We start from the raw sequence: 40,954 nt of genomic DNA, 5'->3' as shown, positions 1-40,954 counted from the left end.
GATGGGTATTAGGACATTGATCCGTTCAACCCCCATCATACGAGGCGCTCCTTTTTTTGTCCAAGCTCAATTCTTAGACTCTACAGGAATGTTTAGCGCCAAAACATTACAGGTGCCTCCACCAAATACCTGCGCACTCAGGGACGATTGACCAGCGTTTCTCTTCAATCCACTGGGCCAGTTCGGGACCAAAGAAGAATTCCGTCCTCTCCCTCGCCTCTGCTGCATTCGCGAATGTGTAGTCCGTTCTAATCCACCGATGCTCGAACCCATATTTGTTCTCAAGCTGCTCATAGTAAGGTTTCAAGAATTCAGGTGGATCAGGCGTTTCGGCCCCAGTCCCCATCGTTTCGAAGATGATGATGGTCCCATTGGGTTTGACCACACGAGTGAGTTCATCGAGCACTGACGCTAGATTTTGCTCCCAATCGGCATTGTCCGTGTTTGTTAGATAGCAGATGCTCCAGCCTGAAACGGCCAGATCAATTGATGCGTCCGCAATCGGAAGACTGCGATGATCCGCCACTACTGTGGTCCAATTCGGAGACAAATTGCCGCGAGACAGCTTCTGATCCAGCAGTTCCAACATTGCGTTGGAGATATCTGTACAAACGACTGACTTCGCTTCTGGAGCTATAATGCTTGTTAGTCTGCCCGATCCAGCTCCTAGATCCAGCACATCGAGTCCTTGGTAGGGTCTGATCTCCTTAATCACTTCTGTAAGATCAGGCTGGCGGCTGACCATTTCCTCGTATAGATTCGATGAGTCCTGATAGATTTCTTCATGGCTTGGCAAAGGACTACCTCCGAAAATCGTATTATCTTAATATGAATGACCAATCAACATATCTCACGTTCCTCATGTACACTCATTCTATTGGAACGGTGTGGAGCGAACAATAACCGGGTAATTGAGATTTTCGATGATTCAACCTGAAGTTGAGTCATCGTATAATTGTCGATTGACCTTTTTTTCATAATAAAGGACTCAACTAGATTTAGTATCCCTTATGCTGTTGCTTTCCCTTTTTCACAAAAAAGGACTGTCAGAAGAAAAATGCAGAACGTATACGTTTTTCAGACACCTATTGAACTACGCCAGTGCAGACCTGCAGTTATGACATGAAATTGAATCGAATCCCCTCAACTCAATGAATTTCAGGTGAAATGTATGCATGTTCTGCAGGGATTGCTAGTTACCACCGACCAACAGCGTTCAAAGCATGCATGTTCTGCATGCTTTGAACCGGAACCGGAGATTCCACTCGACAAAAAAAGCTAACCCCCAATTTTGCTTGAAGGTTAGCCCTTGAATAGTACTCGTAGTTCGTGGTGTTTTCTACTAAATTGATCCGAGTTGCACCCAGCTACGGCTCGTCTGCTCGTCGAACAGCAGCTTCACTTTCGCTGGCGATCTGCCTTCTTCATCGAATAGTACAAGCTCGTTCACGTCTTTGAGCCATGCAAGCGGAATCTTGTAGTCCTCTTGTGGACCGATCTGCCAGTAGCGGCCGAGGTTGATGCCGTTCAGCCAGACGGAGCCTTTGCTCATGCCCGTAAGACGCAGCTTCAGCTTAGCATGAACATGGGCAGGAAGCTCAGGCTTCTTGAACGCACAGCAATACCAAGTTGGCACCTTCTTATCAGCCCCGCTCAACTCTAATCCCGCTTCCGAAGGTACGCCATCTTCCAATCCCGCCATGCTCCACTCGCCGATTCCATTCGAAGAATGGTAGGACAGCAGCTCTAGGCGGTTAACCGGCGACTTCATGTATGGCATCTCAATTACATTCTCGCCCTGTTGGACGAATGCGGAGATATCAACCGTCTCATGCGAGAACCAGTTCTGATAGCCTTCCAACGGTACCTCCTTACCGTTCACGAGCAGCGGCTTGCTCACCGCACCAACGATAATGGCCCGGTCATGCCCATCAAGATGAAACGTACGCGTTAGTGTCACTTGTCCATCCAGCTTATTCACGCGATCGAGATGAACCGTTTCTTCGCCATGCGACCAGCCGCTGCGCAGATCCACCACATTGCCTTGCAGGTAGCCTGTGTCGAACAAGCCCTTCGGCTCGCCGAGGTAAGGCGAGAAGTTCAACCGGCCCATGTTCTGCACGAGAATCTGAAGGCTGTTGCTGCCTGCACGCAGCGAAATCTCGATCGAGGAAGACCCTACCTCGCGGATCAGTCCGACCTCTGTTCCATTCACGTAGACTCTCGCCGTATCTTGCAGCTTCGGCAGAATGAGCGTCGTCTTCTGGTCGGAATCGCTTTCGATCTGACTGGAGTAGACCAAATAGCCATATGGCTGCGAGAAGCTAGAGAAGTCTTGTGGGACCTCGCACGATACGCCCTGCACAGACGCCAAGTCTAACGTGCTGCTCACCCAATCTCCTAACGCAGGTGCTTTCTGATGCACTGCACCAGTACGGAGACCCGCTACCTCATCATCACTAACCACTGGGTTGAACCCGGCAGGCAATTCTCCATTCACCGCAGATTCACTCAAACAAGCAACCAGCTGCTCGCCTGCTTCGATATCTACATCAAAGCATCCGCCAACCCACTGGCCTTCCGCGATACGCCATGTCTGGTCCATGGCAGCCGTATTCATCACGACCAGCCGCAGCGTCTGATCACCAATCGTCACGCGAACATCCTGTGACTCATTGAAATGGTAGAAATCAAACGAGATCGTCTTGCCATCACCACTCCGCGTATACAAAAGTGGCTGATCATCCGAATGCACAATCTCTTCATCCGCATTCAATTCAACCAAAGATCGTTGTCCGTCCTTCGCGAACACGATTACCGTATGAATACCGTCAACCATCTCATTGCACGCGATTGCCGTGTTAGTCGTTAATCGCACTCCGCCCTGCACTTGGAATCCATCCAGCACCGGAACAATTTCTCCTGGGTTCACCATAACAGGCAGCGTCCTGCCGCTCTCAAGTGTCAGATAGACCGTGTCTCTCTCTTCCTTGTCGCTTCCAACGAACAGTATCCTTTGCTCCCCATTCTTTCTCCCGCGAACCGTAATGCCCTTCGGCGCAATAATTGCTGCTGTATCGAACGCTGCTGAGTCAAGCAATAAGGAACCTACCGCTTCCGCAAACAAAGAGAACCGTTTGGCAGCCATATACTTCGGCGTCGTTCTTCCATACTCGCTCAGTGGCGCATCATAATCATAGGACGTCACCATAAAGATGTCGCTGCTGCCGACTGTTCTGCCTCCATAGCCAGCGAAGTTCGTACCGCCGAAGAACATGTAATGGCTGATTCCCGTGAAGCCCGTCTGAATCGCTTCAAACATTCGCTTCTCATACAGCTGCGGCGTCTTCTGCGTCGCTGCTGGCGCTCCCCAATGCTCGAACCACCCGCTCCAGAACTCTGTAACGATCTTTGGTGTATCCGGCTGCTTCTTCACCAGGTTCTCGTAATGATGATCCGCGCCGCTCCAGAAGTTCGCGCCTTCTATCGCCCCGTCTACACCGCCGACACATGTGATTAGCGGCATATCAATTCCTCTGTTGAGCAGTCCATCTCTGAGATGACTCATGTAAGCAGCAGCGGATGCATCGTCCGTCAAGTAGCCATACTCATTCTCTACCTGTACGAGAATAACGGTTCCGCCTTGTGACAATTGCCGCCCACGAATGATCTCCGCGATACGATCGAAGTACAGATCAACGTACTTCAAGTACGTCTCGTTGTACTCCCGGAACTTCACGCCTTCTTTGTTGCCAAGCCACCAAGGGAAGCCCCCGAAGTCCCACTCCGCACAGATGAACGGACCAGGCCGCGCGATAACCCACAAACCAAGCTCGGCACACAAATCAAGGAATGCGCCGCAATCTGCATCGCCTTCAAAGTTCCATTCGCCTTCATTTGGCTCATGCACATTCCATGCAAAATACGTATCGATACAGTTCATGCCTGCAAGCTTTGCTTTTACAAGAACCTCCCGCCATTCTTCCTTCGGCATCCGGAAATAGTGAATGGCCGCACTGTTCAGAAACACTCTCTTGCCATTCATCATGAAACTCTTGTCGTCATACGAGAACGCCGCGCCAGTATTGGCTGCATAAGTGGTGTGCATTTCAGTCACCTTCCTTTTCTATGCTTCGCGAATGAATCGCGGTATTAAGAAAGCCTTTACCAATGAAATAGATTTCATGAAATGGGTTTCATAAGTTTCTGAAAACAAAGCTGTCGATAAACAGCTTTAGCTCCATTCCCCATTCCAAGTCACAACAGACCGCGCTGGGATTATGCCCTCAAGCGTGCCATTAGCCGATACCTTAACCTCATCCGACTGCGCCAAATCATGCTTTTCGCTCGTTACATAGGTATGCATCACCTTGACGCCGCCTTGCACATCCAAGCCTTGCAGCGAAACGCTAATGCGACGGTCCTCCCCACTATCATTGACGAACACTGCTGCGAGCGTCCGCTCTCCTTCGTGAAGATACGCCGAGCCCATTAGTCCGCTTGCGAGATCCTCATCCGTCTCATTAAGCGCAATACGAACCGCGCCTGGACGTACAAATTTGCTGTAGTTGCCCAGTGCCCACAGGATCTTCGAAGGCAAAATATTCTGCTCGTCACCTGGCTTCTTGAAGTCCGTATAGATGAGTCCGTCCTTATAATCCTCCTTGGACACCGCCGTCCACCACTGCCAAGCTGCCGCATTCGCTGCCGCCAAGTCAAAATGAATCGCTCGCGCTACTCGCAGCGCTGCATCCATTCCAAAGTCGCGGCCATGGCCGTCGTGACCCAGAATACAGTACTCCGACATCCAGTACACCGCATCTGGATCGTAACGCTCGATATTCGCTACTAGCAATTCTCTCAGCTTACCTAGACGGTCGTCGCCCGGTTTGTCATAGTCGGACCAATACGAGTGGGATGCAATCTTATGACCAATCGCTTCCTTCAGCTCGGGATCACCTAACATGCACTTGATATATTCGCGATATTTGCCCGTACCGAGCGCGTTCGCACCACTTGAGTACTGCTGCTCGCCAGAGAACTCCTCGAACAAATCATCGTCTAGCAGCGACGTAATCTCCACGCCATCGGCTGCACTAATCTTCGTCTTCAGATCTGATGCCTTCAGCTGGTTGTACACTTCAAGAAGAACGCGCTTCAAATCATCATTGTTGTAGCGGTTCCCTTCTTGTCCGGAATTGTTCCAATCCCAGGTCGGTTCATTGATTGGACTCACATACTGGAACTCAATTCCCTCATTGCGAAAATGCTTCAACACGTCGATCAAAAACGACGCAAACGCTGGTTCATAGCCCGGCTTCAGGTTGGTTGAGCCCACGCCAGGATCCGGCTGCGCGTGACCATTCTTCGTCATCCACACCGGCGGACTGTTGACGAAGGCGATCAGCGTGTTTACGCCTCTCTCCTTCGCCGCGCGGAGAAACCACTGCTGCCCAGCTTGCTTACTCCAGTCGTAATCGCTGTCCGCTGACATCCGGAACGCTTCGGCCCGACGCCACGGATTGCGAATAATTTCGCGATCCGTTTCTTCCGAACCCGCTCCAATGTTGAATCGCCAAGCGGACAATCCGATGCCGTTCTCCCGCGAGAACAAAAGATCAGCGACGCGGGTTTTATTTTCATCCGTCCAATGCTTACCAATCGGATCCATCGACCATGCGTCTGATGCTCCGAAGTTATCGATTGTTTGATAGTGTGTCGCCGCATCAATGAGCATGCTGCTCACCTGCGACTTTATTCCGACTGTCAATCTAGCCTCATCCGCCTTTCTGTTAGTGTAAGTTCACCTCTATTAGCCAACAATACCCGACTGTTCGAAGTTCTCTACAATACGCTTCTGCACCAAGAAGTAGATAAGCAGCAGTGGCAGGAGATAAATAATTGCTGCCGCTTGCTTCACGGCGTCGAAGGAGAAGGTTGTTGCCCCAGGCACTGCATACCACGTTTTGATTGCATACAAAATGTTCTGCACGTTTGCTTCCGAGAAGGTCGTCATCAATTTATTGCTCAAATATGGACCATCTGGGTGGAAGTAACCCGTATAATACGTATCCCCGTAATTCCATACGAAAGCGAGAATCGCTACCGTCATAATGGCAGGGACCGCATTGGGAAGTGCAACCCTGAAGTACGTTTTGTAGAAGCCGCAGCCATCAATGAAAGCCGCTTCCTCCAGCTCCTTCGGCAGTCCTTTGAAAAATTGGCGGAAGACGAAGATGAACATGCTCTGCTTCACACCAAACCCGAAGAACGCGATCAGGTAGAGCGTGTAAGGCTGGTTGATCAAATCGATCGTGCTGCCATGCATAGCCGAAATAATGCCGAATATATCGAAGTGCTTGAAGCTCAAGTATTGCGAAATGAGCAGCGATTGTGGTGGGACGACGAACGACAGAATGACAAGGAACGTCAACAGGTTCCGTCCCCAGAACTCCACCCTGCCGAGCGAATAGCCAGCAATCGCGCAGACAAAAATTTGGATAATCGCGATGATGACCGAATATCCGAGGGACTGCAGCATCGGCACGAAGTTGCCGAATACCAGTCGGATAGCAGCTTGGAAGCTGACCGTTGAATATTTGATAGGCACCCAGATGACGTCGGGATTACCCAGATCCTCGAGATTGTTGAACACAACCGGAAGCAGCTTAATCAAAGGATAAATGATGGCGAAGCCCAATCCGATGACCAACGAGTAGAATAAATAGCCGAATACGAATTTATGAAGCTTATCTTTGAGCACATAACCGTCAATTCGTTTTACGGTTTTCACTTCACTTGTCGCCATGATTTAACTTCACCACCTTACTCATAATAAATAGAAGCAGAACCAAATCGATCAATACGTTGAACAGATACACGACCGATAACGCGGAGCCTACGCCAATGTTGTTCTTATTGAACGCGAAGTAGTAGATTTCCGTCGAGATCGACGATTGCAGAAACATATCGACGAACGTGTAGATGAGCGCGAACAACGAGATGTTGGACAGCAGCGGAAGCGTAATTTTCCAGAACACTTCATAGCTGTTCGCACCCTCGATACGTGCGACCTCATAGAGTGATCGATTGATCGACTGCAAGCCGGCCAAGAAGATCAAGGTCTGAACCCCTGTCTGAGAGATCAGCATAAAAATGTTGCTCGCAAGATCGGAAATAAATAAAGTGACATTCAGCGGGAGAAACGTATAATTCAGCAAAAAATTAATCAGCCCGCTCGTATCAAACTGGCTGCTGACAGCTGCATCCGCCACGTCGCCGCCCGATGTGATCATGATCAGATCAACGACGACCTTCAATCCGAGTACGATCGGAAGGAAGAAGATGACCCGTGCCAGGCCGCGCCCCTTGAACTTCACGTTCACGAGAATCGCACAGAACAAGCTGAAGATGACGATGACCGGCGTATTCATGAAGATGTCGATGTTCTCGTCAGTGAACACGCGCGCGAACGTCTGGCTCTGGCTGGATACTTCCGCGCGGAACAGATTAGTGAAATTTTGCAAGCCGACATACTTGAGGGTCATGCCCCCGTTGTCTGCTACGCCGACCTCGTGAAACGAGTACTTAATCGTGTTCACGAGCGGCTTGATGAAGAACAGGATGAAGCCGATGAGCCACGGCAGCATGAAGATCAGGCCGTGGATTTTTCTCATATTTTGATGAGACACACGCAGCTTCTTGGTTTTAACCGCTGTACCCTCCACCTTCCGAACCTCCTTAAAGCAATTTTGCTAGCTTCTTCGATGTACTGCTTTGCAAGCAAAATTGCTTGCTTCGTAAGCATACGCTTAGCAATTTTGCTAGCTTCTTCGATGTACTGTCTTGCAAGCAAAATTGCTTGCTTCGTAAGCATACACTTAGCAATTTTGCTTTCTTCTAGGTGCTACTTCCTGCAAGCAAAATTGCTTGCTTCGTAAGCATTCGATTAATGTTTGGACTCGATGAAGTAGCCTAGCGCATCCAGTTGATGGCCTGCAGCCGTAACGGCGTACTTATTGTAGTTGACGATAACCGTCGATCCGGAAGCGTAGGTGGTCTCGAACACATTTTTCGCCAGCATCTGATGGCCTACGATCTCCTTTGAGCCAATCGCTTCGAGCCCCTTGCTGTAATCGGAATACAGAGACTTAATACCATCCTTAATGGCTGAATACTGAATGGAGAAATAATCGCTGTATTCTGAGTTTTTCAGCACGTCGACGTTCTCAGCGCTAATCGTAAACTTCGGTATGCTGCCCAGCTCCAGCGCTTGCAGCAGGTAGTAGCTGCTGCGATCGCCCGACATGTTCACATTCAGCGTCGTGTACTCCGTCAGTCCGTTCATAACGAGTTGACGGAACGGGATGGAGCTGTACATCGTGCCGTAATCACTGCTCTCTCTCGAGATGTTCTCTGCATACTGGCCGTAACGAATGGCATCCATATTCGGATTGTCCAGCGCAATCGTTTTGCTCTCTGACAGCTTCTTCAGATTATCTTCGACGATGGCATTGGACACGACCGGATCGATAATATCTCGCGGATTGTAGTTGCCGTAATAGGTGGAGCCCATGTCATTGACGGCAATATTCGGATAGTCATCCGAGTCCTTGATGAACTTGTTCACCGTATCGGTCAGGTACAATGGATTGAGCAAATACTGCTTCGTTCCACTCGAACTGAAGACCCCTTGTGCGAGATCGTACTTCTGGATGGCGAGCGGCTTGCCGTCATAGCCATGCAGCGCGTTCGACTTCAGCCAGAAGCCATCGCTCGTATCGGATACTCGCATCAGGTCGGCATTGAGGAACAGCTGGCTGGAGCTATTTTGCTTAAAATAGTCCATCAATGCATTCAACTGCTTGCGGCTGCCGTTCGCGCCTGTCAAGTCCGCCTTGTTCGAGATCGTGTTGTTCAAGCCTCCATTGAAGAAGCCCTTGTAGTTCACAACCTTGTTGACGTCCTGCAGGTCGTTCATGATCGACAGCAATTGATCGTATTTCGTCATCGAATAAGGCTTCGAATACGGAACACCAAGGAATCGTTTATCGAGCGTAACCGTTCCAATAACATCGAGGAACAGCTTCGGTGTCGTATCGAAGTTCGGCTTCAGGTCATACTTGTCGATCAAATACTGCTGGTAGCTCTTCGCCATGTCGTAATACGAGACGCTGCCACTAAACAGCTTATATCGAACGGCATAATCAACGTTGATCAGGCCAGTCGTAGCCAAGAACCGTGCATCGTTGTCGCTGTAAGGCCCGAACACCTTCACGCGCGAATACTGCATCGTATCGAGTGAACTGAACACCTTGTTGTACAGCGTACCGCCGGTCGAAGTGTCCTTCGTACCGAGCTGTACCTTAATCAAGCCAAGCTCCGCACCCGAGTCGATAATGCCCATGTAGCCTTGGGACTTGCCAGCCTGATCGGTATCATACATACCGAACACCGGCATCGTCAGATTCTCAGGGAATTCTGGAATGTCATACAGCTTGTCATAGTACGTGTTGTTATAAACTGGCCGCTCATACTCTGGGAATCTGCCATTAAACGTATTCAATTTGAACAAAGCACCCGAGCCGTCTGGCACGAGAATGTATCCATCGTCCACTTGCTCAGCCGATGTCAGCCCGAACGATGGCAGCACCGCAATATTTTGCAGCGTATAAAATTCGTTGCCGCCCGTGATTTCATAAGTGGGTACCTTGACGACGAGGTCGCCGTTGTCCAGCGTCGCTTCCATTGTAATGACGAATTTAGCAGGCTCCGTGATCGTTACTTGAATGCCGTACTGCTGGCTGTCCGCCATCAGCATCTCCGTCGTATAACCAACCGCCTTCGACAAATTGATCAAGTCCTTCACGAGCGATGTCGGTGGAAGGCCCGAGAACTTGTTGAAGTACAAGCCATTATCCTGATCGAGTTGATAGGTGATAGACAACGCATCATTATATCGCTGCGCGTCGACCATGCTGATTGTGCCATTCAGCAGCCCATCATTGATAGGATCAACGAACTCTTTCTTATAGTTCTCTTCTGAAATCTTCGTCGGCATATACTCGTTCAGCCGATACGATTCCGTCTCGAAGAAATCGAACACGATCTGAACGCCGTTCTCGATCTGATTCAGCGTATATCTGCCGTTCTGAATCGTATACTTGAACGCGTCCCACTCATTCATCGTGCCGTCTTTACCTAGAAACTTGATGACGAGCGGCGACTTCTCCATATCGCCGCCGTTCTCTCCAAGATACAGACTGTTCCACTCCGTGCCGGCAGCTGTATCCACGACTCGAAGGTTCAGGGTCGTCGTGTCGATGTAAAGCTGCTTCTGATTGCTGTCAGCCAGCAGAACTTCACCTGATTGGGGCTCGATCTTGCCAGCCACTGGCGACAAGCCATCCCTTGCGACGACAGGCGCCTCTTGCTTGTTGATGCTCCAATGCTTAAACACCGAAGGTGCATACCAGCCCGCCACGATGAGGACGACGACAATGGCTGCGATGGCGATCTCTCTATACCCGATATTTCTAATCCGGCGTAGTGCCGTTCCTTGTAAGCTATTTAGCATCTTGGCATCACCTTTTCATCCATTCAATGATTACGGTATACACGAATCCGATTACCTTGCTGACCAGCATGAAGTACAGCATAGCCAGGAAAACAATCATGATTGCGGAGATGAACGTAACGATTAGCGTGACGATGTTCGTTAATGGCGAATATTCGTGAATGACGCACAAACCGCAGAATAGTAAGAAATAGAACCATACCGTTCCGATCACGACGAATGAATGGAGCAGCGCCGCCTCTTCCTGAATGATCGTATTGCTTAGAATAATGCCGACAATGTCAAATAGGAGCTTCGGCACGAGTGCATACGTCATGACCATATAGATATCGCCCATTGTCCCGTTCCCATCGAACAGGGTAGTTACGCTCCAGTTGCTAAGAAGAAACAACAGGAACGGAGCCAAGGTCGTGACGAATATCATGATGCTGTTCATCGCAAACAGCGGATTGTAATTCAATATAAATCCGGTATATTGATAGCTTAAAATACCCGTAATGCCGCAGATCAGCATGATGAGCGTAGGAAGCGTATAGCTTCTTTTTCTTACATTCTTGACCGCATAGAACCCGTCGAATGGATGCAGCATTACATGGAACATATATTTGCCATCTTCAAGCATACTGGCCATATCGGAGTAACCCCATCCTTTCCATTAAAGTACGCAACTTCTTAAAGATATGAATCTATCCGTTTCTCTTGTTGTATCGGTACTCGGAATAGAATAAGGCGAAAGCGACAAGCACAAATGGTATGATCAGCCACATGAAGTTGTGCTGGATGAACAAGTTGCGGTATCCGTTATACGCCTTGGAATAGTAGCCCCGGCTGTTGCCTAACTCGAAGTAGTACATCGCATCTTCGTACATATCCTGCATCAGGTAGTTTCGGCCGACGCCTGTATAAGCGATGTCATAGTTCGAATTCAAATGAAGCGTCTTCTCATATTCCTCGCTGGCTGCTTCCCACTTGCCGTTGTAATATTGCTTCTCGGCATCCAGTGCAGCTTGACCGAACTCGGTAGGCTGGAACAAATATGCGACGCTGAACGTCTTATCCGTCACGATCAATCGGTCGCCAGCCCACGCAATTGCCGTCGGTTCCTTCAAGTCTCCCTTCAAGTTGCCGGAGCCTCCGAAAATATTCATTAAGTCTCCGTCGAAATTGTAGAGAAACACCCTTCCCATGGTCTTATCGAGCAAGGCGTATACGCCATAGTCCGATACCGCTACATCAACGAATTGGCTTTCTTGACTATTCCACCCAAATGTAAGGTCACCGATAACGCGGGCGAAGCCGTTCTGCAGCAGCACGTTCTCACCCTTGGAGTTGAAGCGGAAAACTTTATTTTTCGCGGAAGCGTCAAAGGTCGTGGCGTAGATAAGGCCTTCCGAATCAAACGTCAAGTTGTTGAATGACGGTGCGAATATTTTCTTCATCTTCTCCTTCTGTTGATTGGAAGCAATCGATTTCCAGAAGTAGTCCACCAGATTAACTCTCGGGTTATTCAAGCCAAAGTAGCGGGCAAACGTTCCATCGTGATTCAATTGAATGATGCCCTCGTAGCTGCCTTGGACAACGACACTGATCTGTCCGTCCTTGTCGACGACGATCTTGGAAGGCTTAAACTGTGTGACGCCTACCATATTCGCAGGCTTCTCAATCGTCCGACGGTAAGCATAGGTGCTTCCGTCGAGAACGACGATCCGCCCTGCCTCCGTATCTGCGATGAAGAGCTCGTTAGATGTCTCGCTGAGATACACACCTTCCGGCTTATTGAGCATTAGCTGTTGATTCGTCTCAGGGTTGACCATGATCTTCCCCGCGTCGTCTCGCACGAGCTTGATCGATATGAGCAGCTTCAGATTCATATCGAACACATCAATGCGGCTTTCCGTCGAATCGGCAAGGAAGATGCGGTTCGAGCTTACATAGACGTCATCAACACTGCCGAGCGGGATATCCCCCATACTGCTTCCATCGATGAGATTCACAAGCTCGAACGCCGGTAGACTTTTCTGCGCATTCCACCAGTAATCGTACGTATAATTGCGCTCGAATGTATTGGCAGCAAACGCGTTGGCGGATGGAAGCATCATGACAAGAATGAAGGCGAGAATAGCAGCCCATTTATATTTCATAGCTGTTGGGCCTTCCTTTCCGATTGTGAATTGATCTTTATTCTTTAATGCCAGACGTTGCCATCGTCGAAATGACATTGCTCTGCGAAATAACGAAGACGACAATCGGCACGATCAGCATAATGAGCGTAACGGCAGAGGCAACCCCGGTCCTCGCTACGCCCGCATTAACAATTTGCGATAATGCGTAGCTGATCGGCTTGAGTTTCTCGGTGTAAATAAAGCCGCCGCCTGTTGTCCCCCATAGGTTCTGGAAGGACAGAATAATCAGCGTGATCCATGCTGATTTCGAGAGTGGCATCATCACTTTCCAGAAGATCGTGAGCTCATTAGCGCCGTCCATCTTCGCCGCTTCGATCAACGCATCCGGAATTTGCACCATGAAGTTCTGCATGAGGAACAGACCCAAGGTTGAAGCTGCGGCTGGCAAAATAACAGCCCAATACGTATCAATGAGATGCAGCTTCGACATGATGACGTAGTTCGGCAGCGCGGTTACCGTACCGTTGAACATAAGCGAGTACACGATCATTTTGGACATCGTCTTCGAGCCCGGGAATACGTACTTCGCCAGCGGGAAGGCTGCCATCGAACCGATAATGACACTGCTCAGCGTACCCGCTGCCGTTAGAAACACGGTGTTGAATAGATAGCGCGACATCGGGATCCAAGAGTTGCCGATAATGATGAACAAGTCTTGGAAGTTCGTCAGCGTCGGGCTTTGCACGAACAGCTTCGGCGGGAAAATAAAGATTTCGTTCAATGGTTTGAACGCGTTATTAATGATGAAGACAAGCGGCCAGACGCTGAATAATCCGAATAGGCCTAGAAACAACGTCAGCGAAGCGTCTCCGAACATGCTCCTGTTTCGCCGCTTGAACTTCCTGGACATATACACTTTCTTAATAGCTAATGGAAGGCTGTTCACCCTAGGCACCTACCCTTCTCAGAACTTTCTGGACGATGATGTTGGTAAACACCATGATGAAGAACAGCACTGTTGCGATCGCTGATGCATAGCCCATCTCATGACGAATGAAGCCGTAGTCGTGCAAGTGCGTCAGAATCGTATGGCCTGAATATTCGACCGATGGGAAGCCCGCAAGCTCGATTGAGATTTGGGATACCGACAATGAGGCGGTTATTTGCATGACTGCACCGAACAACAGCTGCGGACGCATCGACGGAAGCGTAATGAACCACAGCTCCTGCCAACGGTTGCGAATACCGTCAATCTGTCCCGCCTCATACAGCGATTTGTCTACGTTCTGCAAGCCTGCGATGAACGCCAGGAAGCTGACGCCAAGACTGAGCCAGAGCTGTACGAGTACGAGAATCGGGAATACATATTCCTTCTTATCGAAGAATAGGATCGGCTCGCTGATGAAACCTAGCTTCAGCAGCCACGCGTTGGCGTAACCATACATATCGGAAGAGAAAATCAGCTTCCAGATCATGTAGGCGTTGCCGGAGATCGAAGGTGCGTAGAACACCAGCGTCATGACCGCGCGAACCTTCGGCGACAGCTCGTTAATGAGCCACGAGAACACGAAGCACATCAGGTAACTGATCGGACCGGTGATGAGGGCGAAGAACAAGGTGTTCTTCACCGCGATCAAGAAGACATCGTCATTCACGGTCAGGTTGATATAGTTGCGCAGCCCGATGAACACGGGCGGCTCCAACATGTTAAAGGAAGTGAAGCTAATAACGATCGAAGTGAATACAGGGATGATTGTAAACACCAGGAATAAAATCGCGAACGGCAGGATGAGCAAGTACTTGCCTTTATGCTCTTTCCAGACCTGCATAGGCGACCTTCTGACGCCGTTACTTGTCTTTACTTGTCGACTCGTCTGCATTCGCCTATTGCTCCTCTTTCAATTGATTCTGGTCCAAATATGACAAATGGAATTCCTTACGTTTCTTCGTAAGCTCCTTGTCAATCTGCTTGCTGTTCAAATAGAGCGTTTCCCGCGGATTGAGACCGCTTGTGACGACGGCACGGAATGCATAGTCGATTGCCCGCGTCGTCATATAGCCGCCCGGCACTTCAGGGATACCTACCGTATCGTTGAACTGCTGAATAATTTGCTTGGAATCTTTGCTAGCCCATGGCAACTGCTTCAACACCTCAAGATTCGCTGTCGGATAACGTGCAGCCGCGCCAATGACGGACTCCAGCGACTTCGCATATTGCGCCTGCGTATCCGTGCTCAGCCACCACTGAATAAACTTCCAGCCCGCTTCCTTATTGTCCGACGCATTCATCAGAATGCTATCGATCGTCTCGGCAGTAGCCTGATGGTTCACCGTGCCATCTTCATTAGGAACACCTGGCAGCGGGGCGAACGACCATAATCCGCGAATTTCTGGTGCGAATACTTCAAGCTGGTTGTACGTCGTATAAGGTGCAATACCTACTGGCATTTCGCCTGTACGGAAACGGTTCGAGAAGTCCGCAGACACAGGCAGACGGTTGCTTGTGAAGAAACGAGTCAGTCGGTTGAAGGCCGTCATCGCGTTGTCATTCGTTAATCCCGTTTGAAGGCCGTAATCGTTGCCACTGCCCTGATACAAATCTCCTCCGTATTGATAAACGAGCGAAGGATACAATGCCTGGCCTGGCATATAGAAATCGTAGTTGTTCGCATGCAGAATCGAGATCAGACTCTCGACTTCATCCCAAGTTGTCGGAGGCTTCAGCCCCAATTGATTGAGAATATCTGCGCGATAGAACATCATCATGAACGTTTGCTGCTCAGGAAGGCCGTACGTCCCATTCTGGTAGCCTACGGTTCGCATCGCACTATCGGTGAACTTCGCCTTCAGCTCCTCAAAGCCGTCCAGCTTCGACAGATCGACCAGCGCGTTCCGCATCGCGAAGTTGATAACCGTCGCTTGCGGTACTGCTAAAGCGACGTCAGGCCCATTGCCTGCGAGTGTTGCTGGCAGAATAACATCCTCAGGGATCAGCTGCAGATCGACGGCAATGTTCGAATTTGCCGTGAAGCCCTGATCGATCAAGTTCCGAATAATTTGAGCTTGGTCGCGTCCAGCTGAGATCCATACTTTGAGCGCTTTATTGTCGTTCGTTTCGGTCATTTTCGTTTCATCAACGAAGAAGGTGGACAAGAATCGAACCGTGCCATAATAGCTTTTCACGAAAAAGTTCGGCTTCGCCTTCGGCAGCTTCGCTCCCGGTGCGGATAGCGTGAAGCTGTCCAACTGAAGCGGCATCTCGGAGATCGATGTGATCCACGTACCCAAGGACGAGATATTGTTCTGCAAGGTTGACAGCTCGCTGATAACGCTGTCTGGCTTACGGCTCAGCCGCTCAGCCTGTACCTGCATCTTCTCGACCATAGCCGTTTTCTCGCCTTTCTCGCCCGTGATGCGAACGAGTTCATCAACGACCTTCTTCAGACGATCGCTTTCGGTTGTGAGCGTTTCCACGTAATTCGGAATCTTCGTCGTAATTTCGTAGTCGATGTATTTGTCTGGTACAAGGCCGGTAATTTGGACGGTCTTGCGATACAGTTCATTAAGCGCCAAGACGCTCTTCTCGACTTCGGACAGCGGCATTGCGAAATCGCCGAGGACAACTTCCAGCGAGATCGTGTTCTGCCCTTTCTTAAGATGAAGAAGCAGCTCGTCTTCGCCGTTCTCCAGTACATAGTTCACGAAGCCAGAATGGAAGGCGAATGGAATCGCCATCGCTTCCTCGAACGGAACCTCGCCGTTTACCTTCAACTGCCGATAAGACATAACACCGCGGTTCGTATTCTGCTCCCCTCGGAAGGATAGCCGGTACAATCCTTCCTCTGGAACGTCGATTGTCCATTGCAGGAAGTCGCCAGGGGTCCGCCAGTTGGAGCCGCCGATAGTGTTCAGCTTGATTTTGTAAGGATGATAAGGAACGGTGTTGGAATTGCTGTAATCCGTCGTCATCAGGATGTCGACGGACGACTTCTCGATATCGATCGTATGCTCATCGGTACGCTCTGCCTGATAGAGTAGATTGTCACCGTCATACACTTTATATTGCGACTCCCATTCCTTCAGGACTTCCGCATACGGCTTAACTGCCTCGGCCGCTTTGAACGTAATGTCGCTGATCACGACTGGCTCCTTAACGGACTCAAAGGAGATCGTGTGCGTGCCAGCGCTTAAGTAGAACTTATATGGCTCCAGGCTTCTGCGACGTGAATCCTTCAAATAGACCGTTGTAAGCTCAGGCTTCTCTACAGATACAGGCAGGATTTCATTGCCGTTTTTATTCACAATCGGCGTGCCGCCGCTATTGTCCCATAATTTGTTGAAGATCAATTGAGTGAGGCCGGTATACAAGCTTTCATGATCAATGGTCAGCTTTCGCTCGATTTTCGAGTTCGTACCTACTACGGGCAAATAAGTGATGGCCATGTTGTAAAAGCCCGCTTCCTGCACAGAGACATTCCACGTAATCGTGCCGGTATCGCCAGTTTGAACCGCGCCATTCTCTACACTCGCGGTCATGCCGTCCGTCGTCTGATACGACAATAGATCCACTTTCACTTCCGAAGAAGCCATCTGGCCCGAATACCCCGCGTCAGTGAGATATTGGCTGTAGGATTCTTCAACGTAGTCCTCATTGTTCTCCGACTGCGATGCACTCGCCGTCTTGGCGCCGCCTGAACGCAGCGAAGGTATGAGTATGACCAATGCGATGATGATGATCAGCACACTGCCAACTAACATTCTCTTCTTCTTGATCATTACCATGAACCTCCGTTATATTGCGTGTTCAAAAAGTTCGGTTTTCAGCACCGAGAAGGTTGAATGACTGCAAGGAATGAGGATCGGAGCGTAGTGATGCGCTACGCGAGAACCGGAAGTCGTTGCTTCATTCAAGATTCGATGCCGATATGCTTCCTGTGATGCTTCAAAAGCGGACTTTTTGAATAACCTCTTATAGCTGATAGGTGCTATGAAAGCCTTCATAGCACCTACCGCCTGTAGACGATTTGCAGTTAGGACCTTATCTGCTGCTTTATAACGGGAGCTTACTTCTCAACTTTAACCTTGATTGTCAGATCCGCTTTGTTGCCCGCGTAGTCCGTTACCGTAAGCTTAACGTCGTATTCGCCAGCCGTCGTAACGTCGAGGCTGCCAATATCCGCCGTAACATTGCCTTTCAAATCAAAGCCGTCTTTGTCAACTGCTTGCTCGACGAAATCGCTGCCCCAGTTAACTTTCGATGCATCTTCGTTTACTTTAATTGTGCGGTAGCCTTCCTTCGCCGTGATCGTTGGAGCTGTCGTGTTCTTCGCATCGAAGACGATAACTGCGAAGGTACCTTTGCCTTCGTTGCCTGCTGCGTCCTTAGCGGTCAGGACAACGCCGTTGTCGTACTTACCGACTTTATCCTTCGTAATACCGCTCGTATCAACCTTCACATTGGCGAATGGAATATCGCCGTCGATACCGTCCGTTGCCTTCAGAAGCGTATCCCACTTCACAGTAGCTGGATCTGTGCCTGCTGCGATTGCGATCGCTTTGCCAACAAGCGCGAAGCTTGGCGGCATGTTGTCGACCGTTTTATCCGTGCTAAGCGCTTTCTCTGTCGCGCTGATCACGTCAAGGATTTGACCTTTCTGTGCATCAATTGCGCCGCCATATTTCGGCGAGCCATTCAAACCGTAGAGCGAGTTGCCGAGAATCGTATCCGTCCACAAGTTCGACCATGGCATAATACCCGAGTACTCGTTCGGCTTGCTGCCTGCAATGCCCGTGAAGCCTTCCATAATCCCTTGACCAATCTTCTCGTTCGTTACGTCGAAGCCATAGTTTACAGCTGTCATCTTCGCTTGCTTCGTGAAGAAGTCAAGCGCTTTGTCGCTGCTTGAAAGTGTTTTGTAAACTGTCGACCAGTAGATTTGGTACGCTTTCAACGCGAGCTCTGTTTTCTCTTTCGATACGCCCTTCAGAACCGCGAATTGGTTACCTGGGGTTACGAGCTGCTCATAACGTGCATCATCTGCCGGAATGTCATCTGGTCTTGGGAATGGTACAACACCCATCGATTCGCCGCGCGCTGCGAGCGATTGACCAGCGCCGTTGGAGAGCCATGGCACCATGTTCGTGAAGACCGACTCACCGTTACCGAAGTCGCTGCCGTTCCAAGTCCAGCCTGGCACGGAAGTGTCATCGCCATAACGAACGGACATCATCAGCTTCTTGGAAATCAGACTATCAATATATTCAACGGCTTTCTTCGCTTCAGGAGCATCAGCCGTCAGACCATTCGCACCATAAACAGCGCCACCGTTCGAGTGAATCGCTTGCAATGCCGTATAGCGGTAGTCCGTTTCGAATGCTTTGATTGGGACATCCGTTCTTACAGGCGATTTCTTGTTTGCGTAGTACTCGTTAACTTTCTTCAGATAGTCCTCGAACGCGGACCAAGTCCATTTGCCTTGCTTCCACAGATCGACTGGATAAACCGTCTGGCCGTTTTCTTTCAGCGCATCGACCTTATCGAGGTAAGTTGCGTTGTACACGAGCGGCCATTGATTAACGAAATCAAGAATGTAGTTCAGGAAGTACGTGTGGCCGAACATCGGGTCACCGAACATCCAGGAGTTGTCCTCATCGCTGAAGATGTCCTTATATTCATCAAGGGATTGGAAAATGTTCTGGCCGATCAGCGTACCTTGCGAGCCGCCCCACAGCAATGCCACGTCAACAATCGGCGCGTTAGCGAGTACCGATTTCAAGAGTGATTCACGAACGTCGCCCGGATATTGCACCCATTTAATTTGCACGTTGAGTTCTTTCAGAACAGCCTCTTGCGCTTTCGTTCTTGCAAGCAGCTGATCCGGCGCCATGCCCGATTTGCCCGTGACAGGGTCCTTCCATGTCGGGTCGTCGCCCGCTTGCCAGTGGGTACCAAATACGATTGTCGTTGGTTCACCTGTAGGTTTTGTTGCTGTATCATCCGTATTAGCCTTGTCGTCGGTCGTTTCTTTCTGTGGTTCCGTCGACGAGGTTTCATTGTTCGAGCTGCTGCACGCGCCAAGAATGACGACGCAGAATGCAAGAATGATCGATATCGATAGAAACTTTCTCAGTTTTACTGACATTGTTGATCCTCCCTTTTAGTACTACCTCTTTAGATCATGCCAACTTGACTACCCTAGAATCCCTTCGAAAAAGCCCGTTGTTTGAATCTCAAAGGTTGTTACCGACTCCGCCGGAAGCACGTAGTGCTTCAGTCCTTTCACCTCCTTCACAAGCGCAAGGTCTGCGTTATTCGAAGTCTCGTAGATCGAAGCTTTGTTTCCTTTCAGCTCGCCGAAGTTAACTGGCTTCTCCTGTAAGCTCTGGTTGATCGCTACGATGACTGTCTTCTTCTTATCCGGACTGACATATGCGGACACAAGTACATCGCTGTCCTCATTGTCAGTTTGAATCCGTTGATAGCCTGGCTTGATAAACTTCGCATAATTGCCGAAGCTCCACATTCGCTTCGCCGCACCAAACTCACGAGTCGACTCATTCACATACACAAGTCCATCTCGGTAGTCTCCTTTGGCTACTGCCAGCCACTGCTCCCACGTCGATACGTTCAAAATCGTCATATCCTCGTGGATCGTCTTCGCGAGCACTAATGCTGCATCCAATGTGGCGGCGCCGCCGTTCACCATCTCGCACCACTCGGTCTGATACAGCGGGAGCATATCATCGAATTGTTCGAAATACTCGGCTGCAATCCGCTTATCTCGTTCGCTTGCCCAATAGGAGTGCACGGCGTACGAATCAATCGACTTCGACAGTACTTCGTCATCCATAATTCGCTTGTACATCGTAAGCGTGTAATTCGGATCGTTCCATGTACCTGACTCAGCGATGAGCAGCTTCACGGGAAGATCTCGTTTCTGCAGCTCCAGTGCGACTTTTCTCGATAGGCTGATTACCTGCTCGGGCTCGTAGTGATTACCTTCCTGTCCGCTCTTCCAATCCCACTGCGGCTCATTGATCGGGCTCAGATAGGTGACTGGAATGCCTTCTTTCAGGAACAGCTCCGTTATATCAACTAGATAAGTGGCGAATGCTTCCTCGTTCTCTGTCGGCAGATTGGACAATCCGTTCGGGTCGCCCGAGGAATAACCGGATTTCGTCAGCCTTGCCGGCGGGCTGTTGGCGAACAATTCGACGGAAGCTCCGCGCTTGACCGCTTCTTTCATCGCGTTGATCGCATTCTTATCTCGGCTAAGATCGTACACACCTGGCGATACCTCAACCGACTGTGTGCTGCGCCATGGATCATCTGTCACCGTAGGCTGTCCGGCTCCGATGTTGTACCGATAAATGTTGAGCCCGATGCCTTTCTTGCTGTCATACAGCAAATCCATAATGTCGCTTATGTTATCCCAGCCGCCAACATCCTGTGCCCACCAGGCGCCCGAGGCTCCAAAGCCATCGATCTTCTGATACGTCTTGTCGTAATTAAGCTGGATCGTATCCCCCACGACATCGCCACCCTCATCATTGGATCCCGTATCACGCTGCCAAACCGACCGATACACGAAAGAACTAATAACGAGACATAGAAGCAAGAACACGATGGGAATAATGACTCTTTTCTTACGGACAAACATGTAGTTCCCCCTAACCCTGCCAACAGCTGCATGATACCGCTTTCACAAAAGCTAATTAGATGCTTTTAATGATCTAGATTAGATAAGTTTCACCATTAGATAAGTTTCACCATTAGATAAGTTTCACCCTAACGTTCAAGATGCGTTTGACTCTGACTCTAACTTTCGAACGCCGGTACCGCCTAACGGTTGCTATAGCGCTAATTCAGCCTCAAACGTATGCTTCCGGGAGTTAACGGTTGCCATCGGGCTTATAACATTGATCGCTGCTTCAAATCGACCAATTTAGTCTCATTAGCCTTCATAGCAACCGTTAGAACTCCGATAGCCGTGATATCCGCCCATTAAGCGCTGCTGTATCCATTAGAATTTTGGCGAAGGACGACGGATCGAAATTTTGTTCGGTTCAGCTTGTCGAGGAATGATGTCGAAATTCATAGAAACCGGTTGCATGAAATGGGTTTCATAACGCTTGTAAAAAAACGAGCGGGCTCTTAAATACACACTCGGTGCCATATAGCAGCTGTTACAGCGCTATGAATTGTAACGCTTTCAATTGTCCCTGTTCCTGGCGGTCGACAGCTTCCAACAGAATAGAGATCTCCGCACCATCGTCACCGAACCATGGTCCCGGCAAGTAGATCGAGCTAGCATCGCCACCCGTGAGCACCGGTCGCTGCGTTCCGCCCTTCAGCCATAATCTGCTTACGATCGTTTCGTTATGGAATACCGTCATTTTCAAGCTTTGCCCATCCACGCGAACCCGCCATCCGCGGCCATTCTGCGAATTGGCAATCGTTCCATAAAGCCATGCCGCATCGCCGCTATTGAGCGATAAAGGCAATTGTACTGTGACGGCTGCGTCTCGATGACTCTGCGCATGTATCAGCAGCCCTTCTTCCGCACCGGATATGGTCCAGCTATCCGCATCCACTGCTTCGTAGACGTTAACCTTTCCTGTTCTCGCGCCAAGCGGATGCTCCAACAGTACCGTAAGCTGCAATTGTTCGCCCGGCTTTACGAGGGAGGTGATATCCAAGAATGGATCGTATGCATGCAATTCGCCAGCTACTCTACCATTGACGAACCATACCGCTTTTCCTTGAAACCCGTCCAGATGCACAATGAAGCGATTCGCATCCGCATCCGTTGTATGGGTTCTCCGATATACTTCACGAACCGGATTGTCTGGCGACATCCATCCGCCGAAGCCTGCCATCGGCCACAGGCTATCATCGAATGGTTCCGCCCATTGTTGCTCGAATGACCGATCCTGTAATCGATGTACACGCCAGTTCTGCGTAATGTCGACTGCTCTTAGAACGGCTGCAATTCCTTGCAAGCCTTTAAGCGAATGAAGCCGAAGACCAGGAAGTCTTGCATCATCGAAATTCGAATGGCCCCAAATTTCCGCCTTCGCTGTAATCGCGGACACGGATTTTGGCGACGCAAATGGGATGTACCAGCTGCTGCCCGCAGGCACTGCCGTCCCGGCATACTCTCCATCAGCATAAAGCGATACGATATCGCTGCCCTGCCGAATCAACAAACCTTGCGAATTCCGTTGTTTCGTCATTGCGACATGACCTTCATACCATGCGAAACCACGGTAAATGCCGACCTTCTCTAAGTAATCAATCGCGCCTTTCATTCGCACAATTGCACCGGCGTTCTCGTCCGCAACCATTGAAATCGCGGGGTCGAATTGTGCAAGCTGCCACTGCTGCCCGATTACCGGTTCCCCTTCGAGCGGCGATGCTGCCGGCTGCTCGATAACGAGTCCGCCCTCGAACGTATACTGTCTCATATATAACGCTTTCAACAATGTGGTTTGAACGAGAATCAATTGACGCCCATCCGTCAGGGTGATAAAAACTTGCGCGTCCTCTTGTTCGGTAGGCTTGAGCTTGAGGTGCAGTCGATCTTGATCCAACACAACCTCTGCTTGCAGCTTCTTGTCGATTGTGCAGCCTTCAAGTTCCAGCACAATCTCACTCTCTGCATCTTGATGGAACAGGAGCACCGTCTTCTGTTCGTTGGTTTCAGCATGAAACAGCTCAGCACCAGCGAAGACTATTTTGCCTTCAATTCCCCAGCGTTCAAGCGGCAGATCAACCGGGATAATAATGGAGCGACCCGATGACAATGATAGCGGATTCAATGCTGCCGATGCTTCGTTATTGCGATAACGAAGCTGGATTCGCTTCGCAGCATTCTCGCCATTCGTTACGAATAGCAGGCTGCCACCATCATGCAGCTTCAGCTCTTGCGGTCCGAATACCTGTGTCGGCTCGTCTGCCAGTTCCCAATCAGATTCGATCACCGCTTCTGCCTGTGCGATCGATTCTCCATATGTACCAATGACACGAGTCAGCAGCCTGCCTTCATACGCTTCGCCTCGTACGATGCCTTCGGGCGAAATCATCCCGCCGAAATCGTAATCCGATGTCATAAAAGCAAGCGGCCTGCCCCAATTATTCGTCGCATTCGTAAATCCGAAGTCCGTTCCCGACACTTGCAGGTAAGGTCCCAACAGCTTTGCTCCGGCTGATAACAGCCTTCGAAGCAAGTAATGCGAGCGATTCGTCTCTGTTACGAGCAGCGGATAGCCCATTCCAGCAAGGGTGCTGCGGAAGCTATGAACCTTCTGCTCGAAGATCGGGTCTCGATCGTTCGGATAAAAGTTACAGGTCGGTACGACACCTTCCGTTAAGCCTGTTGCTTCAATCAGTCCGCCTTGACCAGCGCATGCAATCAGCGGCACGGTTACTCCCGCTGCCAACGACATGTCTCTCATGGCTGCCATATATCCTTGCGGGTCTTTGCAATCAAAGAAATCTAACTCGTTATCCAGCTGAACGGCGATTATTGTACCGTCTATCCCTAGCTGGAAGCGTGACAAAAGTGGCATGATCTGATCAAACCAACGTGACACCTGTTTGAGAAAGGCGGGATCATTCTGACGAATCTTCATGTCATCCTTCGCCAGCAAGTAAGCTGGCAGCGCACCGCCATCCCATTCGGAGCAAATATACGGACCAGGTCTCGCAATGACCCATAGTCCCTCATCTCTTGCTGCCTCCAGGAATTCCTCTACATTGCGCTGTCCACTGAAATCCCATTCTCCCTCACGAAGCTCATGATAGTTCCAAGGGAAATACACATCGATACAGTTATAACCATAAGCCTTCACTTGCGAAAGCCGTTCCCTCCACAGCTCGCGTGGGATACGGAAATAAAATAAGGAAGCACTGAATAGAATAACAGACTTCCCTTGGATGGATACGCTATTCGGTGTCCATTGTACGACAGGCTCCATGTTTACTGAGTTGATCAAGCGTACCACCTCATCGGTTAGGATTCGCATGAAAATGCAGTGAAATCTATTTCATGAAATGGGTTTCATTAATCTGAGGCCATTATAGCTCCGCCTTGTATAAACTGTCAATACAGGATCTGGAACAGCTTTGAAAACGCATACATAAAAATTAGGAACAACTCAAAAGTAGGCATAAACCGTTGCTGCATAAGGATTTAAAGGAATTATGATCATTCGGTAAATGGGAATCGAAGAACAACTGAGGAAGCCATGATATAAGAAAACCGTCAACGAGGTACATGCTGAGAAAGTCGAAAACTAAAAAGTTGGTTTCATTCTCAACAGAAAAACCAGCCTACTTTGTTGCGCGCATAAACTTAATCAAGCCTGTATGGATACAAAAAACCCTTCGAATCGTGTCTTCCCATTAAGAAGAATTGGATTCAAAGGGTTTCATCACACTATTGTGCATTTATTTCTTTGGTGCCGGCCCACTGCTCTGGCGCACAATCAGCTCAGGCGTCAGCACCGTCGTCCGTTTTGTCGGCATGGCATTGTTAATTTGATAGATCCGCTCAACTGCATATTTGCCCAGCTCATGCGTGTTCTGTGTAACAGTCGTCAGCTCTGGAATGACAGCCGTTGATAATGGAGAATCGTCGAATCCCACGATAGAGATATCCTCCGGTATACGCAAGCCGCGATCGGAAGCCGCCTTAATCGCGCCAATCGCCGTAAAATCATTCACACACAAAACCGCAGTCGGCCGGTGTTCACTGTCGTCCAGCAGCTTGTTCATCAGATCGCGTCCAGCCTGGATAGAGAATTCTCCGTAAATAATCCACTCTTTCCGCAGCGTCAGGTCATGATCCTCAAGCTTCTTCTTGACCGCCTTCACCTTCTGGATCGTTGTTGTCATGAAATCCAAGCCGCCGATGAAAGCAATGTCCCGATGTCCAAGATCGATCAAATGCTGTGTCGCGAGCGCAGCACCAACCGCCTCATCGCTATATACCCGATGGAACTTTGTTTTAGCTAGATTGCCGTTCACGAGCACAACCGGGATCGTTTCCGCTGCTTCCAGTACTTCTTGGACCAGCTCCGACGGACAATTCGCCAGATTGATGCGGCCGCCAATGAAGATAATGCCGTCGACCCGTTTCTCTCGCAGAATGGTCAAATATTCGGATTCCCGATCATCGTCACCAGATGTGTTGCACAAGAAGAACGTATAGCCTTTATCTCGTGCTTCCTGATTCGCCCCATAAAACACTTCCGGGAAAAACGGGTTCGTTATATCGGGAACGATCATCGCAATCGTACCTGTTTCTTTCTTGATCAAGCTTCTTGCTAGTGCATTTGGCTGGAACTTATGCTTCTCGATCACCTTCATGATCTTGTCTCTTGTGCTGGCTTTTACCGGCGCTGTATCGTTCAGCACACGCGACACAGTCGAGACGGACACTTCCGCTTCTCTCGCAATATCGTATATGGTTGTATTCTTCACCATACTGCTTACCCATCCTTAGGATATTTGTCTTGTAACCATGATAACAGAACTATCACAACTATGAAACCCATATCATTAATAGTTGTATTAATATATTAACACAGGAAGAACATACTTATACACATCATGAAATATATATCGATAATGACAACTCTAATCATTAGTCGACTATAATGTCACGACAATGAACACTCCTCTTCTACGAATGATAAATCGTTTAACCGCTTTCACAGATACATGATATCGGAAAAAGAAGGTTTGTGCATCCCCCATGCCAGAGAAGGATCGAAGCGTTAATGGATTATATTCGGGTTAAGTAAAGCCATTTTCTTCAAGTGGCTCTAGACTGCTCTTATGATGATCATTGTCGAAAAGCAAAAAAATATTGAACCTCTTTCATTTGAGGCGTTTTCCCTATTAGACATGACCCAGTCATCCACCCATCCTACAATTATGAATATTTCACGGTCGATTGAATAGCGAAAATATTCATATAATCCATCTATCTCATTTCCTTATTCGGTATTCTATAACACAACAAAGGCAGACTCATGGTTTCATCGACCACCACAAGTCTGCCTTCATCGGCTTATGCTGAGAACTGCTTATACAACGACTGCGAAATCTCCTTCAGTTGAACGATCTCGTCGTCCACTTCCTTCGAGCTGCTCATCTGTGTCTCGCTAACCTTGAACAAATCCTCTACCGCAGCAGCACTTTGCTGGGTAATGGCGTTAATGTTGCTGATCTCACCGGCTATCTCAATAGACGCAGACTGGATCGATTGGATCGACCCATCCAAGTGATGAACGAGCTTGATCATATGCTTCAGGTCTTCATTCATCCGCTCGAAGCCAGCAATCGTTTCTTTCGCTCGGATAACCGATAGATCGGTTGCTTCTTGGCCCTTCTCAATTTGTTCGACCGAGGACAGGCTCTCCTCACGAATCAAGGACAAAATGGACTGCACTTCTCTCGTCGCATCCCCGCTCCGTTCCGCCAGCTTGCGGATTTCGGCTGCAACAACAGCGAATCCTTTGCCTTGTTCGCCTGCACGTGCAGCTTCAATCGCTGCGTTCAATGCAAGCAGATGCGTCTGATTTGCAACCTCCTGAACGGTTGCGATGATGCCTTCGACCTTCTGTGACGATTCATAAAGTGACGTAATGGTCGCTGTAGCGGTCTCGATAGATTGTGCGACGAGAACAATTTGTTCGAACAATACCTTCATTTGTTGATCATTATCGGTCACGATCGCACCAGTCTGTGCGGCGCTGCTCCTAATTTCCTCCGACGAATAGGCCGTTTGGACAATGCGATTGTTAATATCATGCAAGTTGTGCTCAATGCTGCTTACCGACTCGCGTTGTGTCTTCAAGCCAACCGCAACCTCTTTGAACGATGTATTCATCTCTTCATTCATCTCGATTGTCGTATTCGACTTCTCCGCAACCGTCGCCGAGGTCTGCTCAAGCTGGTCCGTCAGCCGCTTCACTCGCTCCAGCACCGCAACAAGCTGTTTCTCCTTCTCCGCTCGATCCGTCTCGAGTTCTTGTGTAATCTTAAGCTTCGATCGGATCTGCAATGAAGTAGCCGCAGACGTCAGAACGAGGAACCCCCCATGAATGATGAGCATCATGTATGTAGCAGACATGCCGTATACCAACGACGGGAACATATAAAATCCAGCAATATGCTGTACCGCGAACAGTACAGTCATCAATAAGATGAGCCCAATGCTCTCGTAATAAGCCACCGTTGCGATCACCATAAAGATCGAGAAATGAAACTCTACAGAGCCGCCGCTGCCGGCAATAATTGAGATGCTGCTGAAGGTTAGAACAAGTGAGATAAGAACTGGGATATAAGGATGATCCTTGCGAATTCGCATGTAGAGATAGCCGCACAAGAACAACAAAATAATTGGGATGAGCAGCATGATGTTGAGGCCAATCGGATTGGGGGTAAGGGAATCCATTTGCATCGCGCTCATATGGTGGTCTGCGAATAGTTGGAAGCCCCTTTGAAGCACATGAACAATGCAGCTTAACAACACAGCACCAAGCGACAATAACAGCATTAATTTATTTTTTTTCTGAATCATCTGTTTCACTGGTTCTCCTTCTCTTTATCAAATAAAAAAGCCGACTAAGGTCATTAGTCAGCAACATGATTTCTCTTGTATACAACGAAACTAGCAACTCGTCTATAATAGGCCAAAATGCGTCAAAACTCAACTTTAATTGCACAATTCTAATGTATAAATGTCCAGTATTAAAGCTCGATCGTTACGATAACCCCATCTTGATTGTCACCAGACAGCTCATACGTATGATTGGCTGGAATCTGGAATGCGGTCTCGCGCGGGACATCCTTATACGTTATCTCGTACCGCTTCTCGTCTACGTTCACATAGACCGTCTTATGCTCATGCAGCCAGTCCAAGTACTCTTCCAGCGTCATATTGTTGCTCTGCATAATTTTGCTGTGCGGCAAACCTACATAGCGGAAATGCCAAGGCTCGTACTGAATTCCTGTGATGTTCGTCTTATCCGCCGGATAGCGCAAAATAAACCCATAGTCAGCTGCGTGCTCCTTCAGCCACTTACCTTCTGGTGCCTGATCCATCGATTCGAGCGATGAGCCGATATCGAGCGCTAGTCCCAGGTTATGCTCGCTATTGCCTGCTGGCAGCGCGTAGTCAGCGCCTTTCTCCTGATAGAGCTGCTCCTGCTTCGCAAAATCCCGGTACCCGCTGCTGATGACAAAATGGTTCACCTCATCCTGCGCTGCTGCCGCAACCATCTTGCTGAACTGCTCGACAACATGCTGAGACAGCTCAATGGAATTATCGAGCAAGCCGAAGCCATTGACGAGTTCCGTATGGTCGATTAATGAAACAATATCCGTCTGTACGCCTTCGGGATGAACGGAATAGTCCGAATTGATAAGCAAGAGATTCCCTTGGTAAACTTGATCCTTCTGCACCCGAAGCGTTTGCATAGACGAGTCTGTTTGCGTATAGGATACGTCCTCCGCCTTCGGGTATTCGATCTTCACCTCGGAAGATGCTGGCGCATGCTTCGTGCAGCCAGACAGTAACAACATGCAGCAAGCAAGTATGAAAGCCCACTTCTTCACGTGCATTTCCTCCTCAACCTTCTGTTCCTTAAGGTTAAGTGAAAATGTTTAAGAAAGAAGAAGGGCAAATCTAAAATTTTTCTTAAATGCTACGCCTTTGGCAGCCGAACTTCAAATGCCGTACGAACCCAGCTGCTCTCCGCCGTTATCGTCCCGCCATGCTGCTTCACAATATTTCTCGCTATGAAGAGGCCAAGACCTGTACTGCCCTCATGATGGGTTCGAGATTGATCGCCAGTATAGAACATATCGAACAGATGTGGCAGTTCATTCTCCGGAATAATCTGACCATAATTAACAACCTGCACAACAGCTTCCGAGCCTTCAAGGCTGCAGCTTATGTCAACGAACTGGCCGTCCTTGCCATAACGCGCTGCGTTCGACATCAGGTTCTCGAACACACGGGCAAGCAGCTCGCCATCCCCTTCGATGACCGTATTCGGAAGCACATTGAGCCGAGCGGTCAGCTTATTTTGATCAAAAACAGGGTACATTTCTTCCGTCATTTGGCTGAGCAGTGCGTTCAGGTCGATCGGATGTTTATCGATGGTGAGCATGCCGTAGTTCATCCGAGTAATCTCGAATAACTCCTCGATCAGCCTCTCGAGCCGCTTCGACTTCGTGTACGCAATCGACGTGTAATGCCGTGATTGATCCGGGGTTAACTGATCATTCTTCAGCAGCAAATCTAGATAGCCGAGTACAGAGGTGAGTGGTGTACGTAAATCATGGGCCAAATTCAACACGAGCTGATCCTTGCTGCTCTCTGCAAAATCGCCGCGCTCGATCGCCTTCTTCAGCTGTTCGCTTGCTCGGTTGATATCATCGGCAATCGTCTCGAACTCGTCACCCGAATTCAGTACGATTCGGTTGTTGAAATCGCCGACGGCAAGGCTGCGAATCCCACCGGATATCGTGCGAAAATAGGCAGCGTACCGCTTGGTCAGCAAGAAAAAAAACATAATCGCAAGCGGAATGAAGGCGATTAAGAAGAAATTGAAGTCTCCAATATGCGCAATGATCTGCCGATAAAATACAGTCGTATCTCCCGGGTAGCGGATTCGATCATTGTAATAGGACTGGAGAATTTTATAGAGGATATAAGTCACTAGGCCCGATAATGACATGCTCAGCCCGAATAACATGAGCATTCTTGCTCGGAAGCTGCGGAAGATGCTATCCATTGAACTTATACCCTACTCCCCAAACCGTCTTAATGAACTGGTCTTTATCCTCGCCAAGCTTCTTCCGCAGCGTACGGATATGCACCATGACGGTGTTGCCGCCTTCGAAGTACGATTCACCCCATACCTGGGCAAAAAGATTGTCCGCACTGAACACTTTATTCGGATGGCTCGCCAGCAGATGGAGAATGTCGAACTCCTTCGGCGTCAACTCGACATTGCGTCCGTAGACGAGAACGATTCGCTTGTCCGAGTCAATCTTCAGCCCACCCGCTTCGAGCACGGGGCTGACTCCCTGCGGCTGCTGATTCATCAGCATCGATGAGCGGCGCAGCTGCGCCTTCACGCGGGCGACCAGCTCCATCGGGTTAAACGGCTTAGTCATATAATCGTCGGCACCGATAATGAGTCCGGTTATTTTGTCCATATCAGAAGTCTTCGCACTTAGAAAAATAATCGGCAGCGCATACTTCTCCCGTATCATACGCGTCACTTCGTGCCCGTCGAGCTTCGGCATCATAATATCGAGTATCGCCAGATCGATCGGCTGCGATTGTATGGCGCGGACCGCCGACTCGCCATCAAACACCTTAATCGTCTGATAGCCCTCGTTGCCTAGATGGATCGCGATGAGATCGGCAATTTCGGTCTCGTCATCTGCAATCAAGATTGTCGTTCGCTTCGTCATTCAACTGCTCCCCCATTTGTTTTTTAGACCTTCATCGTATCGATTGTTGGCTCTTTCCACGCATGTCCATCGGACAGCGATAACATAGCTAACCTGCACAGCTGTTGTGCGCTCTCAAGCGAGGTGCCAGGCAACCCATTCAGCAGCCAGCGTCCCATATAGGCAAGCGTTCCGCCTGCGGCGAAAGCGGCTTGTGCGTCATTCTCATAAATGCGCTGGAATCGCTCCAGCAGCTCATTATTCAACCAGCTCGTGAAACGAGGATCCTGGAACCGATTCCGATAGAAACGTTCATGGTTGCGTATATGGTCACAGATGATAACCGTGGCTGGTATCGGGATTTGTCCCTCATAAGCCTTGACGGTCTGCAGTTGTTCTTCCGTCATTCTCGCCTCATAGACAGCTAGAAGCTGACCCGTAATCGATTCTGTCATCTGCTCAAGCAGATCGAATTTATCTTGATAATGCAAATAAAAAGTCGAGCGGCTGATGCCCGCTTTATGAACGATTGCGTGCACCGATATCTTCTCGAAGGGCATTGCAGACAGCAGAGCAGTAAACGCTTCTGTTATAAGCCATCGTGCAGACAACTCATGTCGATCGGTAACGGTCATACAGCGAATGCCTCCTTGTCGGAATGGACATTTTCGATGCGATTGTCGTTTGAACCGTGCTAGGCAGCCGGCCTATGCTTACTAGGTAACCACTTTCATGATAACAACAAACGATAATGGAGGCAAAACGAATGAGCAAAGTATATGTCATTACAGGCGGTTCCGGTGGGATGGGCAAAGCAATTGCTCGACGTGTCGGCAAGCAGGGTACGGTGCTTCTTGCTGACGTAAGCGCTGAGCGATTGGATCAAGCGATCGCAGAGCTGGCTGCTGAGGGAATAACAGATGTCTCCGGCCAAGTTGTCGATATTACGAACGAAGAGCAGGTTGAGGCACTTGCCGCTTCTGCTGCCAAGCTAGGCGAGCTTGGTGCAATCATTCATACAGCCGGCCTATCTCCCACGATGGCGGATGGACGCCGCGTGATGGAAGTCAATATGGTCGGAACCGGACTTATTCTGCGAGCATTCCTGCCGCATGCCGTACCTGGCTCCGTCGCGGTATGCATCTCATCGATGTCGGCATACTTTATCCCGCGCAACGAAGCATACAACGATCTGCTCAAGCACCCGCTTGCACCCGATTTCCTCGACCGCATCGAAGTATTCACGCAAGGAAGATCGGATGCAGCCTACGGTATTTCGAAGCTTGGCGTTCATCTCATCGTAGAGGAACAGGCTTGGGATTGGGGGCTCAAAGGGGCTCGCATCGTCTCCGTCTCGCCGGGCACGATCAATACGCCAATGGGACGCCAAGAGGCAGCAGCAAACGATAGCATGAAATGGCTGCTGGACAACACGCCGCTCCGCCGCGAAGGCGAATCCAGCGAAATCGCTGGCGCCGTCGCCTTCCTCTGCAGCAGCGACAGCTCGTATATAACAGGCACCGACATCCGTGTCGATGGCGGTACCGTGGCGCGCACGCAGGACAAGCTGGCCGCGATGCGGGCGCAGCATCAGGCTTAGAATGAATACCGAAAAACCCAAGGAACAGCCGATTGTTCAGCTGCATCTTGGGTTTTTGTATTTTGGCGTTAAGCTAGCGGTTGCCACAACGACTAAACTGGTGTATTTGCTTCGTATGGAATTCTAACGGTTGCAGAAGGGCTTAATGCGGCGGAAACCGATTATTGACGGTGAAAACCTGCCTGATAAGCGCTTCAGCAACCGTTAGCCTTTAAAACATTTGATTGCTAGGCTCATAAGCACCGTGGCAACCGTTCGCGTGATCTCGCTACTCTACATATCCGAATCCAAGTATCGTAAACTTTTGATCCGATTGACCTGAAGCCATCATAATCTCTACGGTATGCTCCCTGGCGACAGGTTCATTGTACAGGATGACTGCTGTGCAGTGAGTCCAGTTGATCTCGTGCGGGTCAGCGTCTCTCGTATGTAGCCCGTCGACCCAGATTTCTGCACGGCCGAATTCGCTGCTGCCCGAATCTTTATACACGAGCAGCAGACGTCTGCTGCGAATGGTCATCCTGAAGCTTTCGCCGCCCGATTCACCGGTATGCATCCAGTTGTTCGGGAATTGCGGTGAGCCGTATGGATGATCGTCCATCTCTGCCATTTGCAGATCAGCATCCGTGGCGGTGAAGCTGCCTGGCTCGATTGTCACGAGCCCTTCCAGGCTGCTGTTTCGATCCAACAGTTTCGTGCCGACGAAATCATTGCCGATGATCGGCGGTTTGTCGATGATAATGTCCTCTGACACAGGATGTGCCTGGTCTGTCTCGGCAAACAAATGCGCCAGGCAGTCCGCCATCAGCCGATGGCCGGCATTCGTTGGGTGATAAATATCGTAGAAGAACTGCCGCTTCGAAATTATGCGGCCCTCATCCGTTCTCAGGCTGAACTGTTCAACGACAGCGTCCTTAATGCTGACCATCGGAAGTCCGTAATGGGTCCCGACGGGCGATAGACGATCCTGAAGGTTCCAATCGTTCATGAATACGGAGAATAGCAGGATCACGGCAGGTCGATTATCGGATGCCAAAGCGTTCAGAGCCAAACTCTCGTAGCAGACTCCATTCGTCTCGTCTCCCGCATCGTTCACTGCAAATTCGATAATGACAATATCCGGCTTCACTGCCCCATCACGAAGCACATCTCGATCATATCGAACGATGCCGAGTTCAGACGGCGTGCCCCCTACACCTGCTTTGATTAAATGAATGTGATCGCGGCCGACTTGACCGAACATCTGCTTGAATTGCATATAGGAACGATAAGCATAGCTTTCGGTATTTATCGGTTTGGCTCCTGCACCCTGCGTGATGGACCCGCCAATATAGGCAATCGTAACGTCCTCTCCTCGCTTCGCTTTCTCAATCGCAGCCTTCAGCCTATCGTTATTCCCTTCGCTTAGCAATGACTTCGCTAGCAATGCTCGATAGGCATCCGACTCATAGTCGACAGGAGATTCATGCTCGACCGCCTGAACCTGGTAGCCATCATGCAAATAGAAGATAATGCTTGCAGTTCCAAGCGCCCCCTGCCGATCGAATTCGATCGCCATCTTGCCCGGAACATCATCATCAGGTGACCATTCTTGTTCTTCCAGCACTAGAATCGCTTCCGTACCGTCAGTTGGAACCTTGATACGAAGCTTCGTCCCCGTCTCGCACTTCCGAGTACGTCCCCAATTCTCCATGGCAAACCATGCCGATGCTTGATCTCCGTCTTGTGCCTTCACGGATATGCCGATGCTGTGGACAAGCCGTCGGAATCCAGTGCATTCGGTCAATAGCTGAAGGATTGATTCATCGGTCACGCCTCCTGTGAATAGGACCTTATCGATAAACTGCCGCCCTTCCAAATAGATCTCCTGCGAGAAACGTCCATCCGGACGGGCTGTCGCCTCAACGATCGATTCGAACATCAGATAGAAGCTGCTGCGCTTATCGACTGGATCTCGCGGTGCGGCAGGGCCGCCTTTTACAACGTCGTTCACTGCAGCTAGGTTATGATCTGTCATTCAAGTAACTCCTCCTTGGCGAATGAAACTTAAACCATGTAAGCGGTATAGGAAATTGTAGCATCACGTGCGGCGAACGAATACCTGCCGATCTATACTTCTGCACCATTAAATCTAATGAAATGCGATGAGGCTCCTCCTCTCCTAAAAAAACGTCCCGTATGACGGACTAGACGTCATACGGGACGGACCATTCATTGTTTAAATGGAACTAATTTATTTTGACCAACTGCCATTGTTGGTTCAGGTCGCCCCGATACCAATTCTGCTGGATCAACGCTCCGTTCGACGCAGAAGCATTCGCTACCTCTACCGCCTTGTTGCTGTTCACGTTGATGATGCTGTAATAGCCGTTGCTCAGCTTCAGCAGTCGGAACTGCTGAGCCGTATTATTGTAGCTCTGCATGAGTTGAATCGCCTCGCCATTGTTGGACGTGCCGTTGCGGACATCCATCACTTTGCCATCGGATGAACTTACGCTCGTCAGTCTGTACAAGTTATTGTAAGTGCCCTGGTCTGCAATCACCCATTGCTGCGCGGTTGCGCCGTTATCCGTATACTGCTGCAGCTGCAGCGCGTTGGTATTCTGGCCGCCTGGTACGTCAATGACCTTGCCAGAGGCACGGTTGACGAACTTATAAGTCGCGCCGTTCGTCAATCCATTCCATATGCCATTCCATGGATTAAATTGCGCGCGCTCATAATACCACTCGAACAGGAAGCGCGCCATGCCATCGCGCGTTGCATCGCCATCGTACTTCAAACCTGCTGTCGGATCAGCGAACGAGCTTCGCGTGCCAGGGTCGAGAATGAAGCCGTTCATATGCGCTGCAATGCTGACGTTGCCTGCCGCAGTAAAGATCGCTTTCGTGTTCTTGCCGAAGCCCTCATTCGAACCGTTGAACAGGCTCCAATAATCGGAATCGCCTGTCTGCTTCTTAAACCAAGTCGTCTCCGTTATATTGATCGGATAGTTGTCGGCGCAAGGCTTGATGGTCGTGTTCCATATTTGCTGAAGCGTTGCGAAATCGTCATTCGCGCCATAACCTGGATACCAATGGACCGAATATCCGACATTGTTCAGCGGATCCGTCAGCGGATTCGATGCGCACAGCTGGTAGTATTGATCCCAGCCAAGTCCCGCTGCCCAGATGACGTTATCGGCGCCTTTGCCTCGAATCGTCGAAATGATCGAGTTCTGGAAATTCTTCAGCGAGTTCCAGTAGTCAACGAAATTGGACTGCGAAGGATTGCCTCCCCATACGCCATTCACATCAGATAGCACAGGCTCGTTAATGAGCTCGAACATCACGTTGTCCGCACTCTTAATGGCAGTCTGCGAGGCAAGATAGCCCCAGATTTCATTGAATTTGGCTAAGTTCGAGGACGTCGTGGCTTTGTTGTCCAGCAGCGTAAAATCCAGTCCAAGCGTTACGTACAGCCCTTTGGTCTTCGCGTAATTGATATAAGGAATGATTACATCCTGCGTCACGCTCTGCAAGCCTGCGAAGCTGTAGGTTCCCGCCGCTACATCGCCCATATCTTCGCGGTCAATGAAGAGACGTACTTGGTTCATATACCAGCCGTGCGAATTGCCATACTTAGCCGAGGTGTCCGTGAAGGTATCGGTGATGTCTTTCAAATACGCAAGAACTGCGGCATGCCGATTGTTGCCGTTCTGACTCAGGTAGTAGTTGCTGCTCTGGTATGTCCAGTAAGACCCAGATGGCTGATGCCAGCCGCTGAGCAGCACGGGCTGTCCGCTGCTGTTCACGAGCTGTTTGCCGCTGACATGGAGCTTCGACATCGGCATTCCCGACCATGCATTCGCAGATTTGCTGTTAACCAGCATCGGCGTCATGATCAGCGCTGCAAGCAGCAGCAGTTTGATGGACCAACTTGCTTTCATTAATTCCTCATCTCCTTATTTTCTTCAAATTTGAAGTATGTAAAGTCTTGGTAGTTACGAGGCTTATCCCCTTACAATGAATGCGTTTACAAGTGAAAGTGTATCACCCTCCTCTTCGATCCGAATACCTGTCTAAATTCATAGAATAACCTGTCAAAATCTAGCAGAATGTTATTTGTATCGTAACGAATTCTCTAATATGAACGTTACACAATTCCGATTCAGAATTGCTTCCGCGAAGATGGTATAATAGCTGAAACAAAGTGAAACCGATGCTTCCGTCCTTATCGGGTGCATCGCGTACCATTCCGGGAAATCCATATACTTAACCTGGATTGTTCATCAAGCCAAAGGAGACGTGCAGCAAGTGTTGGAAATCGAAAGTAAATTTCTGTTAGAGAACGATCCGAAGCAGCTCATTGAAGATGGCGTTATCACTTTCGTGTCCGAGCAGCGGATTGAGCAAACCTATCTTGCCATAGATGAGCAGCAAGAAGTACGTGTACGGCGATTGGTTGACCTCACATCCAATGAGGTGCATTACACCCATACCTTCAAGTCAGGAAATGGCCTGATCCGCGAAGAGATTGAATACGAAATTACAGCGAGCATCTACGAGCAGCTGATGAGCGGCCGCAAGCTGATTCCGCTGACGAAGAACCGAATTACCGCGAAGTGGGACGATCGTGTCGTCGAGATCGATATTTACGATCAGATTCAGCTGAGCGTGGTGGAGGTTGAATTCGATTCCGAGGATGCCGCGCATGCATTCGTGCCTCCGGCTTGGTTCGGCAAGGATATCGGCTCCGAGCGCCAATACAGCAACAAGAAGGTGTGGCGGGATTTGCAGAACGGCAGCATTTAATTGGAACTCAAAAAAAGACCAATCCCGTGAATGCAAGGGATTGGTCTTTTTGGATAGACACGGGGAGCTATGACTTCTTCGCCCGCCCTACCATTAGATAGGACAGAAGGCTGCCGCCTAACAAAAGAATGGCCGTGATGAGCAGCGACGTATGCATCCCGGACAGGAATGATTCGCGTGCACTTACGATCATCCCCATCATCGCAACGCCTAATGTTGCCCCCAGCTGCCGGCTCGAATTAATCATTCCGGAGGCTGTGCCTACTTGATCCTTAGGTGTTGAAGAGATCACGGCTGCCATCAGTGATGGAATCGTAAGCGATATTCCGTACCCCAGCAAGAGAAGCCCCGCCAAGGTGAGCCAGTAGCTTGTCGTGACATTCACTCCGACTAGCAGCGCCGTCCCTGCTGCCGCAGATGCAAAGCCAACTGTCATCGGCAGCCGCGGACCCCGTCGGCTGACAATACGGCCTGTAAAGATTGGATTAATCGCCATCGGGATCATCATCGGCAGTAAGGCAATTCCAGCTGTATGGGCAGACAGCCCTCGTTCCTGTTGGAAGAACATCGGGATAATGAATAGAATGCCTGACAGCCCGATATTAATGAGCAACCCAGCTGACATCCCTGCAGTTAGAGAAGGACTGCGAAATAGCTGAAGCGGAATGAGCGGTGTCCTGCTGCGGGCTTCAACGACGATGAATAGAGCCATACCCGCGAGCGCTAATCCGAATGCTCCTAGAATGACCATGGAGCTCCATCCGTAAGACTCCCCTTCCATCAGAGCGTAAGACAACGCCACAATCGTCACGATCGCTAGCAGCTGACCCGCAATATCGAGACCGCGCTGCGGATTGCGAGCCGTCTCTTGGACGGATACCCAAGTGATAACGAGACTTACAATGGCAATGGGGAGATTCAGTAGAAAAATGCTGCGCCATCCAAGTGAATCGACCAGCACTCCCCCTACTACCGGTCCGGCTGCTAATGCGATTCCCGTTACAGCCGCCCATATGCCGAGTGCCCGAGCCCGTTCCCCCGGATCGGGATAAGCATGTGCGATGAGCGTCAGCGAAGCCGGCAGCAGCGCTGCTCCACCGATACCTAGTACAGCTCTCATCGTTATAAGCGCGCCAATCGAAGTGACAGCTGCTGAAATGCCCGAGGCGGCTAGGATGAGCAGCAGCCCGCCGACGAATAACTTTTTGGCACCAAATTTATCGGTCAGCGTTCCCATCGACAGCAGCAATCCTGCGAATACAATCGTATAGGCATTCACCACCCATTGCAGATCAGACATTCCTCCACCCAGCTCCGAATGAATGGTGGGCAATGCCACGCTAACAACGGTCATATCCAGCAGGACCATGAAGTACCCCAGCGAAATGCCGAGCAGAAAAATAAGCTTGGCCGAACGTGTTAGAATTTTGGACTGTACCATTACTTCTTGCAATCGAATGACTCCCCTTCCTCATTGACGTGGATCTCGTGCTTGCTAAGCGTATAGCAGATCGTTTACATAAACGAGATGCCCCGTTATCCTAGGAGTAATCATCCTACCATTAAGTGTGTGTTCAAAAAGATCGGTTTTCAGCACCGAGAAAACGACCTCTTTAAGAAGGGAAATAACCGTATGCCCATGGAACAATCGGAACAGGAACGGCTGCATGAACTGGCCCTCTTCCTGAAGACACGTAGAGCCCGCCTCACACCGGAGCAGGCCGGCCTGCCGAATACCGGCCGCAGACGCACACCCGGACTTCGGCGCTCGGAGGTCGCTCAGTTGGCATGGATTAGCGTCGACTGGTATACGAGACTAGAGCAAGGACGGGACATCCAAGTATCTGCTCAAGTGCTGGACAATATCGCAAGCGCACTTCAGCTTAATGCAACAGAGCGTCGTCATTTATATGTGCTGGCACTGCAGCAGCTTCCAGCGGACTTCACGCAATGCGTCGGCACCATTAGCCCGCTTCTTCAACGTTTCCTCGATCAGCAAGGGACGAGTCCCGCTCTTGTGACCGACCAGCAATTGAACATCGTCGCATGGAACAAGGCTTCTAACCTGATATACGGGGACTACGAGAGTATGTCTGTTCGTGATCGCAACGCCCTCTGGCGGACGTTCACTTCACCGTATATCAAACAATTGCTGCAAGAGAAGTGGGAAGCGCATGCTCGCCACCGAATCGCACAGTTCCGCGCCAATTATGGCACATTCACAAGCGATCCCGAGTGGATTGCGTTAGTGGATGAGTTGAGCGAGATCAGTGAACCGTTCCGAACCTGGTGGCAGGAGCATGACGTGATCGTAGGACCCGAAGGCAAGAAGATCAACTTTCATCCTACCGTAGGACGACTCGAATTCGACCAAATCTCGTTCCTCGTATCCGATGCACCGCATCTTACCGTCATTGTCAACATGCCCTCGAACGAAGAAACGATTACGCGTGTACAGACGTTGCTTGAACTTGGTTAACATTTGACAAGGGAGACATAAGCAAACGCACATTCCATGAATATCTGTTTACAGGAATGGAAACGATTTGTTATCATAGGTCCAATATGATTCACAAGCGATGATGAGAAGAGTAGGGAAAGCCGTTCTTCTACAGAGAGCTCCGGCAGATGAGAAGGAGCGAAGAGCGTTTCGCCGAACCAAGCCTCTGAGCAGCATGTCGGAACCACGTACGGGGATGGCATGACGGGAGCTCCCGTTACAGAGCTAGAGTATAAGCATTGCCGTGACCGGTTATGCCGTACTTGAAAAGGTTAATATGGCGACATATTAATGAACCTGGGGTGGCACCGCGACGAGTTCGCCCCCAAGACCAAACGTCTTGGGGGTGAGCTCTTTTTTTGTCGGATTACAACTTCATGTTCATAAGGAGGCGCCATATATGAATGTTGAAAAAGAGCATGTAAACGAGCATTTTCTAGACCGTCTAATCCACGAGGAGCTTGAACGGAGCCCGTTCGACCGGGATATGTGCACCCGTTTCCCTCCCGAGCCGAACGGCTATCTGCATATCGGCAGCGCTTATGCGATCCATACGAATTACACGATGGCACACAAGCACGGCGGCAAGTTCCATCTGAGATTTGACGATACGAATCCGCTGAAAGAGGATCTTGAATATGTGAACGCCATTATCGGAGACATCAAGTGGCTTGGCTACGATCCAGGCTCGCATATTTATTATGGCTCGGATTATTCGGAGACGTTCTATAACGCTGCGGTGACCTTGATCAAACGTGGCAAAGCGTTCATCTGTGACCTGTCGGCAGACGAAATGACAGCCTATCGCGGAACGCTGACCGAACCGGGACGGAATAGTCCTTATCGCGATCGAACCGTGGCGGAGAACTTAGATCTGCTGACG

Annotated in this window: 27 protein-coding genes and 1 other annotated feature (1 of these 28 only partly in view); of the genes, 4 read left to right on the top strand and 23 right to left on the bottom strand. The window is 49.8% G+C overall.

The window, feature by feature from the left end; all coding sequences use genetic code 11:
* Positions 1 to 106: 106 nt before the first annotated feature.
* From DFQ01_RS17985 to DFQ01_RS17890, 20 genes are all read right to left on the bottom strand, one after another.
* Complete coding sequence (locus DFQ01_RS17985; RefSeq protein WP_174812592.1) at positions 107 to 796, bottom strand: class I SAM-dependent methyltransferase; 690 nt, start codon at positions 794 to 796, stop codon at positions 107 to 109.
* Between the two features lie 546 nt (positions 797 to 1,342).
* The gene (locus DFQ01_RS17980) at positions 1,343 to 4,108 is read right to left on the bottom strand and encodes a beta-galactosidase (protein WP_110045284.1); all 2,766 of its coding nucleotides are present in this window, start codon (positions 4,106 to 4,108) and stop codon (positions 1,343 to 1,345) included.
* Positions 4,109 to 4,234: 126 nt separating this feature from the next.
* Positions 4,235 to 5,770 (bottom strand): glycoside hydrolase, encoded by a 1,536-nt coding sequence (locus tag DFQ01_RS17975; RefSeq protein ID WP_245946770.1) that lies wholly within the window; start codon positions 5,768 to 5,770, stop codon positions 4,235 to 4,237.
* Positions 5,771 to 5,812: 42 nt separating this feature from the next.
* Positions 5,813 to 6,808: a carbohydrate ABC transporter permease gene (locus DFQ01_RS17970; RefSeq protein WP_110045282.1), complete on the bottom strand. Its 996-nt coding sequence runs from the start codon at positions 6,806 to 6,808 to the stop codon at positions 5,813 to 5,815.
* Entirely contained in the window at positions 6,795 to 7,727 is a 933-nt protein-coding gene (locus tag DFQ01_RS17965) for a carbohydrate ABC transporter permease (RefSeq protein ID WP_110045281.1), read from the bottom strand. The genes DFQ01_RS17970 and DFQ01_RS17965 overlap by 14 nt, the downstream gene beginning before the upstream one ends.
* Positions 7,728 to 7,948: 221 nt before the next feature.
* Positions 7,949 to 10,576: a DUF5696 domain-containing protein gene (locus DFQ01_RS17960; protein WP_110045280.1), complete on the bottom strand. Its 2,628-nt coding sequence runs from the start codon at positions 10,574 to 10,576 to the stop codon at positions 7,949 to 7,951.
* A gap of 7 nt (positions 10,577 to 10,583) precedes the next feature.
* Positions 10,584 to 11,207: a YIP1 family protein gene (locus DFQ01_RS17955; protein ID WP_110045279.1), complete on the bottom strand. Its 624-nt coding sequence runs from the start codon at positions 11,205 to 11,207 to the stop codon at positions 10,584 to 10,586.
* 55 nt (positions 11,208 to 11,262) lie between these two features.
* Positions 11,263 to 12,717, bottom strand: a complete 1,455-nt coding sequence (locus tag DFQ01_RS17950) for an NHL repeat-containing protein (protein WP_110045278.1) — start codon at positions 12,715 to 12,717, stop codon at positions 11,263 to 11,265.
* Positions 12,718 to 12,754: 37 nt separating this feature from the next.
* Complete coding sequence (locus DFQ01_RS17945; protein ID WP_245946769.1) at positions 12,755 to 13,576, bottom strand: carbohydrate ABC transporter permease; 822 nt, start codon at positions 13,574 to 13,576, stop codon at positions 12,755 to 12,757.
* Between the two features lie 70 nt (positions 13,577 to 13,646).
* The gene (locus DFQ01_RS17940) at positions 13,647 to 14,528 is read right to left on the bottom strand and encodes a carbohydrate ABC transporter permease (protein WP_245946778.1); all 882 of its coding nucleotides are present in this window, start codon (positions 14,526 to 14,528) and stop codon (positions 13,647 to 13,649) included.
* Between the two features lie 55 nt (positions 14,529 to 14,583).
* Positions 14,584 to 17,475, bottom strand: a complete 2,892-nt coding sequence (locus tag DFQ01_RS17935; protein WP_174812591.1) for an extracellular solute-binding protein — start codon at positions 17,473 to 17,475, stop codon at positions 14,584 to 14,586.
* 287 nt (positions 17,476 to 17,762) lie between these two features.
* The gene (locus tag DFQ01_RS17930; RefSeq protein ID WP_110045275.1) at positions 17,763 to 19,841 is read right to left on the bottom strand and encodes a hypothetical protein; all 2,079 of its coding nucleotides are present in this window, start codon (positions 19,839 to 19,841) and stop codon (positions 17,763 to 17,765) included.
* A gap of 48 nt (positions 19,842 to 19,889) precedes the next feature.
* Positions 19,890 to 21,359, bottom strand: a complete 1,470-nt coding sequence (locus DFQ01_RS17925) for a glycoside hydrolase family 30 protein (protein ID WP_110045274.1) — start codon at positions 21,357 to 21,359, stop codon at positions 19,890 to 19,892.
* Positions 21,360 to 21,885: 526 nt separating this feature from the next.
* Positions 21,886 to 24,696, bottom strand: coding sequence for a beta-galactosidase (locus DFQ01_RS17920; protein WP_174812590.1), 2,811 nt, complete (start codon positions 24,694 to 24,696; stop codon positions 21,886 to 21,888).
* A 454-nt stretch (positions 24,697 to 25,150) separates the two neighbouring features.
* A complete protein-coding gene (locus DFQ01_RS17915; protein ID WP_110045290.1) occupies positions 25,151 to 26,185 on the bottom strand; it encodes a LacI family DNA-binding transcriptional regulator in 1,035 nt (344 codons plus the stop codon).
* A gap of 592 nt (positions 26,186 to 26,777) precedes the next feature.
* A complete protein-coding gene (locus tag DFQ01_RS17910; protein WP_110045272.1) occupies positions 26,778 to 28,292 on the bottom strand; it encodes a methyl-accepting chemotaxis protein in 1,515 nt (504 codons plus the stop codon).
* Positions 28,293 to 28,462: 170 nt separating this feature from the next.
* Complete coding sequence (locus DFQ01_RS17905; protein WP_342769998.1) at positions 28,463 to 29,329, bottom strand: M15 family metallopeptidase; 867 nt, start codon at positions 29,327 to 29,329, stop codon at positions 28,463 to 28,465.
* An 89-nt stretch (positions 29,330 to 29,418) separates the two neighbouring features.
* Entirely contained in the window at positions 29,419 to 30,513 is a 1,095-nt protein-coding gene (locus DFQ01_RS17900) for a sensor histidine kinase (protein ID WP_110045270.1), read from the bottom strand.
* The gene (locus DFQ01_RS17895; protein ID WP_110045269.1) at positions 30,506 to 31,201 is read right to left on the bottom strand and encodes a response regulator transcription factor; all 696 of its coding nucleotides are present in this window, start codon (positions 31,199 to 31,201) and stop codon (positions 30,506 to 30,508) included. Before DFQ01_RS17895 ends, DFQ01_RS17900 begins: the two co-directional genes overlap by 8 nt.
* Before the next feature lie 23 nt (positions 31,202 to 31,224).
* Positions 31,225 to 31,815 carry a TetR/AcrR family transcriptional regulator gene (locus DFQ01_RS17890; RefSeq protein ID WP_110045268.1) on the bottom strand — a complete coding sequence of 197 codons (591 nt, stop codon included), beginning with the start codon at positions 31,813 to 31,815 and terminating at the stop codon, positions 31,225 to 31,227.
* 131 nt (positions 31,816 to 31,946) lie between these two features.
* Here DFQ01_RS17890 and DFQ01_RS17885 point away from each other — a divergent pair, with 131 nt between their 5' ends.
* Entirely contained in the window at positions 31,947 to 32,780 is an 834-nt protein-coding gene (locus DFQ01_RS17885; protein WP_174812588.1) for an SDR family oxidoreductase, read from the top strand.
* A 268-nt stretch (positions 32,781 to 33,048) separates the two neighbouring features.
* Here the strand turns inward: DFQ01_RS17885 and DFQ01_RS17880 are convergent, their stop codons facing one another.
* A complete protein-coding gene (locus DFQ01_RS17880) occupies positions 33,049 to 34,797 on the bottom strand; it encodes an SGNH/GDSL hydrolase family protein (protein ID WP_110045266.1) in 1,749 nt (582 codons plus the stop codon).
* A gap of 211 nt (positions 34,798 to 35,008) precedes the next feature.
* Entirely contained in the window at positions 35,009 to 36,706 is a 1,698-nt protein-coding gene (locus DFQ01_RS17875; protein WP_110045265.1) for an RICIN domain-containing protein, read from the bottom strand.
* Between the two features lie 367 nt (positions 36,707 to 37,073).
* Between DFQ01_RS17875 and DFQ01_RS17870 the strand changes: the two genes are divergently transcribed.
* Complete coding sequence (locus DFQ01_RS17870) at positions 37,074 to 37,571, top strand: CYTH domain-containing protein (RefSeq protein ID WP_110045264.1); 498 nt, start codon at positions 37,074 to 37,076, stop codon at positions 37,569 to 37,571.
* A gap of 67 nt (positions 37,572 to 37,638) precedes the next feature.
* Here the strand turns inward: DFQ01_RS17870 and DFQ01_RS17865 are convergent, their stop codons facing one another.
* Positions 37,639 to 39,024, bottom strand: a complete 1,386-nt coding sequence (locus DFQ01_RS17865; RefSeq protein WP_245946768.1) for an MFS transporter — start codon at positions 39,022 to 39,024, stop codon at positions 37,639 to 37,641.
* Positions 39,025 to 39,204: 180 nt separating this feature from the next.
* Here DFQ01_RS17865 and DFQ01_RS17860 point away from each other — a divergent pair, with 180 nt between their 5' ends.
* Positions 39,205 to 40,050 (top strand): helix-turn-helix transcriptional regulator, encoded by an 846-nt coding sequence (locus DFQ01_RS17860; RefSeq protein WP_245946767.1) that lies wholly within the window; start codon positions 39,205 to 39,207, stop codon positions 40,048 to 40,050.
* 91 nt (positions 40,051 to 40,141) lie between these two features.
* Positions 40,142 to 40,401 (top strand) — a binding site (T-box leader).
* Positions 40,402 to 40,471: 70 nt separating this feature from the next.
* A protein-coding gene (locus DFQ01_RS17855) for a glutamine--tRNA ligase/YqeY domain fusion protein (protein ID WP_110045263.1) crosses the window boundary here: on the top strand, positions 40,472 to 40,954 show its 5' portion. The gene runs 1,218 nt beyond the window's last position; 483 of the gene's 1,701 nt are visible here — the first part of the coding sequence; it begins with the start codon at positions 40,472 to 40,474; its stop codon lies beyond the right edge, outside the window.

It is taken from the genome of Paenibacillus cellulosilyticus, assembly GCF_003182255.1.
GTDB classification, from domain to species: Bacteria; Bacillota; Bacilli; order Paenibacillales; family Paenibacillaceae; genus Paenibacillus_T; species Paenibacillus_T cellulosilyticus.
Note: the sequence above shows the minus strand (reverse complement) of the source record. Positions and strands in the feature narration are given on the sequence as shown.

Bases quoted from the DNA above. Each gene is read 5' to 3' on its own strand.
- DFQ01_RS17980 (WP_110045284.1), bottom strand. From the start codon at position 4,108: ATGCACACCACTTATGCAGCCAATACTGGCGCGGCGTTCTCGTATGAC.
- DFQ01_RS17970 (WP_110045282.1), bottom strand. From the start codon at position 6,808: ATGGCGACAAGTGAAGTGAAAACCGTAAAACGAATTGACGGTTATGTG.
- DFQ01_RS17960 (WP_110045280.1), bottom strand. From the start codon at position 10,576: ATGCTAAATAGCTTACAAGGAACGGCACTACGCCGGATTAGAAATATC.
- DFQ01_RS17955 (WP_110045279.1), bottom strand. From the start codon at position 11,207: ATGGCCAGTATGCTTGAAGATGGCAAATATATGTTCCATGTAATGCTG.
- DFQ01_RS17950 (WP_110045278.1), bottom strand. From the start codon at position 12,717: ATGAAATATAAATGGGCTGCTATTCTCGCCTTCATTCTTGTCATGATG.
- DFQ01_RS17945 (WP_245946769.1), bottom strand. From the start codon at position 13,576: ATGTTCGGAGACGCTTCGCTGACGTTGTTTCTAGGCCTATTCGGATTA.
- DFQ01_RS17940 (WP_245946778.1), bottom strand. From the start codon at position 14,528: ATGCAGGTCTGGAAAGAGCATAAAGGCAAGTACTTGCTCATCCTGCCG.
- DFQ01_RS17935 (WP_174812591.1), bottom strand. From the start codon at position 17,475: ATGATCAAGAAGAAGAGAATGTTAGTTGGCAGTGTGCTGATCATCATC.
- DFQ01_RS17930 (WP_110045275.1), bottom strand. From the start codon at position 19,841: ATGTCAGTAAAACTGAGAAAGTTTCTATCGATATCGATCATTCTTGCA.
- DFQ01_RS17925 (WP_110045274.1), bottom strand. From the start codon at position 21,359: ATGTTTGTCCGTAAGAAAAGAGTCATTATTCCCATCGTGTTCTTGCTT.
- DFQ01_RS17910 (WP_110045272.1), bottom strand. From the start codon at position 28,292: ATGATTCAGAAAAAAAATAAATTAATGCTGTTATTGTCGCTTGGTGCT.
- DFQ01_RS17900 (WP_110045270.1), bottom strand. From the start codon at position 30,513: ATGGATAGCATCTTCCGCAGCTTCCGAGCAAGAATGCTCATGTTATTC.
- DFQ01_RS17895 (WP_110045269.1), bottom strand. From the start codon at position 31,201: ATGACGAAGCGAACGACAATCTTGATTGCAGATGACGAGACCGAAATT.
- DFQ01_RS17890 (WP_110045268.1), bottom strand. From the start codon at position 31,815: ATGACCGTTACCGATCGACATGAGTTGTCTGCACGATGGCTTATAACA.
- DFQ01_RS17885 (WP_174812588.1), top strand. From the start codon at position 31,947: ATGAGCAAAGTATATGTCATTACAGGCGGTTCCGGTGGGATGGGCAAA.
- DFQ01_RS17880 (WP_110045266.1), bottom strand. From the start codon at position 34,797: ATGACAGATCATAACCTAGCTGCAGTGAACGACGTTGTAAAAGGCGGC.
- DFQ01_RS17875 (WP_110045265.1), bottom strand. From the start codon at position 36,706: ATGAAAGCAAGTTGGTCCATCAAACTGCTGCTGCTTGCAGCGCTGATC.
- DFQ01_RS17860 (WP_245946767.1), top strand. From the start codon at position 39,205: ATGCCCATGGAACAATCGGAACAGGAACGGCTGCATGAACTGGCCCTC.